The sequence below is a fragment of the Ruegeria sp. BG9 genome (assembly GCF_056538305.1).
The window spans coordinates 1-55304 of the sequence record NZ_JBQFSY010000008.1; the positions used below are offsets into that span (position 1 = coordinate 1).

Below are 55304 nucleotides of genomic sequence, written 5' to 3' on the forward strand. Positions count from 1 at the left end.
CTAAAACTCAACCTCAGATGCCCCCAGTCTATCCTGAGCGTCCCCGCCGCCTCAGCAGCGCCCCAGCGCCTCAGCAGCGCCGGTGAAGGGGGTTCTAAGGTTTACCCCACAAAGCCGCAAGCGGAAAATTACATATCGGCGTATTTTTTTGCGATTTCTTATTTATAATTTTAAAATCAATGAGTTAAATAATGTCTTCAAGCGCCAAGACAGCAAGATACAGGCACGTCCTACATGGAACACCTTAGCCCAACCAGAACCTCACAATGGCAAACCACAACATCTTGGGCCAAGCTAAACCGCGGATACAATAAAGCCCGACTCGCGCCCGCGAGTCGAATCCGGTGACAGGCTTCAAAAACTCCGTTTTGCGCGTCGGTGTAGATCACTCTTTCCTCTACTTGCGCATTTCATTGGGATGCGGTCTGGTTCCCGAATGACAAGACACGATCCAATCTGGCCCACCCATGACTGAAGGTCTTTCCTATCCACTAGTACGCACCGTCGGGCTTGACGGGGCTTTGGTGACATTTGCAGACAAGATGGATGAGGCCGCAAACCGCGCGGCCTTGGCGTTTCGGGCGCAGGTGGACAGCCTTACGCTGCACGGGCTTATAGAGACATCAGCCTCTCTGGGGTCTGCATATGTGCGCTTTGACCCTCGGGTTGTTTCACATCTCGAGATCACAAGCCAACTGCAGCAAATCCTGAACCAGCAGGACTGGTATAGTGCCCCTCTGCCAAGCGGACGAAGGCTATGGCGGGTGCCGACTGTTTATGGCACGGACCTTGCCCCACAGCTGGAGGATGCCGCGCGTGTAGCCGGGTTGAACCCGGCTGAGGCTGTCCAGCGGCTAAGTCAGACACAAGTGCGGGTGCTGACCATCGGTTTTGCGCCGGGGCAACCCTATCTCGGGCCGCTGGGACCCGAATTCAACATACCGCGCTTGCAGGAGCTAACGCCCATGGTGCCCGAGGGCGCTCTCGTTCTGGCGATCTCGCAATTTGTGTTGTTCTCTGGCCCAACACCGACCGGGTGGCGGCATGTTGGGCAAACGGCGTTCCGGTGCTTTCAGCCTGACAAAGATCAAGCATTTACCCTGCGGCCCGGTGATGAGCTTCAGTTCACCTCTGTCTCTCGTGATGAGTTTGAGGCAATGCGTACCAATAAAGACGACGGCCTTGGTGGCGCAACCTGTCAGGAGATCGCCTGATGACTCTGATGGTTCACCGAATTGGACCAGCTTGTACGGTTCAGGATCAGGGGCGCATCGGCTATTTGGATCAAGGTCTCTCTCGTTCCGGAGCAGCCGATATTCTGGCACTGCATGAGGGCGCAGCCTTGCTAGGACAAAGCGCCGATCTGGCCGCGCTGGAAATGGCCGGCATGGGCGGCACGTTCGAAGCGACGCGACGCACAAGGATCGCTCTGACTGGTGCGACGATGCAGGCAAGCGTCGACGGTTCCCCGATCGTGTGGAACGCATCCCATGTTCTTGAGCAAGGGGCAATGCTGACGATCGGTGCGACCGTTCAGGGCAACTACGGCTATCTGCATTTGGAGGGCGGCCTTGAGGCCGAGCTGTTCCTCGGCTCGCGCGCGACACATCTGACAGCCAAGATCGGACGCGCCGTTGCGGTGGGCGATGTGTTACCTGCAGGGAAGAATGCGGGCGACGGCAGGATGAAGCTGTCCCCCCCGGACCGGTTCAACGGCGGCACCCTTCGCGTCGTCGCCAGCTTTCAAACCGCGTTGTTCGATGATGAAACGCTGGATCGCTTTGCGCAGACAGAGTTCACGCGTGGCACGCGGGCCAACCGTATGGGGATGCAGCTGGAAAGTGACGGACCAGGCTTTGCGGCCAAAGATCAGCTCAATATCCTGTCCGAGGTGATCACGCCCGGCGACATTCAGATGACTGGCACCGGCAACCCCTTCATTCTACTGCCCGAATGCCAGACGACCGGAGGCTACCCCCGAATTGCAACCGTCTTGCCCTGCGACATGTCCAAGGCTGCTCAGACCCCGGCCCGCAGGACGGTTCGGTTTGAATTCGTGACTCTGGAACAGGCTGTAGAGATTGATGCCGCGTTTCGCGCAGATCTTGCACGCCTTCCTAGCCGCGTTGAGCCTCTGGTCCGCGACCCTCATGACATCCCGGACCTGTTGTCCTACCAATTGATCGGCGGAGTGATCTCTGCCACCGACTAAGGAGACTATCTGATGCCGCGCGTGGATCTGAACGCCGATATGGGCGAGAGCTTTGGCCCCTGGAAGATGGGCGATGACGAAAGCCTGCTGAAGATCATTACATCCGCCAATATCGCCTGCGGGTTTCATGCGGGCGACTGGGATGTGATGGCCAAGACCATGACATTGGCCGCTGAGAATGATGTGGGCATCGGGGCGCATCCCGGCTTTCCCGACCTTCAGGGATTTGGGCGGCGCAATATGAAAGTGCCCCATGACAGCCTGCGCAATCTGGTGCGCTATCAGCTGGGCGCAGCACTGGGTATGGCCTCAGCAACTGGCACCAGAGTGCGGCATCTGAAACTGCACGGGGCTTTGGCCAATATGTGTTCGGTCGACCTCGACATGGCGCGCGCCTGCTATCAGGGGGCGCTGGATGTCGATCCGGACATCATCATCATGGTGCTGGCGGCCACGAAACAGGAAGAGGCCGTGCGAGAGCTTGGTTGCAAATGGGTGGGCGAGATCTTCGCCGACCGGGCCTACAATGACGATGGCACTTTGGTGGATCGCAGCCTGCCCGGCGCAGTGATCCACGACCCTGAGATTGCCGGCCCGCGCATCCTGAACATGGTGCGCGAAGGGGCAATCATCACCGAGTCCGGCAAACGGCTGGAGACGTCCATCGACACGATCTGCCTGCATGGGGACGGCCCGACTGCCGTACAGATCGCCCGGTCGGTCCGAGAAAACCTGATCGAAGGCGGGGTCGAGGTGACAAAGTTCACCCGATAGACATCAGCCCGTAATCCGGGGTCCCTATCCTATCGCTGTTGCCTGAATTCGGTTGAGCGCATAGCATGCCCGCAAGTGCATGTTCTGAATACCGTATTTCTAGCAACGCTATTGGCTGGCCCCGCGCTCGCCGCCAGATGCCCGGCAAGGAGGCGCACATGTCTTTCGATCTGATGTCTTACACACCCCGCGGTGACAAGAAGAACTCGGACTTCTTTCACGAATACCTTCCGATGATCTACGAACGCAGGACCAGCTCGGGCGTCGCGGATCAGGTCGGCCCGATGCGTGCGATTGTCATCCAGGTCGAATCCACGGCGCTGTTCGATACGATGTTCGAGCTTTATGTGATGACCCCCTACCGCCACTCGGCCAGCTATCTGGGACAGACACACAAGTTCGCGGTCCTGCATTCGCATCCCGACTATCCGGCGCTGATCCTGATGGCCCCGCTGAGCGACAGTTTCGAGGACTTCATCCCGCGCATCAACCGGATGTACCCGCTGGCCCGCCCGACCCCGCAAACTCGGTACGTGGGGGAGGTCTTTGCCGCCTGCGATCTGAAAGAGCTCAGCAGAACTCTCGAAGAGCAGAACATCCGGTTTGAATATGCAGGTGACACGGAAAACCCGTTCTACACGCTGGATGGCTTTCGCTTTACCACGCCGTCGGATTTCACCTGCAACCGCGTTGGCTATTCCACCCTGGATTTCAACGACCCCGACAGTTTGGGCCTCGGCGACCGCGTTTTGCTGAGCGATACCGAGAAAGCTCGATTGGAAGAGGCTGCAACCTTCGGCACGGACTCGAAAATTGCGCCGCTGATGCTGGGGATCGACCACCTTGCCACCCGGGTGCTGGCGGGCGAGCGTGAAGATGCGATCCTCGAATTTCTGACGATGGTGCCTTATTACTTCTGGGGAGCTTACAACATCTTCGACATGAATTCGTCTACCAATGTGAATCGCAACGCCAATGTGGATGACGACAAGAAATCCCCGGCCAAGGTGTTTACGGCAAACAACACGCCGTCCTTCGTAAACTCATTTGCCAAGCTGCCAATGCCGACCGAGGATTTCGTGCGCAACTTCGGCCGGCGCCTGCATCACATGGCGGTTGAGATTCAGGACGGTGACCATGGCGCGGGCGAAAAGAACGTGGATTTCGTCGTAAATACGCTCAAGGACAAGGGCGTGCCGTTCCTGGCTCATGTTGTGGGGGAATGCAAAGACGATCCCAACCTGAAACAGATCTTCTCGAAACACTCAAAGAATACGCTTCTGATCACTGAGTATATCGAACGGTGCCACCATTATGACGGGTTCTTCACCAAGGACAACGTCGCCGCGCTGACTGCCGCCGCCGGGCAGGATGAGCAGTATGAGCACGGCCATGTGTTCGACTGAACTGGTTTCATAAAAAAGGGCTGCGAAATTTCGCAGCCCAGACCCATCAGGAGAGTATATGTCGGGTCTTATGACGGCCCGATCATGAAACAGGTGACATTGCGCGCCTGAAGCCGGCGGCATGCCAGATCGGCCTGTTCGCGGGTCATGCCCTGGAATGTGGCCTCGAACCCTTTGGAGCTTTGATTGACCTTGCGCAGCGTGCCGTCCAGCGCTGTCATCTCGGACAGAGCGGTTTTCAGCAGCACCTTCTCGGCTTCATAGCGCGTGGTGTAGCGGCCAACATTCACGCCCCACAGATGCCCGCCCGAGGTGGACAGCCGTGTGACGACCTCTTGTTCCGGCTCCGGTTGCTCGGCCGGTTGAGTCGAAGCCAGAACCAGATTGTCGGGCCGCAGGGCCGGACGTGTGTCCGAGCTTTCGACCGGAGGTGCAGTCGGCGCAATATCCGCCTGTGCAATAGCTGCGGCAATCCCGTCCTTGATGCGGTCCCGGTTTTCATCGGCAGTGTCAACAACCGCGCTTGCAACCTGTGTCGTCGCTGTCGGACGCATCGCCGGGCGCAGGCTGGTCTTGGGTGCGCCGGTCAAACGAGCAACTTGCGTGCCACCCAAACCAGCATTGCCCGCGTAAGCGGGGCGCGCAGGGCGGCGGATCGGGGCGCGCGACGGGGCGCGGCGGAACCCGAGATCCAACAGCTCAGCCACCTTGGCGTTCCGCGAGGCACCCGATTTGCCACCAAAGACCGTTGCGATGATACGCTCATCCTTGCGCTTAGCCGAGGCCACAAGGTTGAAGCCCGCCGCGCGGGTATAGCCTGTCTTGATCCCATCCGCGCCTTTATAGGCGGCCAACAGGCGGCGGTTCGTGTTGGGAACCGTCTTGATCCCAGCATTGGTCGACTGGCGCGAGAACAGGTTGTAATACTGCGGGTAATCATACAGCAGATGCCGCCCCAGCGTGGTCATGTCACGCGCGGTAGACATATGCCCTGATTCCGTTAGGCCATGGGCGTTCTTGAAGGTTGTGCGGCTCATCCCCATTGCTTTGGCGGTGCGCGTCATGCGGCGGGCAAAGGCGGCCTCGGACCCGCTGATCGCAATCCCGATAGCCGTTGCGGCATCATTGGCGGATTTCACCGCTGCCGCGCGGATCAGGTAGCGGAACGCAATCGTCTGGCCCGACCGCAAGCCCAGCTTCGACGGAGGCTCGGCCGCTGCCGCCCGCGTGATGCGAACCTGAGTATCCAGCGTGATCTCTCCGTTCCGAACTGCCTCGAACGCGATATAGAGGGTCATCATCTTGGTCAGTGAGGCCGGGTGCAGGCGGGTATCAGCGTTGCGCGAGTGCAAGACCTCCCCCGTTCGCGCGTCGATCACCATCGCCGCGTAAGGCGCGGCCAAAGCTTTGAGCGGCGCGAAAGAAAGCACCAACATAAACGCTGTGAGGAATACGCCCATCCGGGCCGGGACTGTCCACCGACTCTGCACGATCTTTGCCTCTGTCTGCCTCGTTCCGCCGGGTTTTCCCGGTCGGATGAAATTTATTGATTATCACCAAGGCTAACACAGGACCCCGGCAAAATAAACCAAAAGCTGGGGTTTCCCGGCATCTTGAGGGGCACGAACACCTTCTATATATAGGCGCAGCCCCTATACCGACCCACCAGATGAGCGATGATGACGGGAACAAGGCAAAGGTTGCGCGGTTTTTTCCAGAACTGCGGCCGAACGGCAACATCAGCCTAGGGCGCGCACCAGATCCGAAAGTCCGCCTAGATCAGACAACTCTCGGAATCGGGGATGGTCAGAGGGTGTTTCGGCATGCTCGACCTCCCACACCAGCCCGTGCGGGACATGAACGCCCCAGCACCCGGCGGCAATCGGCGCCACCACATCCGACCGCATTGAGTTGCCCACCATCATCGCGCTCAAAGGCCCCTCGCCATGCTGCTCGAAGATCGTCCTATAGGTCTCGGCCGTCTTTTCCGAAACGATCTCGACCCCGTCGAACAAATCCCCCAACCCCGATTGGGCCAGCTTACGCTCTTGATCAATCAGGTCACCCTTGGTGATCAGAATGACGCGGTGGGTCTCGGCCACGCCCTCGACCGCCTCACGCGCATGGGGCAGAAGTTCGATGGGATGGGCCAGCATCTCTTGCCCCGCGTCGATCAACTGGCGGATGACCGAGGCTGGAACCCGGTCTTCGGTCACCTCAATCGCCGTTTCGATCATCGACAGGACAAAGCCTTTGATTCCATAGCCATAGTGCTGGATGTTGCGCTTTTCGGCGGCCAACAGACGCTCCATCAGGTGGTCGCGTTCGGCGTGTTCTGCCAGCAATTGCGCGAAATGGGCCTGTGTCAGTTGGAAAAACCGCTCGTTATGCCACAGCGTGTCATCCGCATCGAAGGCGATCGTGGTCAGTTTATTGTCCATTCCGAAAGGGTCCGCTGCCTCTTTATTCTGACGGCGTCAACGTTATATAAGCCCTCAGATAAACCCAATGCCTGAATCGGACAGTTGCGCGCGATGCTGGAAAACCCCTGGATGATGTCTGACAAATCGGATGACGACGGCGACTCGTCCGTCCTGCTGCAGACGCGACCCAAAACCAAGCGCCCTCCACTGTATAAAGTGCTTTTACTGAACGATGACTACACCCCGATGGAGTTTGTGGTTCACGTGTTGGAGCGCTTTTTTGGCATGACCCACGCGCAGGCGTTCGAGATCATGCTGACCGTGCATAAAAAGGGCGTCGCAGTGGTGGGTGTGTTCAGCCATGAGATTGCCGAGACCAAGGTGGGTCAGGTGATGGATTTCGCGCGTCGGCATCAGCATCCGCTGCAATGCACGATGGAACGCGAAGAATAACGCAGGCCGGGTCGCCCGGAATTTACCATGTCCCCTCGTCTTGATCTTGCCCTGAACAGCGGTTTGACCCTGTCGCAACCGCTGGTGGTGATCGGCCCGACCCCTGAAGAAGATCTGTCAGCCCTGCCGCGCGAGGCTCAGGTGATTCAGCTGTTCAAACCTTTCCATGATCATTTCGCTGGTCAGGGCTTTGCCACCAAACCGAAGCTTGACGCGGCATGCAGCGATGCTCTGGTGTTCTTGCCGCGCGCCAAGGCGCTGGCTCGGTCGCTTGTCCAGCAGGCGTGCAGTCGTACCAGCGGGACAATCGTGGTTGATGGGGCCAAAACCAACGGTGTCGACAGTATTCTGAAAGACATCCGCAAGCGCGTTGCCGTCGAAGGCCCTATTTCCAAGGCCCATGGCAAGATCTTCTGGTTTCAGGCCGACGCCGACGCCTTCGCGGATTGGGCAGCACCCGAGAAGCAAAGCGTCGATGGCTACGTGACCGCTCCGGGTGTATTTTCTGCCGATGGGATCGACCCAGCCTCGGCCCTACTGGCGCAGTCCTTGCCGGACAAGATCGGCCCGCGCGTGGCTGATCTGGGCGCAGGTTGGGGGTATCTATCTGCGGGTCTTTTAAAAAACGACCGCCTCAAAGCCCTTCATCTGGTTGAGGCGGATCACGCCGCGCTGACATGCGCGCAAACAAACGTCCCCGATATGCGTGCTCAGTTTCACTGGGCGGATGCGGTGACCTGGACCGCGCCCGAGCCTATCGACACCGTCATCATGAACCCGCCCTTTCACACCTCACGCAGTGCCGATCCGGCGTTGGGGCAGGGCTTCATCAAGTCCGCCGCGAAGAACCTGACCCGCAACGGCACCCTGTGGATGGTTGCCAACCGCCACCTGCCCTATGAGGCAACACTGGCCGAATCCTTCGCCCAAGTTCAGGAAGTGGCAGGCGACAATCGGTTCAAGGTGTTTCAAGCCTCTCGCCCCCGGGCCTAAGCCCGGCTAACCTGCCCCAAATCAGGAGGATTCGGATGTCCTTTTCCATAGCTGGCAAGACAGCGATCGTAACCGGCGGGGCCAACGGGATTGGGTTGGCCATCGGCCGGCATTTTGCAGATGCCGGGGCCAATGTAGTCTTTGCGGATATGGATGAAAAACGGCTCGCCGAGGAATTGGGTGAGCAGGCAGATGACGGCAACATCCGATATTTCGCAGGTGATCTGCGCGAAAAACTGACCATTGCCAACCTGCTTTCGGCCACGCTGGATGCGTTCGATCAGGTCGACATTCTGATCAACGGCGCGCGTCAGGTGATCCCGTCTGACCCGCTAGACCCCGATGACGACTCGGTCCGGACCTTGCTGAACCAGAACCTGATGCCCGCCTTGCGCCTCAGCCAATTGGTGGCCAAGCGGATGATCAAACAATCCGGCGAGGATGAGGAAAACCCGGCGGGGTCCATCATCAACCTGTCCTCAATCGCAGCACGGCGCACCCATCCGGATCTGATGGCATATTCAGTCTCGACTGCAGCATTGGATCAAATGACCCGCTCGCTGGCGGTTGCACTGGCCCCCAACCGTATCCGCGTGAACTCGATCGCGCTGGGGTCAGTGATGAGCGCATCGCTGCAATCAACGCTGAAAGAAAATCGCGATTTCCGCGACGACATCGAGAAACACACCCCTCTGGCCCGGATCGCCGCCCCGACCGAACTGACAGAAACAGCGCAGTTTCTGGCCTCGGACGCGGCAGGTTTCATCACTGGCCAGATCCTGACAATTGACGGCGGCCGCACCTTGCTGGATCCCGTCGCAGCTCCGGCGCATTGACCATGTTTGATACCGAAAAGACCACCGCCTCAGCCTGGTTCCGCCAATTGCGCGACGATATCGTTGCCGCTTTTGAAACGCTGGAGGACAGCCACGACACTGGCCCGTTTGCTGACGCAACTCCCGGTCGTTTCGAAGTAAAAGAAACCAAACGCCAGTCCGAGGACGGCTCGGACGCGGGCGGCGGGCTGATGTCTGTGATGCGGGGCGGGTGCGTGTTCGAAAAGGTCGGCGTCAATGTCTCGACCGTCTACGGCACGTTGGGCGAACGCGCACAACAGGCCATGGCGGCACGAAAGGGCATCCCTGGCATGACCGAGGATCCACGGTTCTGGGCCTCCGGCATTTCTCTGGTCGCCCATATGCAAAACCCGCATGCCCCCGCCGTTCACATGAACACGCGCATGTTCTGGACACCGCATGCCTGGTGGTTTGGCGGCGGGTCAGACCTGAACCCCTGTATCGAATATGACGACGATACCGCCCATTTCCACGCGACCCAGAAGGCGCATCTGGACCCGCACGGACCAAGCCACTATCCGCGCCTTAAGGACTGGGCGGATGAGTATTTCTACATCCCTCACCGCAAGCGCGCGCGCGGCGTTGGTGGTATCTTCATGGATGACTACTGCACCGATGACTGGCAGGCGGATTTCGCCCTGACGCAGGATATCGGCAAAGCCTTCCTGCCCGCGTTCCTGCCTTTGGTCGAAAAACGCCGGGTCCAGAGCTTTTCAGACGCGGACAAAGACACCCAACTGGTGCATCGGGGCCTCTATGCCGAATACAATCTGGTCTATGATCGGGGTACCAAGTTCGGGCTTGAGACTGGCCACGATCCGGACGCGGTGCTGATGAGCTTGCCGCCCATGGCGAAATGGGTCTGAGGCTCAGAACCCAAAATCCATGAAGTTGTCAAAGCAATAGGCTTGCGCAGAGGTCGCCGACATATTCTCTCCGACCTTTCTGACCGTGATGGAATAGCCCGGATCGGTATCCGCGCCCGGAGGTGGTGTCAGTGAGAATTGCACCGTGCGTACGCCCGGCTCATAGGCACGGTAGATATAAATGCGCGTCGGCCCGGGTACACCCAACGTACGTATCGCGAAATCGCCGATCCCGCACCAGTAGTTCACTGGCGCCGATGATCCGATAGCCTTGACCTCATAGATGCCACCCTCCAACGGCGTTATCTGGGTCCGGTTTTGTGGCCCCACACGAACACCGAAGCCGACAGCCTGTGCAAGTTGGGGTGCGAAAACAAAGGCTGAGACCGCAATGAGCTTGGCAACACGCATCATCTGAACATCCTGAAATATACTCTGTTCCATGAGAGTAACACAATTGGAGGTTGGGTCGAGAGGGGGCTCGGCAATAGACCGCAAACACATCAAAATACTTATATGCAACTTACATGGCGGCGCATATCATCATGATATTTATTGCAAGTCTGGTGTCCCTGTGAGCCAAACATTTCCAAAAGACTGGTTTGACCTCTCGCCTGAGAAATACGCCGATTTCGGGGCAATGTTCTACTTGGCAGGCCTGACCCCAACGCATCAGAAACGCAGTTTGGCGCAGGTTCTCTATGCCTTTGAAACGCCGTTGCGGCTGGGGCAGTATCACATCTTCCGCCAGAACGGCTTTCCCCGAGGGTTCGTAACCTTTGCCGGCCTCAGCCGTGAGGTTGAAAACAGATATGCCATTCAGGAAAAACCCTTGAAGGATGCGGATTTCACCAGCGGGTCCTCGTTCTGGATCGTTGATCTGGTCGCGCCGTTCGGGCAGACCAATGAAATTGTCGACATTCTTAAGGCAGAAATACCACACCCCCGCGTCCGAACGAATCGTCTGGTTGGTGACATGGGCCAGAACCGGATCGTAGAATGGAGCCGTGATGCCGCGGGCGAGGTCCATATGAAGCTCTATCGTAAGAAGGATTTCAAACGCCTGCTGGAACAAGGCGAGGGCTAGCATGGTCTCGGTTCCGGTCACGGGTGATTTGACAGGGGATGTCACGGGCTCACCGCCGAACGTCGCCAGCGGTCAGGTCATTCTTGGCACTACCCCGGGAACGTTTGATGTCGACAATTGGGCAATCGCGACCCCACCGGCCAATGGGACGGCCACGATAGACGCGGATACCGGCGAATGGACCTATACGGTCGATCCCACCTTCTTTGACAGCCTCGACTTTAACCAGATTGCGACCGACACGTTCGTCATTCAGGGGTCCGATGGGATTTTCGTTGGTCAGGCGACCATCACCATTTCCATTCAGGGCGTCTGCTTCACCGCTGGGACGCTGATCGAAACCGGAACCGGACCAGAGCTCGTCGAGGCCCTGACAGTCGGCGATCTGGTCCAGACCAAAGATCACGGGCTGCAGCCTATTCGGTGGATCGAGGCCAGCCCGATCCCACCCGAGCGATTGCGTCGTGACCCTGATCTGCGGCCCGTGCGTATCCTGCGCGGCAGCCTTGGGCCCGACATACCCTCGCGCGATCTTCTGGTGTCGCAGCAACATCGTGTCCTGATTCAAGGACCGAAAGTCGAGCTGCTGTTTGGCGCCGCCGAGGTTCTGGTCGCCGCAAAACACCTGTGTTCATGGCCGGGTATCTTCGTCGACACCTCAGACCAGCCGGTCGAATACCTGCATATCCTGCTGGATCAGCATGAGATTCTGACCGCCGAAGGCGCATTGGCAGAGAGCCTATTTCTGGGTGACGAAGCGCTGCATTCCCTGTCCTCAGAAGGGCTGCAGGAGCTGGCCTCGATCTTTCCCGACCGCACCCCAGAAAAATCCACCGGCTTCGGACGCGCTGCTCGAATGATCCTGCGCGAGCATGAGGCCCGTGCCTTGGCCTGACTCTAACCTGTCGGGCCGATCCGCCCACCCACATCCTGCGGCGCCAATGCAACCGTCTTGATCACCGCGTAGCATCGCACGCCCGGTTGCAAACCAAGCCCCGCGACGGAACGGCGGGTGATCCGCGCCAGAACGATACCTGCCGACGTATCCATCGAGATGATCGCACCCGGCCCGTCCCCGGCGCGGATCGTATCGACCGTGCCCGCTAGAACGTTCAGCGCCGACAGCCCTGCCGGAGGCTGGTTGGACAAGATCACCTCTTGCGCGGGGATACGAATGCGAAGCTCTGCGCCGATTTGATGCGGGATACGCGGCAGAAACAGAGACTCTCCCCCCGCATCCAACTCGGTCAACCCGTCCTCGTGATGCGCCCGCACACGCACCTGCAGCACCGCGCCAACCGCGCGCACACCCGCAGGGGTTACGGACGGATCGGCCAGCACCTCAGAGGCCGGACCATGGCGCGCCACCTTGCCATCCTGCAGTGCAACAACCGAGGTCGCCAAACGTGCGACCTCGGCCGCGGAATGCGTGACATAGAGAATTGGAACTGAGACCTCATCCCGAAGACGCTCAAAGTAAGGCAGGATTTCGGCCTTGCGGCCTTCGTCCAACGCAGCCAGAGGTTCGTCGGCCAGAATTAGGCGTGGGCTGGCTAGCAAGGCGCGTCCGATCGCGACCCGCTGCTTCTCCCCCCCGGACAAACCAGCCGGACGACGGTCAAGCAAGTGACCAATGCCCAGCATCTCGATCACTTTGTCCGGGTCCTCACGCGTTGCAGACCGCGGAGCAAACCAGCGCCCGAAAGACAGGTTCTGGCGCACGGTCAGGTGAGGGAACAGACGTCCTTCCTGAAAGATATAGCCGAGCCTGCGTTTGTGCGGCGGCAGCCAAAGCTTGGTGTCCGTGTCGAAAAGGACCCAATCATCCACGGCGACGCGCCCGGCCTCGGGTCGCAATAGACCAGCCACGGCATTCACCACCGTTGTCTTGCCCGACCCCGAACGCCCGAACAGAACCGTCACGCCCGGCGGAGCCTCAAAGTTGAGGTCCAGATCGAGCCCCGCAAGGCTATGGCGCAGATGAACAAACAGGCTCATGACCCGGCCACCCGCGCCGCCGCGCGGCGCCCGACATATTCCGACAGTAGCAATGCCCCCATCGCGATGATGATCGAGATGACGACCAACCGGGTCGCCGCCGCCTCACCCCCCGGCACCTGCAGGAAGGCGTAGACGGCTGATGGCAGGGTTTGAGTCTGGCCCGGAATGTTCGAGACAAAGGTGATCGTGGCCCCAAACTCGCCCATCGCCTTGGCAAAGGCCAGAATGGCCCCCGCGATGACCCCCGGCAGGATCATTGGCAATGTCACCGTCGCAAACACCCAAGGGCGCGAAGCCCCCAGCGTAGCCCCCGCCTGTTCAAGTCGAGGGTCAACAGCCTCGATCGACAGACGGATGGCCCGCACCATCAAAGGGAACGCCATGATCCCGGCCGCAATCGCAGCGCCCGTCCATCGGAAAGCAACAACGATCCCGAACTCGGCCAATATGCGTCCGGCCGGACCCTGAACACCAAATGTCAGCAGCAGCAGGTAACCGGTCACCACGGGCGGTAAGATCAGGGGCAAATGCACGAGACCATTCAACATCTGTCGCGCCGGAAAGCGCCAGCGCGCCAAAGCATAAGCCACGAATATCCCGAATGGCAAAGTCGCCAGCGTTGCCCAGAACGACACCCGCAGGGACAATTTCAACGCCTCAATCTCGGCAGGACTCAACCAATCCATAAGGCTCACCGTCCAGGCAGAGAAAACCCCTGCCCCTTGAACACATCTGACGCGAATTCGCTCTGGAGAAACGTCAGAAAATCCTGCGCCTCTGGCTTGGCAAAGGACGTCTCGGCGACCGGGTAAATGATTGGCGGATGACTGTCCTCTGGGAAGCTCCCAACAACACCAACCCGCGCGTCAGCCTGAGCGTCCGTCCGGTAAACGATGCCCATCGGTGCCGCCCCGGTTGCGACCAAAGCCAGTGCCGCTCGAACATTGTCGGTTTGCGCGACCTGACGCTGCACTGCGTCCCACAGGCCAAGGCTCTGCAATGCGGCCTTGCCGTAGATCCCTGCGGGGACGGCATCGACCAAAGCCATGGCAAGAAAGCCGCCCTCAAGCTGTTCGGCCAAATCATAAGTCGCCGAGACCTCGCCAATATCCGTCTGCGGCGCGGCTCCGATCAGTACCAATCCATTGCCCAAGAGGGCGACTCGAGTTTCGGGCTTGACCACGTCATCCTTCTGCAACACATCCATCCAATCCTCATTCGCGGAAATGAACAGATCAGCTGGAGCGCCTTGCTGCAACTGACGCGCGAGAACCGAAGATGCGGCATATGAAATCGTGACATCGTTGCCGGTTTCGCGCTGATACGCGGTCGAAACCTCGTCCAAAGCAGTCTTCAGACTGGCCGCCGCAAACACCAAAATCCCATCTGCCCCGGCCCGAAGCGGAGCCAGCAAAAACGCGCCAAGCGCCAGCGCTGCCACAAGAAAACGGCAAGGGGAGTGTCGGGCCATGTCCTCTCCGGCCTGAGGGGTTTCGGTCCCTTCTGGGGATATCGGAGGCAACAGGCCCCGCGCAAGCGCCTTTCCGTATTTGCCTTCAATCGGGTGTGCAGTGATGCCTTCAGCGGTACAGACAGCCGTCGCAGACGCGCCACCCGAAGAAAGGTGAGAAATTCGCGCAAACCCTCTTGCACCCGCCCTCGGGCTTGGCTAAATGCACCGTCACGGGTGATTAGCTCAGTTGGTAGAGCGCTTCGTTTACACCGAAGATGTCGGGAGTTCGAGTCTCTCATCACCCACCATCCTTTCCCCACAAAGTATCAAGTTCTTACGCGACTAGCACCTATTGTTGTAATGCGCATGAAACGATGTCGGCTGGGCCTCCGCTTCTGTTATACGGAAAAGATGTCTACGACACAGGAGCTTTGGGCGACGGCAATATTCGTAAACGAACTATCAGTAATTGGCAGACAACTTTGCGGAAGGGCGTTCGATCTCGACCCAAATCGTTACTAGAGCGTTCTGATGCGGCGAACTGGCCGCGAGAGACTGAGTTGCGCGCGAAGGAGTTTCGTCCCTGGAGTCAAGCAAAGCGGTTTTTTTTGGCTTCGGCGCAGCATTTGACACATTAGGCTCAGAGTGGTCATTCGATCCAATCTTACGAACAGCTGCCTTGCGGGAAAAGCTTCCGTAACCTGACTGGTTGCTGATGATCGATCTCAGCCTAATGTAGGCTTTCATTTTTCACTGCTCCAAGACTCTGCGTATTAGTTTGCTCTGCGTTGTTCCGACTGATTAGGCCTAGACCCTCCCATTTTTGACATCATAGCCTTCGCATAGTCGCGTTTTGCTTGCGCAGGGTCCTCGAAGCGAGCATGCACGACGCAAAAGAAAAGGGCACCGTCATCTAAACCGTTGCGAGGCGTAAACCAATCAAACGGGTCGGTTGGCTTTACCGATGCAAACTGGTTGGTTGATGGCGCGGCGGGTGCGGCACTGGCTTCATTATTTGTGATATCGTCAAGCAGTGTTGGACGGACCGTGCCGGTGTCCGGTGTGAGGATGCCCATGATCTGCTCGCGGCCAGCCGGTACAAAACGCCCACTTTCTTCGACTGGAAACCGGATCGGCTGCCCGGCATAAACATCACGCTGCACTTCGCTGTTCCGGACAACTATCGTTCCGTTGACCAGCACATACGGAATGCCTTCTGACGGCAGACCTTGCTGGCCAAGGGTATAGTTCGCCTTTTCGGTCACAGTCTCCGGATCAAAAATCGTGATATCCGCGACCATGCCTTCTTGCATACGCCCACGCACCTGCATTGCACGCAAGCCAGTGTCACCCAATCGCTTCGCATGTATGTAACTCAGCTGAGTGAGTGTGAGCATCAGCGGCACATTCGCTTCGCGAGCCAGTCTCAAGACTAGCGCGTGACTGCCTGCGGACCGAGGGTGCCCGGCATAGTCTTCGTAAGGGGCGTCCCAACTCATCAAGTTGCCCTCGATATCCAACCCGGCCATACCGTCACCCGAAATGCCATAACCTGCGATGGTGATCCAATCGTTGAGCCATTGCTCTCTTGGTGGGCTAAAAACAATGGCCGTCCGTCCCGGTTCATTCTCAGCGAAGCTCAAGAATTCGTCTTTAGTCACAAAGCGATCAAGCTGGGGGTCAAAAATGGTGTCTTCGTATTTGTACCCCATCGACCCTTCCCAGTTTTCGGGGGCGATGATCGAAGCGCCGTAGTTTCCCGATCCAGCAGTCCAAGGATAGTAGCTGGACCAGACGTTATAGCCTTGGTCGCGGGCCATCTGGAGCTTTTCCTGATTTTCCCACCATCCATAGTCATTGTCGTGGTGTATGTGCAGCGGGGCGTCCAGCACCATCGCATTGACCAGGATTTCGTTGACCCCGGTCTGTGTCTCAGTAGGTGTGGAAGCACTTGGATGAAACCGGTGATGCACCGAAGTTAACCGCCCATAACGCGCAGCGGCCCGCTGTGCTTCGAACATCTCATAGGTTGTGATTCCTTCGCGGGCGTAGCCAATGGTAGATCCCACGCCGAGGGCTCCGAGACGTAGCCCTTCATCCAGTTGGGCGGTGATTTCGTTCATCTGCTCGCGGTTGCTTGGAACCGACGACCAACCCTCGACCCCGTCTTCCACGGATTGTGCCCGAAGTGCGAAGAAGTTCCGGAAGTCAATGTCGCCACCTTCCAGAACAAGGCCGTCATGCACCCGCATCCGTGCGAATTCTTGTCCAATGACTGTGCCGTAGTTCGCCTGCGTCACGCCTTGGCGCGCAGCGTACCACTCGTCGATATTCGCGGCTCCGACCTCAAAATCCATTTGAGTCGTAACCCCATCGCGAAGGTTAACCTTGATACCCCAAGGATCCAGTCCGTGTTGTTCAAGGTCGATAAACCCGGGCGCCACAACGTGCCCTGTCGCGTCGATGGCTTCGCTGCCGTCAATATCTTTGTCGGTAATCGCGGTGATCCAGCCGTTGCTTATTCCTACATTGGCGATCTGATCGAACCCGGTTTCCGGATCCATTACCCGACCGTTGAGGATGACCACATCGTAAGTTTGCGCGACGCAGAAAGTGGAAAACACGGACAACGTGCCAGCCAGAAACAGGGTACGCATGGATAGATCCTCCCTTTGATCAGCAGAATTGCATATTTCAACGCTTTTGACGTCTGCTTTCGACCCACACTAGAAAACGATCCGGGTTCGCAGGCCGAACAGTGTAATGCTATCCTGAGAGGGGTTCAGCAGCGGGTTCGAAATGTACTGCAGGGACGGCGTGATCTGCAGCCCGGGTGAGATTGAAAACCGGTAGAAGGCTTCCAGAGTGAATTGATCGCCATCTATGCCTCGTGCCTCGGCCCAGTTCAGGCCCAGACCGGCCAGATCGGTATTGCGACCATAGTAACCCAGACCGGCAGATACCGACCGGTCATAAAGAGCGGCGGTCCCTTTTGAGGCCCCTGCCCGAAAGAACGGCATCCACTTGTTGTCAACAAACCATGCGGCAGAAAACGCAGCGCCGTAGTCTTCCGCTCGGCTGCCATCTTCGGCCGCATCCGCATGCCAGAGGGTCAGATGGACATTGTCGAAATAAATGCGATCAAAGCCGGACGTGTACCCAAGCTCGAGTGATTTGAAGAGGTTGCCGTCGCTGAACACATCAAAGTTTGGATCAGACGGATCGGCGTTTGCATCTGCAACGCTCGCGACTACGTAGAAGTTTTCGCTCAGCTTGATCCCACCAGCAATACCAAGGCCCGGGTTGGGCGCGTTGAGTGTCGGGTTGGTGTTGAAGGACAGGTTTTGGAAGCCACTATAGGGGCTTACCAACCCATAGATGTCCACAAAGTCCGTTACATCAATCTGCCCGAATTGCAGCGTCCACGAACCGTTTTCGGCCCTTTGGGTCCAGAACAGATTGGTCAGCAGCAAACCGCTGTCGTTGAAGGCTGTCCCGGTGATCGAAAGCGCTCCGCCATCCAGCCCAAGAAACTGCGGGGCCACATCGGTATAGCTGTGCCGGTCTTCGATTTTGAATGTCAGGGAACCTCGTTCAGTCGCCTGCCAACTCCCGTAGAAACGTGCAATTCCGCTGGCCGCTTCGCCGGTTCCCAGATCAGCATTCGTGGTTTGGCCCAGCGCCAGGTAATCAATATTGAACCGAAACCCACCCTCAGCCAGCCGGTCTTTCCACTCAAACCAACCCGGTGCGATGTTGCGTGGAAAATCGGATCGGTATTGTGGGTCGGTTAGCCCATCTCCGGGGGTCAGATCAGCTTCGACCGAAGAGGGTCCGGACAGTCCTTGCGCCGAGGCAGCGCCAGCGACAGCAATACTCAGTGTAGCAGCCAGAAGTCTTATCATTCAGACGCCCTTGCCCCACCGGTTTTGCGATTGCCCGCCGCACGGATGCGATCAGCGGCACGCCGCTTCCATTCCAGCCTGTCTGCCTTGGTTTCCAGCGTTTCGACACTTTCTGTTTCCAACTGGAACGTCGCGTTCATGGGCATCTGGCCATCCACAACCATCATATTCTGAACAGACGGGTCGATAGTCAGCATGCCCGTCAGTCGAACGGGTTCATGAAAATAGCTGGGCGCCCAGTCCCCGTTCAACCGCACACGGATCATCTGGTTGGGCGGAGGGGGAGGCATGTGACTGCACATCCCGCGTTCCGGCACCAAATACGCCACAGCCCGACCGTCCGGATCATTCGGAGCAGGAATGGCAAAGCCCGCAAGCGTGATTTTTTGACCGTCGAATTGTGGATTTCCGTTTGTCCCCGCCTTTCTCCGACGTTCCATCACAACTTCGCGCTGATCGAGCAGCCAGTCGATATCAATTCCATCAGCAGCCAAGGCATCCTCTGTCTCGGTCAAAAGCGTTTGCCACTTTTGCCGTTCTTCTTCGCTGCCACCATCCTGCTGCAGCCTGCCACGCAATCGAACAACGTAGAGGACATCGTCGAATTGTTCAGGGCTGAGATCACGGTAGGGGTCTTCAAAGACCTGCGCAGATGGGTCTGGCAGGTCGGCCCAGTCCAATGCGGTTTCAGGCGTTGCCAACGCAGAATGCCCACACCAAAAAAACCCTGCGAATACTACCCAGCGGAACCAATGGTGCATAAATTCTCTCCGGCTACTTAGACAGGTCAATTCAGTGTGTTTTTGTAGATAACGCCATCTTTCATGATCAGTCGAATCGTATCAGGGCTTTCAGGCCTCGGGTCGGCGCCGAACCACTGATCACCCGTACCAACCACCGAGAAATCCTCGAGCGGGTTACCGTCGATCAGCAGGATATCCGCATAGGCGCCTTCTTCGATCACACCCAGTTTTCCAGCGGTATAGGGGTTCATGAAGTCACCTGACAAAGCGACCACCTCGCCACCTGTCGATGTCAGCGTGACCATGGATGTGTAGGGCCCGAAAAACTCATTGTTCAGGTGCTTTTCGTAGGCAATCTGGATATTGCATGCCTCAACCGAACCAACGCAGTCGGTCTGGAACCCTCGCTTCACCGGGCATTCTTTCATGTTGTCGATATAGCCTGCAAATGTGGCCGAGGCAGATTTGGCTTTGGCAAGGCTTGCGGGCACGCTGGCCACCGCCGGAATATCAAGCAGGCCGGGATCGAATGCCGTCAGGTTGGTGGTGATATACTCCCCTTTTTCGTTCATGACTTGGGCAATTTCACAGTCAAACGAGAAGCCGTGTTCGATCGACATCACACCTGCATCAAGCGCACTTAGGATCGCTTCCTTGCGATAGGAATGCGCCATGACATAGCTGCCATACTCATTGGCCACTTGTACGGCGGCCCTGATTTCCTCGGGCGATCCGGCCAGTAGTTGCCATGGGTCAAAGGCCGAAACGACACCGCCGGACTGCATGAACTTCAACTGGGTCGCACCCATGCGGAAATTGTTGCGCGCGAACCTGTAGACGTCGTCGACACCGCTCACCTCCTGCGCCAAGTTCAGACGGCTCATGTTGGTCTCTGAGCCCGGTGGAGCAGTGAAATTCGCGAAATCAGCATGACCGCCGCGCGTTCCGATAAATGCACCGGAAGGAAAGTAACGCGGTCCTTCAATTTGGCCTGCGTCAATTGCGCGGCGCAGCCCGCCATTGGCGCCACCTGCATCCCTGACTGTGGTGAAGCCCTGCATCAAATACATCTCGGCCATCCGCGCACCGTGTATGGCAAAGTCTTCCCACGTTGTGTTGGCCTCCATCGCAGGCAGGGTCGGGCCCATCAGCATCAGGTGCGCGTGCAGTTCGATAAACCCGGGGGTCAGTGTCCGCCCCTCTCCGTCAATAACTGTGGCATTTGGGGCATCAATCGCATCGGTTGAGACAGCCTTGATCAGGTTGCCCTCAACCAGAACGCTGGCATTTTCGATACGCTGTTCATTCACACCGTCGAAGACATGTACGTTGGTAAACAGCGTTTGGGGTTCTTCCTGATCCTGTGCTTGCGCTGGCGCTGAAACAGAGAGACCTGCAGCGACAATTGCCGCCGAGCAAAGAGACATTCGCAGACCGGACATAAGTACTCCCTTCATATTCGTGTTTTGCCAACTGTAGCCCGGAAAGTTTTGCCTCGGTTGCCAGTTTCGCATTAGGATGTTCGAATGTGACTGCAAAAATGGCCACTGATCACAGCATTTGATCCTGAAAGGGTGACGAAATTGCCGTTCAACTCCACCTCTCAAGAGCATAGCGAAGGGTTCATTCGTCTCGCATTGGCGGCTCCGTTTCTGCAGTACCTCACCGACCGCGAGATCGATCCGCAACCCGCTTTGGATCAGGTCGGCTTGAAGTCCGAACTGTTGACTGACCCTTCTGTCTATGTCCACTCAGAGCTGGTTTACGGCCTGCTAAATGCCTTCTCAGACGTGTCAGGGGACCGATACCTTGGCCTGAATGTAGGAGAGACTTTTGACCTGCGGGGATGGCCTCCGTTCGCTCAGGCCCTACAATCGACAAACTCGCTGTTCGAGTTCTTTACCCGCTTTGTTGGGCTTGTCCCGCTGGAGTCCAATTCCGTGCGGCACAGCCTTGTAATCGAAGCAGACAAAGCAACCTATCGTATCGAGAGGCAACAGGAACCCGCTGTCCCACCCATTCAAGTGACCGGTTTTGGAGCCGCAATCTATGTACGGCTTCTGGAGACTGTCGTCGGAGAATCCTGGGATTCTTCGCGTGTGCGATGGGAAAGTCGGTATATTACGGGTCTACCGGTCAACTACAAAGGGATCGAAGTTGGCTTGGGACCTGATCCCGGAATGCAAATCAGTTTTCCTGTGGAATGGTTGTTTTTGCTCCATGCCTCTGAGGGTTCCGCCAAACCCATAGCTTCAGCTCGACAAAACGAAGAAGTAACGGTGGTGGCCGCTTTGCGATCCGTCTTACGCGACAAACTGGACGAAACCGATCTGGGACCAGAGGTTGTGGCCGGACTACTGGGAATACAGCCGGAACGGTTTCTGAAAGCGCTTCAACAACAAGGCACAACACTCCCCCGCGAAATCAAACGGCTGCGTGTCGATGTCGCCAAGGAGCACCTCAGAGATGACAAGATGACAATTGCTGAGATCGGTCTACTCCTTGGCTACTCAGACAAGTCCCATTTCACTCGCTTTTTCCGTGGTCAAACCGGAATGACACCAACCAAGTTCCGTCTTGGTGCGTAGTTGCGTTGTAACGCCTTGGACTGCTTGCTCCCTTCATAGGAAGTGCAGGTCGTCAATAATTTGCGACAGATTTTTGGAACCCTATTAAAGGATCGCAGTGGGATAATTCCCCGCGTACCGGAGTTATGTCTCCCACAAGAACGGTGCGTCAGATTCTATGCAGGTCTTGTGAGGCTAAGCTGGTTTGATACCCTTTTCAGTGCTTGGATTGTTTTGTTTCGCGCCGCTCGTCAGAGTCTTTTTCCCTGCAGATAATTTCGGCCCAAGATCTCCTCAAAAGGGACAACAAAAAAGGACTGCAGGAGACGATTTTTCTGACAGAGCCTTTCCGATGTGAGGGATGGCTAGGGAATAAATCCTTTCGGCACTCCGAACTTCAATGAATCTACGCTGATACCTGTCAACGAATGCAGAAAAGCAATCAGGTTTTGAATTTCCACCTCCGTGAGTTGGATCGGAACAACGTCGCTTTTATTGCGTTGACGCTCCATTTCATAGTCGTCCTCCCACACTATGAAATCGGTTTTTTGCAACCATGGCACCTCGGGCAAAGCAGCCATTTCAGGCCTCCAGTTGTCCAGGCTTGCCTGTGGGTTCAAGTGATGGCGAATGATGCTTTCAAGATCGGGGAAGGCTCCATTGTGACCGTAGGGCGCGGTCAGGGCAACGTTGCGCAACATAGGGGTGCGGAACCTATAGGCATCCTCCAGGCGGTTGCTTTCGCCCATGCGGCCTACATCCCGGACGAAAGGATCCCACTGCCGGGTGCGGCCCGGTCCAAAGGGCGGCAAACCTAAAGCATGGAACTTCTGATCTGACATGAGAGGTCCGGCGTGGCAGCTGGAGCAACGGGCTTTGCCGTAGAAAAGCTCCATCCCATCCAATTGGGCCAGCGAAAGGGCATTCGTGTCATCCTCGAGGTAGTGGTCAAACGGGCTGTCGGTGCTCCGCCACTCGATCGCCATGAAAGCGGCCAGAGCGTTGGCGACTTGCGTGATCGTGATGTCTTCGGTCGTCTCGACCTCGTCAAAGGCGGCGACGATGGCCGGACCATACCGTGGATCGGTGCGGACGCGTTTCGCCAGAATAGGCCAGCCTTTGTCTATCCGATCATGCACCGCGCCTGTGACCTCATTCTCGGCCACATTGCCTGCCATCTCGAATTGTGAGGTCAGGGGAAACAGAGCCTGTGCCGCCAGAAGGGAATTCAGGCCCTCGGGCAGCCACTCCTGCGCTGGGGAGTTGAAGCCGTTGCCATAGTCGTCTGAAATACTCAGCCTGCCGTCGTGAAAGACGGTGTGAATTTCCTTGGCCCCAAGGTTCCACAGGCCCGGAGAATTGCGTGGGATGCGTTTGCGTATTCTGTCTGCCCCGGTGCCGGGTGTGCGGTCCGGTCCCAACCCCTGCCCGCCTTCTCCTATGCCCAGTGACAACCCGTCAGAGGTGCCGAAATCCGGGTGGTGGCAATGGGCGCAGCTGATGTTCTGGTTGCCCGACAGGATCGGGTCGTAAAACAGTTGATGACCAACGGCGGCCTGTTCCATATCAAATGGGATAAAGTCATCATCGGTTAGCGGGCGCGGCAAATCCTGTGCCGCAGCGGCCCCAACCCAGAAGAGAGCAACCACCCCATGCGTCAGCTTGTTTTCGCCCTTTGCGTATTTGCGTCTCCGGCTCTGGCGGAACTGGAGCAAGCGCGCGACATGATGGAAGCCGGACAGTTTGAAGCCGCGCGCGAGGAGCTTCTTCCAGCCGCTCGCTCGGGCAACGCCGAGGCTGAGGAGTTGATCGGCGTGATGTACGGGCTGGGCCTTGGGGTTGAGCAGGACTACGAGCGGGCCTTTGAATGGTATTTGCGCGCCTCGATGAAGGGGCATCCGGGGGCTCAGTCGGGCGTTGGCTGGTACTATGAATTGGGTCTGGGCATGCCCGAGCCCGATCTGGTGCGCGCCTATATGTGGTACACGCTCAGCGCCATTGGCGGCGACCCCGATGCGGCGATCAGCCTTGAAGAAGTGGTCAAGAAAATGTCGCCAGAGCAGATCGAAAAGGCGCATGTGCTGGTCAACGACTACAAAGGGTGGATGTACCCGTTTCGGTGAGGGCCGAGCCGCAAAGCCCGGCCTATGTACTTAGTTCAAGTCCGCATCGCGTGAGGCGTTTACATCGGCCTCAGCGGCAGCAACCGCATCGGTCAGCGCGCCAAAGATTTCGTCCCCACGGGCAACGTTGGACTGGAACCAGTCATACACCGGAGTTGCGGCCTCTTTGAACGCTGCCTTCTGATCTGGCGTCAGGACATAGAGGTCTCCGCCACCAGCGACAAAATCCTCATAGGCCTGAATCGACTTGCGCTTGGGCGAGGCAAAGGTGGCCTGTTGCAGCGCATAGAAACCGTCGACAACGACGCGGCGCATATCCTCAGGCATCTCCTGGAACTTGGCGTTATTCATCCACCACAGCGCGCCCATATAGGCATGGCCGTCCAGCGTGACATATTGCAGACCCGCGTCGGGGAATTTCATGCCCATGATGTCAGTGATCCCGTTCTTGGAGCCCTCAACCACACCGGTCTGGAAGCTGGTGAACAGTTCCGGCCATGGGATCGGCGTCGGCGACGCGCCCAGCGCTTTGACCAGTTCCTGCGGCAGGTCGGCGACCACAGTGCGGATTTTCAGACCTTCCATATCGGCAGGCTCGGCAATGCGGCGCTGTGTATTCGCGAAGTTGCGCCAGCCGCCGGTGTTGCCAATGGTCATCAAGCGGATCGCGCCGCCCGAGTCCTCCAGCGCCATGTTGCGCATGGTGCGGGTGAAGTCGCCGGACAAAACATGCTCGGCAATGCGGTCATCGGCCATCAGGTAAGGCAGGTCCAGAACCTGCACGTAAGGAAAGATGCCCGAGGCCCCGCCCGAGGTGGAGATATAGATGTCGATCGTGCCATCGGCCACGCCTTGCAGGCATTCCGCGCCGTTCGAACACAGCTGCGTTCCGATGAACAGCTCGACCTCGATCGCGCCGTTCGAGGCGGCCTCGACATAGTTCTTGAAGACAATCAGACCATCATAGTCTTCGTCATTTTCGTTCGAGTTGGCAGTGGCGCGCAGCGTGTAGTCGGCGGCTGTGGCGGCCATAGCGGACGCGGCCACGAGCGATGTGGCCACCGCTGCGGTTTTGATGAAATCTCTGAGCATGCGTTTCCTCCCTATGGAACTCAGTTAGTTTGCAAATCCCGTTATCCTCGGGATCGTCATGGATAGTGCGGGGATATAGGTGATCAGGAAGATCACTATGATTTCAACGGCCAGGAACGGCAGGATCGCCTTGGCGATGGTTTCGACCCGCTCGCGCGACACGGCGGCGGCCACGAACAGCACCAAGCCCATTGGCGGTGTGGCGAGGCCGACGGTCAGGTTGACGCTCATGATGATCGCAAAGTGGATCGGGTCGACGCCGAGGCTGGTGAAGATGGGTCCAAGGATCGGGCCAAGGATGATGATTGCTGGGCCTGCGTCCAGAAACATGCCGACGATGAACAGCAGAAGGTTGATCAGGAACAACAGGATCAGCGGGTTTTCCGACAGGCTGAGGATCAGCGAGGCCAGCTGTTCCGGCGCATGGCTAAGACTGACCACCGTCTTGAACGCCATCGCCGCGCCGACCAGCAGAAGGACGACGGCGGAAGTCATGCCTGCGTTGCTGAGCACCTCGGGCACTTCTTTCCACGTCAGCGTGCGCAAGACAAAGAAGCCGATGATGAAGGCGTAGCCCACGGCGACGGCGGCGGCCTCGGTGGGTGTGAAGATGCCGCCCAGAATACCGCCCAGAATGATCACCGGGGTCATCAGCGGGAAAAAGGCTTTCAGGCTGGCCTGACGTCGCTCGGGCCATGTGTATTTGCGGCTGGCGACGGGGAAGTCATAGCGGTCGGCCATGAGTTTGATCATCAGCATAAGGCCCACACCCACCATCACGCCCGGCACGATGCCCGCTAGGAACAGCGCGGCGACGCTTTCACCCATGACGTAGGCGTAAATGATCATGATGCCCGAAGGTGGGATAATCGGTCCGATCACAGAACTCGCCGCTGTGATCGCGGCAGCGAATTTGCGGGTGTAGCCTTGTTTATCCATCGCCGGGATCAGCATCGACCCAAGCGCCGAAGTGTCCGCAACAGCGGACCCCGAGAGGCCTGCGAAGAGGATTGAACTCAGCACGTTCACATGCGCAAGACCGCCGCGCAGGTGGCCCATCAGGGCCTGGCTGAACTCGACCAAGCGGATGGTGATGCCGCCGCGGTTCATCAGCTCTCCGGCGAGCATGAAGAAGGGGATCGCCATCAGCGGGAAGCTGTCCATCCCGTTATAGACGTTCCGATAGAGCAACGTGATGTCGTTGGTTTGACCGTTGAGCCACAGCAGGATACCGGGCGCGGCCAAAAGGGCGAAAAAGACCGGCAAGCCGATCAGCAGGAAAATCAGGAAGGTGGGCAGGAACCAGATCAGCATTTATTCGGCCCCCACTGCCGCATCAGGAATTTCAGGCAACAGGTGGCCCCCGCCGAGCAGAGTGATAAAGGATCGCAGGATCAGCTCAATGTTCACCGAAATCAGAAGGATGATCCCCACCAGCAACGAGGCCATCATCCAACTGCGCGGGATGCGGTACCATTCGTCGAACCCGAGTGAGGTAGGAAGGTATAGCGCGGCGGTGGCGAATTTGCCTCCAAAGCCAGTGACCTCGGACCAGCCGATATTGACCGCGACCAGCAAGACGGCGAGCGAGATCAGCAGCAGGAACAGGTTCAGCGATTGGCCGATTACGCGCGGCAGAAAGCGCTCCAGCATATCGATGGCCACAAAGCCGCCTCGCCGGAACGCGGTGGGGGCCATAAGCCCGGTCATCCAGAGCATGCAAAACCGCGCGGCCTCATCCGGCCAGGGCAGAGCATTGCCCAGCACATACCGGAAGAAAACTTGGATTAGGATTGCGATCACCATGAGTGCAATCGCAACGACACCAACCGCGCGGCCCAGACGCAGCACGGTTTCGTTCACGAATGCAATCGGCGCAAGCACCGACGCCAGTCCGCTCATGCGGATCCTCCCTTGTTCAGCCGCGGGTATGTCCCGCGGTCGTCAAATCGCGCTTAGTGCTGCGCGAATTGGCCGAGTTTCCCGGCGTAAAAGGTCAGCGCGTCTCCATCCGCCATGCTGGCCTTAAGAACCTTTCCCACCACAATAACGTGATCGCCCGCATCGTGATACGCGTGTTGTTCACATTCGAACCGCGCCAAGCAGTCCGGCAGGATCGGCGTTCCGTTCTCACAGCGCTCATGCTCGATGTCGCGCAGCGCAAAGGCGTCTTTCGAGCAGCCAAAGCACAGCTCGGCCTGTTCCGAGGACAGTACATGCACGCTGAAGTGGCGAGCTTTGTGGAAATACGGGAAGCGGCGCGAGTTGCGGTCGCCCGCCCACATGATCAAGGGCGGGTCCAATGAAAGCGACGAAAAGCTGTTGGCTGTAATGCAGACCGGGCCATCGGCGCTGGCGCAGGTGACGATGGTGACACCGGTCGCAAAGCGCCCGAAGGCGTCGCGCAGAGTCCGGGTATCGTCCTTGTGCGGCACGAAGGTGTGGGTCATGTCCTTTGAGATTGCATTCATCATGGTACCTCATGCCCCAGCGCCGCCTCGTAAAGGCGGTACCAGCTTTCGCGATCCAGTTTGACTTTCAACGCGTCCGAAGCGCGTTTGATCCGATCCAGATTATTGGTGCCCAGAACCGGCAGGATGTTGGCCGGATGGGCTAGCAGGAAGGCCACGGCGACGGCGGCGCGATCCACGTCGAACTCGGCTGCGATTTCATCCGCGACAACGCCCACAGGCGGGTTTCCAGCCATCAACAACCCACCCCCCAGCGGCGACCACGCCATCACTGGATGACCATGCTGCTGGTGAAATGCCAGGTCACCATTGGTGAAGGGGCTGATCTCACCCAGAGACACCTCGATCTGGTTGGTGACCAGTTGGGTTTTCATCGCCGATTGTAGCAGGGACCAATCCCAAGGCCGGAAGTTCGACACGCCGACCGCGCCGACCTTGCCGCTCGCGACGGCCTCGTCCAGAGCCGCTCCGGTCTCATGGTGGTCCATCATGGGATCAGGGCGGTGAATCAGCAGCAGGTCGATATGGTCAATCGCCATTTCGGACAGGGACGTCTCCACCGATTTCATGATATGCGCGCGCGAGGTGTCATAGTATTTCACCTTGGCGTCTGCATAACGGCCACAGGGCGCGACGATGTCGCATTTGGTAACGATCTCCATTCGCAGGCGCAGACCGGGATTGGCGCGCAGGGCATTGCCCAGAACCGCCTCGGCCCCGTAGTCACCATAGATATCGGCCTGATCAAAGGTGGTGATACCCTGATCCAGACAGGCCTGAATCTTGGCTTCGACATGCGCCGCCGATGTGTCTGCATCGTCGCCCAAGCGCCACATGCCATAGACAAGGCGGCTCATTTCCAGCGAGTCAGATAGTTGCACACGTTGCATCAGCGACGAACTCCGTTGCCCAGCGGGGTCGCCGGGGTAGTTGCAGGCACGCGCCCATAAGCTTCGGGCAGCGAACAGGTTTTCAGGTTGGGCAGCACGCGGGCGCCGAAGTGTTTGGCTTCATCCATGTGCGGATAGCCCGAAAAGATGAAGGCGCGGATGCCCATCTTTTGGTATTCTTCAATCTTGCTCATAACCTGATCGGTCGACCCGACCAACGCTGCGCCACAGCCCGAACGCGCACGGCCAACGCCGGTCCAGAGACCGGGTTCGACATAACCATATTCATCGGCCAGATCACGGTTCTTGGCCTGATGCGCAACACCCAGCGAAGTCGAGTCCAGCGCCCGTTCCCGGATCGCACGGCCATATTCGTCATCCAGTTTCGAGACGATGTAATCCGCATATTCCTGCGCCTCGGCCTCGGTATCGCGAACGATCATGTGGACACGCAAACCGTAATCCAGCGTTCGGTTGTAGTTCTCGGCGACCGCATGAACGGCTTTCATCCGCTCGGCCAGTTGCTCCTTGGTTTCGGGCCACATCAGGTAGACGTCGCAATGCTCGCCGCACAAGTCCAGCGCAGAGGGGGAATAACCACCGAAATAGAGCAGCGGCCCGCCAATCTGGTATGGCTTGGCCGGGTCAGTGGTCAGGCCTGAGAAGTTATAGACCTCGCCTGCATGATTGATCTCGTCCTGTGTCCAGGCTTGCTTCAGGATCTCTACCACTTCGCGCGAGCGCTGATAGCGGAACGCGCTGTCGGCTTTCTCACCGGGAAAGTCGGAGGAGATGATGTTGACCGTCAACCGCCCCTTCAGCATGTGATCCAGCGTTGCAATGGTGCGGGCCAGCATGATCGGCTGCATCTCGCCACAGCGTACAGCGGCCAACAGGTTGATCCGGTCCGTGATTGGGGCGCAGCCCGCGACAAAGCTCAGCGTGTCCTGACCGACCTGATAGGAGGACGGGCATAGGATGTTGCGGAAGCCCTGCGCTTCGGCCTCTTTCACAATGCCGGAACAATGCTCCCAACTCGACCGCAGGTCGCCATCGGGTACGCCAAGGAACTGGTAATCATCGGAACACAAAGCGGCAAACCACGAAACTTCGGCCGCATCCAGATCGGGGGATGTGATGGGGACGATGCTCATTTGATTCACGCTCCGTACATCTTTGACTTTCCTCTTGCGTAGCAATCGCTTTGATGTAGATCAATAGTGTATCAATTTTTCCTGCGACCGAGTGAAGCGTCCTCTGTGCCTGCCTCCAACCGAAACCCAAATGCCCTGCCGGTATATATTCAGATCGCGGAACTTCTGATCCGCGACATCGCGGCTGGGCGCCTTATTGATGGTGAGCGTTTACCGCCCGAGCGTGAGATGGCGGCGGAGTTGAATGTCTCGGTTGGAACGCTCCGAAAATCGCTCTCTGAGCTAGGAAAAAAGGGGATGTTGGAGCGTATCCAGGGCTCAGGCAACTACATCCGCGAGACCGGCACACAAAATAGCGTCTATGCAATGTTCAGGCTGGAACTGCCCAAAGGGGGTGGCCTGCCGCGTGCGGATATCCTGTCAGTTGACCATCTGAAGAAGCCGACCAATCTGCCGAAATTCGGGGCTTCTGATGCCGGTTCGCGCGTCCGGCGCATGCGCTACCTGAATGACACAATCATTGCAGTCGAGGAAATTTGGCTAGACGAATCAGCGGGCCTGATCGACCAGAGCCTGCTGTCCGACTCACTCTATCGCTACTATCAGCGCCAATTGGGCTTTTGGATCGCAAGGGCCGAAGACAGAGTCTCGGTCCAACCACTACCGGACTGGACACCTCCTGACTTCACCAAACCAGCGGGCCAATCAGTAGGCTACATCGAGCGGTTCAGCTGGTCGGAAAACGCCGAACCCGTTGAATTCTCAAAAACTTGGTTCGACCCAGATCGGGCCAACTACGTACAACGTTTGAAGTAAAAGGAATCGCACATGACCCGGACCATCAATTACGGGCTGATTGGATGCGGCATGATGGGGCAAGAGCACCTGCACAACATCGGATTGCTGGAAAGCACCAATGTAGCAGCGATCTTTGAGCCCGATTCAGAGATGGCAAATACCGCCAAGGCAATTGCGCCAAATGCGGCCATGGTGGGTTCCATTCAAGAGCTTCTGGCGGTTGAAGAACTGGACTGCGTAGTCATTGTTAGCCCAAACCATCTTCATGTGGACCAGATTTGCGAAATCGCTGAAACACGTCCGCTTCCGTTTTTGGTGGAAAAGCCATTGTTCACCGACCCGCAAGACGTGGCTCGTCTCGAGCAGTTGCAGCGCGACTATCCCTGCCCGATTTGGGTTGCGATGGAATACCGGTACATGCCCCCTGTTGCAGCTCTGATCGAGAAGGCTCAGGTGACAGGTGGCATAAAAATGTTGTCGATCCGCGAGCATCGTTTTCCGTTCCTGGACAAGGTCGGCCATTGGAACCGCTTCAACCGCAACACTGGCGGCACTTTTGTCGAAAAATGCTGTCACTTCTTCGACCTCATGCGTTTGATATTGCAATCCGACCCGGTACGCATAACCGCAAGTGGTGGGCAGGCCGTGAACCATTTGGACGAGAGCTACGATGGTCAAACCCCAGATATTCTGGATCACGGCTACGTTCTCGTCGATTTTGCTTCGGGTGCGCGCGCGATGTTGGAACTGTGCATGTTTGCGGAAGGCTCTCGTTATCAGGAAGAAATATCAGCCGTCGGACCAAAAGCTAAAATCGAGGCTCTGGTTCCAGGACCGGTGCGCTTTTGGCAGGATCACTTGGGCGCCCCCCCGCCTCCGCGCTTAATCGTGAGTCCACGCAATCCCAAAGGCCCCGTATCAATGGACGTTCCAGTGGACCCGAACTTATTGGCGGCTGGGGATCATAATGGGTCGACCTACTATCAGCACAAAGGTTTCTTGGCCGTGCTTCGTGGCGAAAAAGCTAAGCCGGACGTAAGTTTGAACGACGGCCTCTGGGCGGTCAGAATGGGGCAAGCGGCGCAACGGGCGATAGACACGGGCGAAACGGTGTACATGGTCGATTGAACGGGTTCAAAAACACGGGCGCGTGTTGCCGCCCCTAAAAGGCCCCATATCGCTCGAGGTTGTGTCAGACATCGCCAATCGATTTGGCAAAGGGCCAATTCTAGCGACTGTGCAAGCCTACGTTTGCGCAGTCCTACTTGGATGCTCCGCTAGACTTTTTGTCTTGCCTTCCCTGCTGCGAACGGCCGCCTTTCATGGTCGAGTGAGTTGCTCTTGCGGATGCAGCTCAGATCCGCTTGCCCCGGACAAACCGAAACACCTTTCTTCTGGGTTGGCGTCCAAGCTCCAATAAAAACAGTGCCTAACATGATGACGATGTCGTGCAACTTGCGATACCGACGACGGACCTGCTCGATCATCCGATGGCCCTGCCGATAACACCCATGTACCGAGCCTCGGCATCGAGATTAAATGTGCAGCTCTTATCCAGAATGCGGGCGGGCTGGACGCATAGCCTGATCTTTGGTCATTAGAACTATTGTGTAGTCGGCTCCACAACTACAGCACCCTACACAGTAAATTCGATCGCATAGGTTCGTTGGGTTTCGTGTCTCTCATCACCCAGGATGCTTCTTTTAAAAAACGCTCCTCCTCGCACGATGTTGATGTGGCATTGTTGCAACCGGTTGCAGCAACGCGGACTTGGTGCATAATACTGACACCATGATATTGCCTAGCGCCCTCCCCGCCCAATTGCCTGCAAGGCACCTGCCATGAGCGTCACCCTCAAAGATGTTGCCGCGCTGGCGGGTGTGTCGCGATCAGCCGTTTCGCGCACTTTTACCGAAGGGGCTTCGGTTTCAGCCAAAACCCGCAGTAAGGTGGAAAAAGCCGCGAAAGAGCTGGGCTATAGCCCCAATGCGCTGGCCTCGTCGCTGACAACCGGGCGGACCAAGCTGATCGGGCTGATCTCGAACAACTTCCACAACCCGATCTTTTTGGAGGTGTTCGACCAGTTCACCCGCGCTCTGCAAGAACGAGGGCTGCGTCCTTTGATCGTGAACCTGACTGATGAGACCGAGCCTGCCAATTCCGTCCGGATGTTGCGGCAATACTCGGTCGATGCGGTCATTGTCGCCTCATCGACCTTGCCGCCGAGCTTTGCCAAGGCTTTCCACGATGCCGGGGTTCCGGTGGTGCATACATTTGGCCGCTCGGCCACCTCGCCCGAGGTGCATGTGGTCGGGATCGACAACGTGGAATGCGGGCGTATGGCTGCGCGAGAACTGGTGGCGCGTGAGTACACACGCGTCGGGTATCTTGGGGGGCCGAAGGATGCGACCTCGGCCATGGACCGGTATCGCGGGTTCATCGAGGAAACCGCGCAATATGCGAACCTCGAGGTATCCTATTCCTTCGCGCAGAACTACTCATTCGATGCTGGCAGGGCCGAGATGCTGCGGCTGTTGGGGGAAACCCCGGCCGAGGGGTATTTCTGCGGCGATGACATCCTGTCGATTGGCGCGCTGTCGGCCCTCAAGGATCATGGGCTGACGCCGGGGCGCGACATCGGCATCATCGGCCTGAACGATATGGAAATGTCCCGTTGGGAGAGTGTTGACCTGACCACCATTCACCAGCCGATCAAGCAGATCATCAACGCCTCGGTTGATCTGGTCGAGGAGATGTTGAAAGAGCCTCAGAGATACCCTGAGGCTCGTATTTTCCCTTGCCGGGTAATCGAGAGAGGCACGCTGCGCCCCCGACAGTGATTACCGGAACATTGGCGGACGCGCGTCTTTCCACGCGCCGTCCTCTTTGCCTGACGCGACGGCGGCATGAACGGCGGCGATCGAGCGCACACCGTCTGAAGCGCCGGGCAGACCGTCGCGGGCCTCACCTCGGATTGCATCGGCCAGATCGCAATAGATATTGGCCACGGCCAGCGGGAAGCCCTCGGGGTGGGCGATGGCCACGCGCGACAGTCGTTGCACTTCGTCATGCAGACCACCTTCGCCCTTTTCGATGATCTGGGTGCGCCCTCCGACTGGGGTGTAGATCAATTGGTTGGGCTGCTCGGACGCCCAGCGCAAACCGCCGGTTTCGCCAAACACTTGAATGTCGAACCCGTGTTGCCGCCCGATCGCCACGGACGATGTCCACAGGCGACCAACCGTGCCGCCTTCGGTGCGGAAATTGATCATCGCGTCATCCTCCAGCTCGCGGCTGGAAATGGTCGAGGCCATATCGGCGGACAGCGATTTCACCTGATCATCGCAGACAAAACTGGCCATATGCAGCGCATGAATGCCGCAGTCGGCGAATTGGCCCGAGACACCCGCCATCGCCGGATCATAGCGCCAGCGGACCCGAGGGTTATCGGCATCCGTCGCATCCCCGTGATGGCCATGGCTGAAATTGGTCACGACCAAACGCACCTTGCCGATATCCCCTGCCCGCACCATCGCGCGGGCCTGCCGGATCATCGGATAGGCCGAGTAGCAGTAGTTCACCGCACAGATCTTGCCCGAGGCCTCGGCCACGCGCACAATCTCTTCGCCTTCTTCGACCGTCATGGTCATGGGCTTTTCGCACAGGACGTTGAAGCCGGCCTCTAGAAACGCTTTGGCGATTTCAAAGTGGGTTGAGTTCGGCGTGGCAATCGTGACCAGATCAATCCGGTCGAAGCGGTCTTTTTCGCCCGCCAGCATGTCCTGCCAGCTGCCATAGGCCCGGTCGGCGCTAATGCCCAACCGCTGGGCATATTCGCGGCCGACCTCGGGCCGGTGATCCAGAGCGCCGGCCGCGAACTCGAACATCCCGTCCGCCTGCGCGCCCAACCGATGGGCAGGTCCGATCTGGCTGCCTTCACCGCCACCAATCATGCCCCATTTCAGCTTTGCCATGGTCTTTGTCTCTCTTCAATTTTACCGAACAAGAGCGATCAGAAATCGCTGATATCTTTCCACTGGCGCTGGTCCGACGAAGCCAGCGCAGCCGCCAGAACCCGGTTGACCTCATGCCCGTCGCGGAAGGTCGGCCAGATCGGTTTGCCGGTGTGAATGGCCTGCAGGAAATCCTTGGCCTCGATGATTATCTGGTCCTGATAGCCGGTTCCGTGGCCGGGACCCTGACAGAAGGGTTCATAATCCGGATGGGCGGGGCCGGTCAGGATTTTTGTGAACCCGCGCTGCCCTTCCGGCCCTTCGCGGCGATAGAGCCAGAGGGCGTTCTGATCCTCCTGATCGAACCGGATTGCGCCCTTGGTGCCCGAAATCTCATAGGCATAGCCCATCTTGCGGCCTGTTGCGACGCGGCTGAAATAGAGGTTGCCCATCACACCGTTTTCAAAGCGGCACATCATCTGGGCATGGTCGTCATTCGTAACCTCCCCGCCCGGGCGCGTGCGATGAACGGTTTCGACATCGGCCATAACCTGTGAAATTGGGCCGATCAGTGCCAACGCGCCGTTCACCATATGCGGGGCCAGATCTCCGATCGTGCCGTTGGCCATGCCGGTCGTGCGCCACGTGGCGGGGGCGTCGGGGTCAGCATAGAAATCCTCGGTATGTTCACCGCGAAACCAGGTGATGTCGCCGATGTCACCGTCTGCAATAAGTTTGCGTGCATACTGGCTGGCAGGGGTGCGGATATAGTTGAAACCCACCATGTTGACGACGCCGGCATCCTCGGCCGCGCGCGTCATCGCCTGGCTGTCCTCCAGCGACGCGCCCAGAGGTTTCTCACAGAGGACCGGCTTGCCCAAGGCCAAGGCTGCCTCGGCGATCTGGCGATGCGTTTCCTGAGGCGAGGCGATCACGATCGCGTCGACCTTCGGATCCTCAACCAAAGCGCGCCAATCGTCGGTCGCGCGCTGGAATCCATAGGCCGCACGGTATCGTTCGGCACTTTCAGGGGACGAGGCGCAAATCACCTCGAGCTGCGGACGCAGAGCAGTGTTGAACACGGCGCCCACGGCGGACATGGCAACAGAATGCGCCTTGCCCATATAGCCGCCACCAACAATTCCAATTCCGATTTCAGGCATCTGTCGCGGCTCCGAACATACTATTTGCAACCGGTTGCAAAATCAGTATCGTGTGAATCGATTCAACGCAAGGTCCAAACTTTGCCAACGACATTACGCCGGAGGAACATCACGTGAGCGCTTTGATCGAGGGCATCAAAGGAAATCGGTTTGCGGTTTTCGGCCGTGCCGGAATGGATATGTTTGCCGATCCAATCGGCGTCAAAAGCGAGGATGCCGACACGTTCCATGCCGATCTGGGCGGGTCCTCGGCCAATATTTGCGCGGGTCTGGTCAAGCTCGGCAGTCAGGCATCATTGGTTACCTCGGTATCGGACGATGCAGTTGGTCGATTCTGTCTGAACCGCCTGCGTCACTACGGTGTCGACACCTCTTACATCCGCGTTGTCGGCGGTGAGTTCCGCATATCCCTGGCGATCTATGAAAGCCGGATCGAGAATTTTCAGAACGTCATCTACCGCAATGGGGCGGTCGATTTCCAAGTCACCGAAGAGGACATGGACCGGATTGACTATGCGGTATTCTCAGCCGTGATATCCGCCGGAACTGTCTTTGCAGCGGAACCATCACGCAGCGCCACGTTTCGGGCTTTTGACAACGCCCGCGCCGCAGGGTTGCCAATAATTTTCGATATCGATTATCGCCCTTATAGCTGGCCATCGCCCGAAGTGGCGGCCGACGTCTTGTCCCGGGCCGGAGAGGCCAGCGACCTGATTGTCGGCAATGACGAGGAATTCGGCTTCATGGCCGGCGGTATCGAAAAAGGGTTCGCAAAGGCCAAAGAACTTGCCGAAAAGCCGAGCCGCATCGTCATATACAAGATGGGTGAAAAAGGTGCCGTTACGATGATGGACGGCCATGAGATTCACACGGGCATCTACCCAGTTACCGCAGTCAAACCTAACGGAGCAGGGGATAGCTTTATGGCAGGTTTGCTGGCCTCAGTCGCCGCAGGCTATTCGCTAGAAGAAGCCGTCATGCGCGGATCGGCTTGCGCCTCCATCGTGGTTTCGAAACCCGGATGCGCCCCCGCCATGCCCACAACACCCGAGCTGGATGCGTTTCTGGCCGACCACCCCGGCCCGACCAAATAGGAGGCCCCCATGCATATCGCGCCCCATGACAACCAGAACAAAGCTATTGTCGATGTCGACGACCCGCTGGTTCCGCTGAACTATTTCAACATCGTCAAACTCAAGCGAGGCGAGGCGTTCGAATACCAGGTGCCGGGCTATGAAACCTGCATCGCCCCCGCCACCGGCTCCGTGGATGTAGACGTCGAAGGCGTGCAATTCGCCAAACTGGGTAACCGGGGCGAGGACGTGTGGGATGGTGAGCCAGAGGGCGTCTATGTCCCGGTTGGCGCCAAAACGCAGCTGGTCTGCGTGTCGGACGCGGCCGAGGTTTTCATCGCTGGGGCCAAGTATGACAAGGTTCTGGACCCGTTCGATGTGCGCGAACACGACCTTGTGCAGTACGGCAGCGACGACACCAAAACGCATCGCAAGATCAAACATATCCTAGGTCAAAAACAACAGGATAAGGTCGGCCGCCTTTTGGTGAGTGAGCTGTTCACGGTTGGTCAGGGTGGCTGGTCGGGCTTCCCGAGCCACAAACACGACACCAACAGCCTGCCGGATGAGACGCGCCACGACGAGACCTATAACTTCCGCTTCAAACCCAATTGGGGCTCGGGCCTGCAGATGTTGCAGCGCGAAGACAATGAACCGGGCGATGCCTATCACATCGTCGACGGCTCAACCGTTTGTATCGACAAGGGTTATCATCCCTGCTGCGTGTTGCCGGGATATGAGATGTATTACTTTACCATCCTCGGCGGGCTGACGCAGCGCTCGCTGGTGCAGTATTTCCAACCCACCCATGCCTATCAGGTCGAGACGATTCCGGGCATCAAAGACATGATCGCGAAGTTCAAATGACCCTCGTCACCCTGAAAGACGTCCTGCAACCGGCTTATGAACAGGGCTATGCCGTCGGTGGTCTGGTTACCCTCGGCTGGGAGGATATGCGCGCCTATGTAGCCGCGGCTGAGGCCGAAAACGCGCCGGTCATCCTGCAAGCCGGTCCTAGCTGTCGCGAGCATACGCCGCTGCCGATCCTTGGCAAAATGTTCCGCCATCTGGCCGAGGGGACCTCGGTCCCCGTGGTGGCGCATTTGGACCATGGTTACACGTATGAGGACTGCAAGATCGCGTTGGACAGCGGATTTACGTCGCTGATGTTCGACGGGTCGCGCAAGCCACTGCAGCAGAATATCGACGAGACCGCCGCCATTGCTGAAATGGCCCACGCGGCCGGGATTTCCTGTGAAGGAGAGATCGGGTTCGTGGGCTATTCCGGCGGCGAAAGCTCGAACGGAACTGACCCCGAGGAGGCCGCGCAATTTGCTCGTGAAACAGGCGTGGATGCGATGGCGATCTCGGTCGGGAATGTCCACCTGCAGCAGAACAAGGAAGGCGGTCTTGACGAAGACCGCATCGCCCGGATCGACGCGCTGACCGAGGTTCCGCTGGTGATCCACGGAGGCTCGGGCGTGCCAGTCGAGCAGCGCACGCGCTTGGCCCAAGGCACCTCGATCTGCAAATTCAACATCGGGACCGAACTGCGCATGGCCTTTGGTAACGCCCTACGCGACGCTGTGAACAGCGACCCCGAACGGTTCGACCGCGTGACCATACTTAAAGAGACCCAAGACCCGGTCGAGGCCGCCGCCCGCACCGTGATCCGCGCCTTTGGCGCGCCGCCTCAGAGATAGCGAGATCGGGATGTAAATGGCTATGTAGTTTAACCCTGCGACTAGATAGATTGTCTTTCTCAGGCAACGTTTGTGTATCTGGGGGAAAAGCGGTCCTTCGGTCAGCGAGCGGCGAAAGAGGAAAAAAGAGCCCAGAGAGATCGATGCTGCGCTGCGCACCAATGTCTGCTTCAATGGTTCTTGGTTCTGCGCTATGAACGTAAGCACTTCGAGCAAACCCGACCGATGGCAACAATTTTGGCGACTCAAAATCCGATCATACGCCCCGCGCAGGCGGCGGACGCCAATGCATTGGCGACCTGTATCGACGCGGCCTATGAAAAATACGCCGAGCGCATCTCCGATCTGCCTGCTGTTTCCGATGGATGCGCGCAAGACATTGCCGACAATCAGGTTTGGGTCGTCGTGCAAAGAAACGAGATCATAGCTGGTCTCGTTCTTGTCGCCGGTGATGGTTTCATAAAACTTGCGAACCTTGCGGTTCATCCCGACCATGTCGGTAAGGGTCTGGGACGTAAACTGATCGAACTTTCAGAGCGCGAAGCAAAACGGCTAAGATTCAGTGAAATGCGTCTGAATACCCACGTCGACATGCCCGAGAATGTTCGACTTTACCAGCACTTGGGGTGGGCTGAGGTTAGTCGAAGTGGCAACACAGTCTCGATGCGAAAACACGTGGCCAGTGACTGACTAGAGCGTGCTTGCCCTGATGGTTGCCGCAATGGCCGTAGCTGCGCTGGAAACAAGAAGCGGTCGTTCACACGGAGTTCTTGATTGGCAGTTTTATCCGCCTCTCGTCATCCGATGGATTCGTTTTGAATGGCAGCCTTCTGCGAAGCTGCGCTCAGGTGCCGAACTATCGGCCAAAAAAGGTCAAGCCGGTGCTTCATTGATATTTCCAGCGACTGGAAAACAATTGCTTGGCCCATGCCGGACGATCAAACTAAGCCTAGATCGAGCCACCCTCGACCATGAAATTCCCGGCGCTGCACATGGCGGCGTCGTCCGAGGCCAGAAACACCACCATCCGCGCCACGTAGACCGGGTCGATCGGGTCGGGCAGGCATTGGCGGTCGACCTGTTTTGCCAGTGCCTCGGGCGTGACCCACAGGTCTTTCTGGCGCTGGGTCATGATCCAACCGGGGACAACAGTGTTCACGCGGATCCGGTGATCTCCCAGCTCGCGCGCCATGGTTCGGGTCAGGCCATGCACAGCGGATTTGGCGGTGGCATAAGCGGGGAAACCTGCGCCGGCCTCCCACCAGGAATTCGACCCCAGATTGACGATGGAGCCTCCGCCCCGTTCGATCATTGCAGGGGCAACCGCCTGAATGGCAAAGAACATATGGCGGATATTGGTCGCCATGCGTTCATCCCAATAGTCCGGGGTGACCTCACGCCAGTCATGTCGGTCATCTTGCGCCGCGTTGTTGACCAGAACATGCGCCGCGCCCAATTCCTCGGTCAGTTGCTCCAGCGCATCGCGCAGCGCATCGATATCGCGCAGATCGCATTGGGCAAAGGCATGCTCGCCTTCGAGTTTCGCCAACAGTTCGTGCCCTGCATCCGCGTTGAGGTCCAGAAACCCGACCTTGGCCCCCTGCGCAGCAAAGGCCCGAACCGTTTCCGCTCCGATCCCGCCAGCCCCGCCGGTGATGAAAACGGTCTTGCCGTTCAGGCTGGGATAGGTGGCAAAGTCCGGGGTCATCCGTCACGCTCCATGATCCATTCGACCTCGGGGGCCGCGACAAAGCGCCATTTCCGCAAAGGTCCTGCCATGACGTTCAGATAGTACATCTCAAACCCATAGGGTGCTCCGCAAGGGTGGTGTCCGCGCGGAACGGTCACAACGTCGCCGTCCGAGACCGCCATCGTTTCATCCAGCTGGCCATCATCGGTATAGACGCGCTGAATCCCGAACCCGTTGGCCGGGTTGAGGCGGTGGTAATAGGTTTCCTCAAGATAGGTAATGCGCGGGAAGTCATCCTCATCATGGCGGTGGCTAGGGTATGAAGACCAATGACCGTTCGGGGTGAACACCTCGGTCACCAGCAGGCTATCGGCGTAGTCTTCATTCTCCATCGCGATATTGTTGATATGGCGCGTGTTCACGCCCTTGCCGCGTTCGGTCAGAGTGATGCCATCCGGCCCAATCCGCCGGGCCTGATGTCCGCCTTTGCCGGGGGCCGAGCAGACGGCGATGACGCAATCGGTTTCGGCCACGGCCTCCCATTCGGTGCCGTTGGGCAGGTAGAGGCAATGAGGCGGTAATTTCTCGAACACATTCATCCGGTCGCCCAGAACGCCCCAATCCTGCCCGGCGCCGGAGATCTGCGCCTTGCCTTCGACCATGACCAGAATGACCTCACGATCTCCAGTGACCTCGGTCGCCTTGTCGCCCGCGCGCAGGTGGTAGAGGCCGAACCCGACATAACGCCACCCGGCGCTGGCCGGAGTGATGTCGTGGACCTTGCCACGGGTGCCGAATGGTTTCTTGAGCAAATCTGCCATGTTGGTCTCCGGTAATGGGCGGCCTTTCAGACCGCCCGGTTCTTATTGCAGGCGGATTGCCGTGTGGTCAGCGCCGAAAGCGCATTCGATAGCTGCGCCTCGGACCACCCCTCGGCCACAGCGCGGCGCAGGATGTCTGCCTGACTGTCCGGCGCATTCCCCCCGACCGGAGGGTCCGTGTCGAGATTGGTTGGAAAGGGATAGCCCTCGGCAGTTGCAGCGATCGCGGCCTCTAGCTGTGTAGCGGTCAGATCGCCCCGTTGTTTCAAGGCGATGAGCGACGGAAACACCGCCTCGGACATCGCGCGGCGATCCACGGCCTCCATCGCCCGACCAAAGGCCGTGGACACCTGAAGCAGGTTTGCCATGCGATGAATGTCTGCACTGCGGTTTTCCCCGGCCGCATGGAACAGCGCAGGGTTGAAGAACACGGCATCCCCTTTTTGCAAAGGCAGCTGTACGTAGTTCTCTTCGAAATGCGCGCGGTGATCCGTGTCGTGGAAGGCAAGATATCCGGGCGCATAAAGCTGCGAGAACGGAAGCAGCTTGGTTGGGCCGGACTCTACCGGCATATCGCAATGCGCGACAGCGCCCTGCAATGTCAGAGCTGCCGTTAGAAAATGCGCGTGCGCGGGATAGCGTGCTGCGCTGTCTGCCGTTTGAAACCCAAGATGATAGTCACGATGCGCTTGCTGTGCCTGCCCGCCGGGGCGCACCTGGTTGATCTGCGCCGTGACCTGATAGTTCGGGCCAAGCCAAGCCTCACACGCGGCGGCAATCGAGGTGTTTCCGAAATAGAGCGCGAAGCCTTCGGGATCGCGCAGGCACTGTTTCTGCAACGCGTTCCAGATCCGGTCATTGGCCCCAGAGGCCGCAAAGTGGTCGCCCTCACCCCCACCGCCCTGACGTTCGTCGTTGATGATCTGGCGGAATACATCTGTGGCCCGGTCAATCACACTTGTATCCGGATACGCCCGTTTCAGGGCGATGACGCCTGCGGATTTGGCAAGTACCCAAGCCCATTCGGCCAGCAAGGCCTGCCGATTGTCTGCTTGCTCTAGTAGCGGACGCAAAGCCTGCATGTCATAGACGGGCACATTGTTTTCCACAGACGCAGCAAACGGCACCGCGTCCGCCGAAAGGGCCTGTGAGGTCAACACCTTGAATTCATCCAGATCACAGGATTCCCGGTCAAAATAGCCGACATATCCGAGTTCTTGATTTACCATGACTTTCTCCTTTCTCATGGCTTCGGTGTTGCCCCTTGGGGCGGTTTGTTACGCGGTGATCTCCAATCCTGCCTTGCCGCAGACGTCAACGATGTGGTCGTAGCCTTTCTTTGAGTACTCATAGGGCGGCGCTTTGGCCGGGTCCTGTTCTGCCTCAACGACGATCCAACCGTCATAATCCATCGCTTTCAGCGCATTTGCGACCGCCTGAAAATCAATGCAGCCGTCACTTGGCACCGTGAACGCGCCTGCGATCACGGCATCCAGGAAACTGCGGTTGTTTTCCCGCACGTCCTGCACGATGGCGGGGCGGATATCCTTGAAATGCACGTGATGCACGCGGTCGCCCCAACGGTTCAGGGTCGCCATCACGTCGCCACTGCCAAACAGCAGGTGACCGGTGTCAAAGCACAGCTTCACCTCGGGGCCTGAGCCCTCCATCAGCCAGTTCACGTCATCTTCGCTTTCGATGATCGTGCCCATGTGGTGGTGATAGGCCATTGGCATGCCCTGATCACCCATCCATTTTGCCAACTCGGTCAGCTTGGCCGCGTAGGACAGCACCTCATCCTTTGACAGTTTCGGACGGTCATTGACCGGCGTCCCGATCTGGCCTTGAACGGTGTTGGAGCATTCGGCGTAAACGATACACGGGCTGTTCAGGGCCACGAACTGTTCAACCTGTTCCCGTACCGCGTCTTGTTCTGACGCGAAGTCATTGACCAGCGAGGCACCGGAACACCAGCCGCCACAAAGCGCGATATCGTTGCCCTCAAGGTAGGCGCGCAGCCCTTCGGTATCGCTGGGCATCCGCTGGCCCCGTTCGACGCCGGTGTAACCAATCTGACGCGACTCCTGCAGCGCTTGTTCCATTGTGTATGCGGCGGTCAGGTCCGGCAGATCGTCGTTCTGCCACGCGATCGGAGAGATCCCGATTTTCACGCTCATTTCGTGTTTCTTTCCTTGATGGCAACCTCATAGGCCGCGCGTTTTTCGTTCACTTCGGGGCGGGTGCTGACCTCGGGCACCGCAACCTCCCACCATGTGCCGCCATATTCGGTCGAGGGGTAAGGATCGGTGTCGATGACAATCACGTAAGGCCCTGTGATGTCGCCGCGTTTGGCCAGCGCGTCCTCAAGCTCGGCAATCGAGCTGACCTTGACCGAGGTCGCCCCCATCGCCGCCGCATGTGCCGCGAAATCGATGTTCGAGGCGGTTTCGTGGACGGTGTGATCCAGCAGGTTGTTAAACTCGGCCCCGCCAGTGCCCATTTGCAGGCGGTTGATACAGCCAAAGCCCCGGTTGTCGGTGATTACGACGGTGAAGGAGACGCCCATCATCGCAGCCGTCGCCATTTCCGAGTTCGCCATCATATAGGTGCCGTCGCCCGTAAAGCAGATCACGTCGCGATCCGGTTGGGCCATCTTGATGCCCATGGCGCCTGCGATCTCATAGCCCATGCAGCTGAACCCGTATTCCATGTGATACGCCCCGGGTCGCGGCGCTTTCCACAGCTTGTGCAGCTCACCCGGCATTGTGCCAGCGGCGCACATCACCACCGTGTCGCCATTCGAGGCGCGCTGAACTGCACCCACCACCTGCATATCAGTGGGCAGAGCGTTCCCGTCACCCGGCGCGTCGGTCAGCGCGTCAACCTTGCCAAACCAATCCGCTTTGAGTCTGTCGGCCACAGGATCAGCATTGTAGCCCTGCAGCGCGGCGCCCAGCTCCTGCAAGCCAACGCGTGCGTCGGATTGCAACGGCATCGCGCCGTGTTTCTCAGCATCATAGGCGGCTGTGTTGAGGCAGATCATCTCGCGCGCGGGGTTTGAAAACAGGCCCCACGAGCCGGTCGTGAAATCCTGCAAGCGCGTACCAACGGCCAGCACCAGATCGGCCTCCGCGCAGATGTCATTGGCCGGCTCACCGCCCGTCACACCAATCGGACCCAGGTTAAGAGGATGATCCCAGGCCAAGGAGGATTTGCCGGCCTGCGTCTCGGTGATCGGGATATTGTGTGTCTCAGCAAAGCTCTGCAAGGCGTCGGTTGCATCCGAGTAATGCACCCCACCGCCTGCGACAATGACTGGTCGTTTGGCCGCTGAAATTGCGGCTACGGCGCGCGCCAGCTCGCCTTCGTCCGGGCGAATACGGCGTTGGAACCACACGCGCGGTTCAAAGAAGCTTTCGGGATAGTCATAGGCCTCGGCCTGCACGTCCTGACAGAAAGCCAAAGTGACCGGCCCGCAATCCGCCGGATCTGTCATCGTGCGGAAAGCACGCGGCAGAGCGGTCAGCAGATGCTCGGGGCGCGAAATACGGTCATAGTAGCGGCTGACTGGGCGGAAACAGTCATTTGCGCTGATGGTGCCATCGCCAAAACTCTCGATCTGTTGCAACACCGGGTCCGGCCCGCGCGAGGCGAAGACGTCGCCCGGCAGCAGAAGAACCGGCAGGCGGTTCACATGGGCCAGCGCAGCAGCGGTGACCATATTGGTCGCGCCCGGCCCGATGGACGAGGTCACCGCCATCGCCCGTGTGCGCCGCATCTGTTTGGCATATGCAATCGCGCAATGCGCCATCGTCTGTTCATTGTGGCCGCGATAGGTGGGCAGCGTGTCTTTGACACCATGCAGCGCCTCACCCAGCCCGGCCACATTGCCATGGCCGAAAATGGCCCAGACACCTGCGATGAAAGGCTCTCCGGCCTCATTCATCTGGGCACCCAGATAGCGCACCAAAGCTTGCGCTGCGGTCAGTCGGACGGTCTTGCCCATTGTGATCCCTTTCAACACAAGGCCATTCCGGCCAGTTCTGCGATTTCGTTGGATGTCGGACCGAATGGTCCCGTTTTGGGGGAACGGCGTTAAACCGTTCCGCCCAGTGACCCTTCCAATTGGGCCAATTCCTGTCCTCCCGCCATCAGGTCCTGTAGTTCTTCAGGTGTGATCTCGCCGCGTTTTGCGGTGCCCAGCGTTTTGCCCCGGTTCAGCACGGTAAAGCGGTCGCCGACGGCCAGCGCGTGGCGCACGTTGTGGCTGATGAAAACCACTCCGACGCCTTGGCTGCGCACCTTGTCGATGGTCGCTAGCACGTTCGAAGTTTGCCGCACCCCAAGGGCCGAGGTCGGCTCGTCCAAAATCAAGATCTTGGCGCCGAAATGAACGGCGCGCGCAATCGCAACCGTCTGGCGTTCCCCTCCAGACAGGGTGCCCACAGCCTGATCAGGGCCACGCAGATTGATGCCCATCTTGCGCATCTCTTCCATAGTGATTTCGTCAGCCAGCTTCTTATCGAAGAAGCTGATTCCGGCCACTTTGCGCGTAGGTTCGTTGCCCATGAAGAAATTGCGGCTGACACTCATCAGCGGGATCATGGCCAAATGCTGATGCACTGTTGCGATCCCCGCTGAAATAGCATCGCGCGGGTCTTCAAAATGCATCGGCTTGTCTTCGAAGAAAATCTCGCCCGAAGTTGGTTTGTGAACGCCCGACATCGTCTTAATGAAGGTCGATTTGCCTGCACCATTGTCGCCGAGAAGACAGTGGCATTCCCCCGGTTTAAGATCAAAGCTGACGCCTGCCAGCGCAATCACCGAGCCGAAGTGTTTCTGGATGTCGACCATACGAATGATCGGCTTGCTATCCTGCACGTCCCCATGGTGGAACTTGGTATCGTCAGTCATCTCAGTGTTCTCCTGTGATGATGCGGCGGATATAGGTGTTCAGGATTACGGCACCCAACAGGATGATCCCCAAGAAGACCCTAAACAATGAGCTTTCAACGCCAGCAAAGAACAGCCCCTGCTGTACCACGCCAAAAATCAAAGCGCCTAAAGCAGCCCCCAGAACCGAGCCATATCCGCCGGTCAGCAGCGCGCCGCCAATTACAACCGCAATAATCGCTTCAAACTCCTTGAGCAAACCGCGGTCTGCACCAGCCGAGCCGAACTCCATAACCTGACAGGTGGCGAAGACCGTGGCGCAGAAGGCGGTGAACATGAACATCAGTATTTTGACTTTGTTCACTGGCACGCCTGAATTCCGCGCTGCCTCGGCGTCGCCACCCGCTGCGAAAATCCAGTTGCCAAACTTGGTTTTAGTAAGCAGCACGTGACCAAAAATAATGATACCAATGGCCCAGACAATCAGCATGGGAATACCGTCAACAACAGGCTGGCCCGCGCGCGTTCCACGCTCGAACGTTTCGATCAAACCGTTTTCGCCAAGCCAAGTGAAGAACCCTTGTCCGACTTTGCCACCGAAGATCGACGCCAGCCAGTCACCCTCCGCGACGTCTTTGATGCCGCCAATGATCGTCTTCCGCTCAATGGTTTGCGGCAGATAAATGGTGAAGCCGCGCAGGATAAACAGAAAGGCCAAAGTCACGATAAAGCTGGGCAGGCCAGTTCGCACCACGATAAAACCGTTCAAGGCCCCAATCGACACACAGAGCGCAAACGTCACAATGATAGCCATCCACACGGGCCAACTGAGTGTGACTGAGAAGATCGCGATCATCATCCCGGCAAAGCCGATCATCGAACCGACCGATAAGTCAAATTCGCCTGCGATCATGAGCAGGCACGCCCCTACGGCAATGATCATGAACTGCGCCGAAACGATTGACCAGTTCAGCACACCCTGACTGGTAAACATGCCACTATCGAAGGCAAACAACAGAAAAAACGTGAATACGGCGACGGTGCCGACAATTCCACCCAGCTCAGGGCGGATCAGAGCACGGCGCAGCGGCGAGATCTCTTTGATCCGTTCATCTTCAACTGCCGTGGATTGAGCTGACTCAGACATTGTGGTCCTCCCCTCGCGGGTGATCCAGAAAAAATGGAAGTAGGTCTGAGCGGGCGCCTTAGCACGCCCGCTCAGCTCGGAAGATCAGCGGTATTCACCTGCGAATTCTTCGATTTTCTCCAGGCCGTCCGCGGTCACGAAACCGGGGCCAGAGTTGATGTTGTTGCCAGGCAGAACGCCGTAACGGTGGTAGTTAGTCAGAACAACAACCGGCAGGTAGGCCTGCAGGAACGGCTGCTGGTCGATTCCCCACTGAATGGTACCGTCCTTGATGGCTTTGACAATCTCGCCACCCAGATCGAACGTACCGAAATAAATGTCACCGGCCATGCCGTTCTCTTGAAGCGCCAAGATGGTTGGATCGGCAGAGGTCGGGCCAAGCGTCAAAACAGCGTCCGTCTCTGGGTTAGCCGACAGGTAGGCCAGAACGCGGTTCTTAATCTCCGCAGGGTCCTGTCCCGCGTCGATCATCTGCTCACCAAGCTCAATACCCAGGCCGTCCGCGAAGCCCTGGCAACGCTCTTGGCTGGATGGCTGGACGATGTAATGGTTCACACAAAGGAAAGAGCCAATGCCGTCACCTTTCGCCCGAAGACCAGCCGCGTAGCCGGCGTCGTATTCGGGCTGCCCGACATACATCAGGGCGCCAACTTCGCGTGCCTTGTCGGGTGTCCCAGTGTTCATAATGATCACGTCGATCCCGGAATCTACAGCAGCTTTGATCGGGCCTTCGAGAATATCCGGGTCAGCCAACGTGGTGATGATACCATTGGGACCGGAGGCCGCAGCCTGATCGATGATGCGCGCCATATCCGCAAGGTCACCAGTAGGCGGGTTGCGATATTCCACCTCGACACCCATCTGCTCACCGGCCAAAGCGATACCGTTCTTGATCGTGTTCCACCAGCTGTCACTGTCAGGGGCATGGCTGACCAGGATGTACTTTTCACCCTCAGCCGCGGCACCGCTTGCGGCCGCCACCGCGACAGCACTGGCCATCAGTACTCGTTTCACAAACTTGTTCATTTGGTTTCCTCCCATAAAACCGTCTGTTTTCGTCCTAGGCTATCAGCCCCATTTAATCGGTTGGGCCGAATCTGTATTGCCCGGGTCTGTATCCGAGCTGTTTTCAGTTTGAAGAAATTCAATCATTTTGCAACCGGTTTCAAAACTTCAGCCAGATGAACTGGCCTACCCGACTGCGCCGACATCGTTGCCGCCTCGGCCATGGCGAGGGCTGCAACCCCATCTTCCAGCGACACTGGAACCTGCGCGCCCGAGGCGGCAGCCTCCACAAAAGCGGCCCACTCGGCCTGATAGGCAGGCATGTAGCGTTCCAGAAAGAAATAGGTGGGTTTGGCCCCGACGACGCCGGCGGAGGTCGATTTGACAACCGTGTTTTCCAGCATGTTCTGCGCCTGCAGAAGACCTTCGGAACCCAGCAGCTCGACCCGCTGATCATAGCCATAGGCCGCCCGGCGTGAATTCTTGATAGCCGCAATACGACCATCCGCGTAAGCCATTGTGACAACGGCGGTATCCACGTCTCCGGCCGCGCCGATTTCTGGGTCGACGATCGACGAGCCGACAGCGGAAATCGTCTTCGGGACCTCTCCCATCAGGAAATTCGCCATGTCGAAATCGTGGATCATCATGTCCCGGAACAGACCACCCGAAACCTTTACATAGCTCACCGGCGGCGGGGAGGGATCGAACGAGGTGATGGACAGCAGTTCAGCCTTGCCGATCTCGCCTGCATCCACAGCCACTTTCAATGCCGAAAAACTGGGATCAAACCGACGGTTGAAGCCGATCATCACGGGTCGACCATGGGCCGCAACCGACTGCTGGCAGGAAATGGCCCGCTGAAGGTCCAGATCGACGGGTTTTTCGCACAAAACCGCTTTACCCGCCGCTGTTGCGGCTTCGATCAGGTCCGAATGCGTGTCGGTCGGCGTCGCGATCAGCACTGCGTCGATTTCAGGGTCAGCTATGATCTGGTCCGAGGTTCGAACCTCGGCGCCGTGCTCATGGGCCAGATCCTCTGCCGCCTGAGCCATAGCATCCGAGACCGCGCATAACACACTGCCCGGATGGGCTGATATCGCCCGCGCATGCACCCGCCCGATCCGACCGGCGCCCAGCAATCCAACCTTCAACATCCAAACCCTCGAATCCTGTTCTGTGGCGCAACAATGGATTTTTTTGCAACCGGTTGCAACAATTTTGTCGCCTCTATTTGGTAGCAAAATTACCAAATGACGCGAGCCGCACCGCGTGCCCAGCCCAAGGCGCTCACCGAAGGGCAGGAAAACCCGAGTCTTCCCGGTCACATCTTCTTGGGTCTTCAAGAGTTTGGGTAGATATCCCGATTAAACTCGATAGGCTCAACGCTTGTAGCCAGTGGCCCAAAACCGCAAAGCGAACAGGATGTTGAATGGTACTGCGTAGTTTCTTTTCGATCGACAGCGAGAACATGTTGGTCACGTCCAGCCCCAGCGCTGGGATTGTAGGCACACCGATCCGCAACAACTCGGACACGCCGAATGGAACCGTTTTTCAATATACTTCGGGTGGGGGAACCACGGTCACCGTGGATGACACCTCGGGCACTCCGGATGTGTTCGAAGATGATCAGGCCTTCAGCCATACCATAACCGATGGCGGCGGGATTGTAGCCAACGGAACGCCCGTTGAATCCGAATCCTTCATCGACATTCGGCAACTTGACGAAAACGGCCTAGAGACCGGCCCTGTCATCCGGCTGTATGTCTTTTCGCAAAACGGCGTGACTTCGGATGTCTGGGGTTTTGCAGCCTCAGAGCGGCTGATAGATGGGGCGTCCTACGTCAAGGTTGCGGGATCAAATACGGGGTCTTCGCTGTATTCGGACTATGTGGCTTGCTTTGCTGAGGACACATTGATCGAAACAGCCGACGGTTCGGTTCCCGTGCAGCAGATCCACGTCGATCAAAAGGTCTGGACACGGGACAACGGCCTGCAGCCAGTTCTGTGGATCGGGAGCACGTCCGTTCCGGCAACCGGGCGCTTTGCCCCTGTGGTCTTTGCCCCCAACACGCTGGGGAACCCGAGACAACTAGTCGTCTCGCAGCAGCACCGGATGATGATCGACACCAGCGTAGCCGAGCTTCTGTTTGGCGCGCCCCACGCATTGGTGGCAGCCAAGTTCCTATGCGGCATGGACGGAGTATCGATTCGCGAAGGCGGGCATGTCAACTATTGGCATGTCATGTTCGATCAGCATCAAATCGTCAGATCTGAGGGCGTCCTGAGCGAGAGTTTTTTCGTAACTTCGAACTCGATCGGAGCGCTGGACCACCCGCAGCGTGCTGAAATACTGTCACTTTTCCCTGAGCTGCGCGGAAATCCCAACGCTTATGGGCCGACAGCTGCACCCATTCTAAAACCACATGAAGCGGCTGTTCTCAGGTCTCATCTCTCCCGTTTGAACACCACAAAAACCCGCGTAGCGGCACATTAACTACGGGAATCCCCCAATTTCGCGCGCCGCGAGCATTTGTTAATTTTTGGTTACTGATTTACCTACCACTCAGTAACGCTCTAAAGAAGGGCTGGCGCGACCCCCTCAGCCAGCCCTTCTGAACCTTCCCCGCCAAAGCGAAGAACGGATCGGACAAGCCGCGTGTTTTTCTTGGGTGAAATGGCGATCCCTGAAGGACTCGAACCCTCAACCTGCTGATTAGAAGTCAGCTGCTCTATCCAGTTGAGCTAAGGGACCGCTGCGCCCTTCTTGCTGGTTTTAAGGGCGGGGTTCAAGGGCCAAGCGCATGAAGGCGCTGTTTGGATCGTCTTCATACCCATAGATCGGGCCGCAATAGGAATAACCCAGCGCCTCATAGAGCTTACGCGCAGCATCATAATCCGGCAGATGCGCCGCACCCGTTTCGAGCACAAGTGCCTCTGTGCCCTCATTGGCAGCGAGATCGGCAAGATGCGCCATCATCACCCGCGCGAGACCGCGCCCGCGTGCGGCTTCAACAACGTGAACGGATTTCACTTCGGCCGTCCCATCAGGCAGTGTCTTCAACGCGCCGCAGCCCAAGGCGCGGCCCTCTTCGAAAAGACCCCAGAAGCGGATGCCGTCACCCGACAAGGCCTCGGGCCCCATGGTGTGGTTGCTTTCCGCCGGACAGGCTTGCTCGCTATGGGCAAAATGCGCCTCGATCACAGGGCGCAAGGCATCCGACGTGGGGTCGGCCAGTCGAATTTCGATCATTTAGTGCGTCCAGGGGCTGCGACGGTCGGTTGCGAAATTCTCGCCATACCCGCGCGGACGCAGGTTGGGCTTGCGCTTGTGCGGCTCGCTGACCTGAACGTCGATACCATTGTCCTTGGCGTAATCCAGTGCCTCTTCCTTGGTATCGAATTTCAGGCGCACCTGGGTCTGGGTGTCATCGGATGAGGTCCAGCCCATCAGCGGATCAACTTCACGCGAGGACGCAGGCGCATATTCCAAAACCCACTTGCGGGTCTTGGCCATGCCCGAGGTCATCGCATTCCGCGAAGGCTGGTAAATCCGTGCGCGCATCTCGCCTCTCCGTACTCACTTGGCTGGCTTTGTTTATGCGTCACAGCATCCATTCGGACAAGTCCGCAATTGTCGCAATTGCGCGCAATGGAAATGCCCCCTTGAACCGGAACAAAAACAGATCAAAATCAGGCGCGAAAGGAATCCCCCCTCTATGGCCTATGCTCATTCCGACAAGACCCAGCTGACCTCAGAAGACGTCCGCGCCCGCCTCAAGCTTGAGGGCGGCAAGGCGTTCGTGATGCACACCGATTTTGCGCCTGCCGGGGACCAGCCCACAGCCATCAAAGAGCTGGCGGGCGGCGTTCTGGACGGCGAGCGCGATCAGGTTCTGCTTGGCGCGACCGGCACGGGCAAGACCTTCACCATGGCTAAGGTGATCGAGGAAACGCAGCGCCCCGCCATCATCCTTGCACCCAACAAGACACTGGCCGCGCAGCTGTACGGCGAGTTCAAAGGCTTCTTCCCCGAAAACTCAGTCGAGTATTTCGTATCTTACTACGACTACTACCAGCCCGAGGCCTACGTGCCGCGTTCGGACACGTACATAGAAAAAGAATCGCAGATCAACGAACAGATCGACCGGATGCGCCACTCGGCCACCCGCGCGCTTTTGGAACGCGATGACGTGATCATCGTCGCCTCGGTCTCGTGTATCTACGGTATCGGTTCGGTCGAGACCTACGGGGCGATGACACAGGATCTGAAAGTTGGCAGTGAGTACGACCAGCGTCAGGTCATGGCCGATCTCGTCGCTCAGCAATATCGCCGCAACGATCAGGCGTTTCAGCGCGGGTCCTTCCGGGTTCGGGGTGACTCGCTGGAGATCTGGCCCGCCCACCTTGAGGATCGCGCCTGGAAGCTGTCTTTCTTCGGCGAGGAACTGGAACAGATCACCGAATTCGACCCCCTGACCGGCGAACGCACGGCAACGATGGAGCAGGTGCGCGTCTACGCAAACTCGCACTACGTGACGCCGAAACCGACGATGCAGCAAGCGATCATCGGGATCAAAAAGGAACTGCGCATCCGGCTGGACCAACTGGTGGGCGAAGGCAAACTGCTGGAAGCCCAACGTCTGGAGCAACGCACCAATTTCGATCTGGAAATGCTGGAGGCCACCGGCGTCTGCAACGGGATCGAGAACTACTCGCGCTATCTGACCGGCCGCGCGCCGGGCGAACCGCCCCCGACCCTATTCGAATTCATCCCCGACAACGCCATTGTCTTTGCTGACGAATCCCACGTCTCCGTCCCGCAGATCGGCGGCATGTACAGGGGCGACTATCGCCGTAAATTCACCCTGGCCGAACACGGGTTCCGCCTGCCATCGTGCATGGACAACCGACCCCTCAAGTTCGAGGAATGGGACGCCATGCGCCCGCAATCCGTCTTCGTCTCGGCCACCCCGGCGAAGTGGGAGATCGAACAGACCGGTGGCGTCTTCACCGAACAGGTCATCCGCCCCACCGGTCTTCTGGACCCTGAGGTCGAAATCCGCCCCGTGTCGATGCAGGTGGACGACCTGCTGGACGAGGTGCGCAAAGTCTCTGCCAATGGCTTCCGCACGCTGGTCACGACTCTGACCAAGCGCATGGCCGAGGACCTGACTGAATACCTGCACGAACAGGGCATCAAAGTCCGCTACATGCACTCGGATATCGACACGCTGGAACGGATCGAAATCCTGCGTGACCTGCGGTTGGGGGCGTTCGACGTGCTGGTCGGCATCAACCTTCTGCGCGAAGGCCTCGATATTCCCGAATGTGGGCTGGTCGCCATTCTTGACGCGGACAAAGAGGGCTTCCTGCGATCCGAGACCTCTCTGGTCCAGACCATCGGCCGCGCTGCGCGGAACGCCGAGGGCCGGGTGATCATGTATGCCGACAAGATCACCGGCTCGATGGAGCGCGCGCTGAACGAGACCAACCGCCGCCGCGCCAAGCAGATCGCCTATAACGAGGAACACGGCATCACGCCCGAGACGGTGAAGAAAAACGTCGAGGACGTTTTGGCCGGTCTCTACGAAGGCGATGTCGACATGAACCGCGTCACCGCCACCATCGACAAACCGATGCACGGCGCCAACCTCGAGGCCCATCTGGACGGGTTACGCGAGAAGATGCGCAAAGCCGCCGAGAACCTGGAATTCGAAGAGGCTGCCAACATCCGCGATGAGATCAAACGTCTGGAAGCGGTCGATCTGGCCGTCGCCGATGACCCTATGGCGCGCCAATGGGCGGTCGAGAAGGCCTCGGAAGACGCGGTGAAATCGCGCGGACGATCAACGGCTGGTAGGCCGGGGCAACGGGGTGGGAATGTGAAGCGGAGGAAGCGGTGAATTCGCTACCAAGCACATTGCTTGGCTTCGTCTTTGCTGGTCGCCCAATCAACACAGTCTTTCAGTTCAGATAACTCGTTTGTAGTATCCTTAGCGTCGCGTAACAGGTCGTTATAGTCATCTACCAATTCGTTATATTTGAACTGAAGACTCTCGTATTCTTCCACGCATTCGGACACATTTGATTTGCACGTGAAGCCTTCGAAATCGCATTGGTAGCTGTCAAAACAAACAGCATTAGTGCTCACGCATTTGCCCGCACTTGAGCATACTTTGTCCCCATAATCGAGACAAGCAGGTTGGGCTCCGTACTGGCATGAGAAAGATTGCGCAATCATTTCAGTGGCAAATACCGTTGCAGAGAAGCAGACAGAAATCGCCAAATACATATTTACTAGTTTCATTTTCCCATTCATTTTATTTGTTCGCGTCGCACGAAATCCTTCTGCGATGAGCCAAAACAACTGCATTGCCCCATTCACTTCAATCGCGCGCGCGCTTCTATTTCTTCGGATTTTTCGATGGTTTGGGAGCCGGTTTTGGATTAGGTCTTGGCGCGGGCTTTGTCCCATCATTACGTTGCGATGAAGCATTTCCGAGACGACCACGTGTCGGTGGAGGCGCAGGTCTCTTTGCCATTTACTACCTTTAGGAGAAGTTTTGACGTCTAATAATCGTCTTGATATCGCAGTAGAAGCCCTTCGGCAAACGGAACTGAGGCTAGAAGACTACAATCAGTTGGCATCTAATGCGGACCAAAGAGCAATGGCGCTTGCTGGAACGATGACGGCAGTTGCCGCTTTGCTTGGTGCTTTGGGGGCAAACACCCCTGCTCCACTGCTGACTTATTTTTGCTGCTCGGTTTTCGTCTTGTCTGGCATTTTGGCTGCGGCATCATGCCTTCCCCGAAGCTTCCATGTGAGAGGGCACTATTGGCGAGATTGGAAAGGCCATCTCGATGAAGACGATGATTTTTTTGAAGTTATTACTTCTCAAGCTGCAGAAAACGATGACAGGTTAGATCAGAACGACAAAGCTTTAGAAAAAGCTGCGAGACTAACGAAATTCTCATTCGTTTTGTCGCTTTGGACGTTTTGCTTTTTTGTTTCCGCTCAATTAGGAGCATTGTTCATTCAATGAACTATGTGCTTGCAGTGCTTTGGTTTTCATTCTTGGTACCCCACACTCCACCCTTGCACCCCGCCCCACCCTCCTCCACGTTTGAAATCACAAATTGTGATTCCAAACGGTTGCCATGACGAACACCCTGCCCAGCACGCATGAGGTCCAAAGCGCCATTCACCGGGTGCGTGGCACCCGTGTGGTGCTGGCCGAGGATCTGGCGCAGTTCTATGGAAAGTCGGTCAGCGCCTTCAATCAGGCCGTCTCGCGCAACAAGGACCTGTTCGAGGGCTACCGCTTTCAGCTGTCCGACGCCGAGGTCGCCGATTTGCAATCACAGAATGTGATCTCAAAACCCAAAGGCCGCGGCGGGCGGCGGGTCAATCCGTGGGTCTATACGGATTACGGCGTGGCCATCGCTTCGGCCCTGTTCAAGGACCCGCGCGCGATCAGGATCACCCGGATGATCACCGAGGCCTTTGTCGACGGTGCAAATGCGCTGGCCGAGACCCCGCGCAGCGTACCGGAAATCCTGCTGCCAAAGGACGACCCCGTCCCAC

Annotated in this window: 54 protein-coding genes, 2 tRNA genes and 1 pseudogene (1 of these 57 running past the window's edge); 24 read left to right on the forward strand and 33 right to left on the reverse strand. The window is 57.9% G+C overall.

The annotated features are described in order from the left end of the window. Positions 1–467: 467 nt before the first annotated feature. The 4 genes from ACR0I8_RS14245 to ACR0I8_RS14260 all read left to right on the forward strand — a co-directional run bounded on the left by ACR0I8_RS14245 (position 468) and on the right by ACR0I8_RS14260 (position 4392). Entirely contained in the window at positions 468–1214 is a 747-nt protein-coding gene (locus ACR0I8_RS14245) for a 5-oxoprolinase subunit B family protein (protein ID WP_170691328.1), read from the forward strand. Next, complete coding sequence (locus ACR0I8_RS14250; protein WP_170378708.1) at positions 1214–2212, forward strand: 5-oxoprolinase subunit C family protein; 999 nt, start codon at positions 1214–1216, stop codon at positions 2210–2212. Before ACR0I8_RS14245 ends, ACR0I8_RS14250 begins: the two co-directional genes overlap by 1 nt. A gap of 12 nt (positions 2213–2224) precedes the next feature. Continuing rightward, positions 2225–2986: a 5-oxoprolinase subunit PxpA gene (locus ACR0I8_RS14255; protein ID WP_170691330.1), complete on the forward strand. Its 762-nt coding sequence runs from the start codon at positions 2225–2227 to the stop codon at positions 2984–2986. 158 nt (positions 2987–3144) lie between these two features. Further along, entirely contained in the window at positions 3145–4392 is a 1248-nt protein-coding gene (locus tag ACR0I8_RS14260; RefSeq protein WP_480703303.1) for a hypothetical protein, read from the forward strand. Positions 4393–4460: 68 nt separating this feature from the next. On the opposite strand, the gene ACR0I8_RS14265 is transcribed toward ACR0I8_RS14260, so the two are convergent. Both ACR0I8_RS14265 and ACR0I8_RS14270 read right to left on the reverse strand, forming a co-directional pair. Beyond that, entirely contained in the window at positions 4461–5852 is a 1392-nt protein-coding gene (locus ACR0I8_RS14265) for a D-alanyl-D-alanine carboxypeptidase family protein (protein WP_170661088.1), read from the reverse strand. Between the two features lie 279 nt (positions 5853–6131). After that, on the reverse strand, positions 6132–6833 hold the full coding sequence (locus tag ACR0I8_RS14270; RefSeq protein WP_170691332.1) for an HAD family hydrolase: 702 nt from the start codon (positions 6831–6833) through the stop codon (positions 6132–6134). Positions 6834–6926: 93 nt separating this feature from the next. On the opposite strand from ACR0I8_RS14270, the gene clpS reads away from it, so the two are divergent. Genes clpS through hemF form a run of 4 tightly spaced genes read left to right on the forward strand, consistent with a single transcriptional unit; the run spans position 6927 to position 9984 of the window. Further along, positions 6927–7268, forward strand: coding sequence for an ATP-dependent Clp protease adapter ClpS (clpS, locus tag ACR0I8_RS14275; protein ID WP_170378718.1), 342 nt, complete (start codon positions 6927–6929; stop codon positions 7266–7268). 27 nt (positions 7269–7295) lie between these two features. Continuing rightward, entirely contained in the window at positions 7296–8261 is a 966-nt protein-coding gene (locus ACR0I8_RS14280) for a methyltransferase (RefSeq protein ID WP_170691334.1), read from the forward strand. Positions 8262–8296: 35 nt separating this feature from the next. Further along, entirely contained in the window at positions 8297–9097 is an 801-nt protein-coding gene (locus tag ACR0I8_RS14285) for an SDR family NAD(P)-dependent oxidoreductase (protein ID WP_170378722.1), read from the forward strand. 2 nt (positions 9098–9099) lie between these two features. Further along, a complete protein-coding gene (gene hemF / locus ACR0I8_RS14290) occupies positions 9100–9984 on the forward strand; it encodes an oxygen-dependent coproporphyrinogen oxidase (RefSeq protein ID WP_170691335.1) in 885 nt (294 codons plus the stop codon). A 3-nt stretch (positions 9985–9987) separates the two neighbouring features. On the opposite strand, the gene ACR0I8_RS14295 is transcribed toward hemF, so the two are convergent. After that, positions 9988–10398 carry a hypothetical protein gene (locus ACR0I8_RS14295; protein ID WP_419740374.1) on the reverse strand — a complete coding sequence of 137 codons (411 nt, stop codon included), beginning with the start codon at positions 10396–10398 and terminating at the stop codon, positions 9988–9990. 160 nt (positions 10399–10558) lie between these two features. Between ACR0I8_RS14295 and ACR0I8_RS14300 the strand changes: the two genes are divergently transcribed. Next, positions 10559–11071 carry a toxin-activating lysine-acyltransferase gene (locus ACR0I8_RS14300; protein WP_170691337.1) on the forward strand — a complete coding sequence of 171 codons (513 nt, stop codon included), beginning with the start codon at positions 10559–10561 and terminating at the stop codon, positions 11069–11071. A 1-nt stretch (position 11072) separates the two neighbouring features. Then, a pseudogene (locus tag ACR0I8_RS14305) lies at positions 11073–11810 on the forward strand (Hint domain-containing protein); the annotation flags it as partial. 158 nt (positions 11811–11968) lie between these two features. On the opposite strand, the gene modC reads toward ACR0I8_RS14305, so the two are convergent. Genes modC through modA form a run of 3 tightly spaced genes read right to left on the reverse strand, consistent with a single transcriptional unit; the run spans position 11969 to position 14543 of the window. Further along, positions 11969–13069, reverse strand: coding sequence for a molybdenum ABC transporter ATP-binding protein (gene modC, locus ACR0I8_RS14310; protein WP_170691340.1), 1101 nt, complete (start codon positions 13067–13069; stop codon positions 11969–11971). Next, on the reverse strand, positions 13066–13758 hold the full coding sequence (gene modB / locus ACR0I8_RS14315; protein WP_170691342.1) for a molybdate ABC transporter permease subunit: 693 nt from the start codon (positions 13756–13758) through the stop codon (positions 13066–13068). The genes modC and modB overlap by 4 nt, the downstream gene beginning before the upstream one ends. 5 nt (positions 13759–13763) lie before the next feature. Beyond that, positions 13764–14543, reverse strand: a complete 780-nt coding sequence (modA, locus tag ACR0I8_RS14320; RefSeq protein ID WP_170691344.1) for a molybdate ABC transporter substrate-binding protein — start codon at positions 14541–14543, stop codon at positions 13764–13766. Between the two features lie 214 nt (positions 14544–14757). On the opposite strand from modA, the gene ACR0I8_RS14325 reads away from it, so the two are divergent. Continuing rightward, positions 14758–14833, forward strand: a tRNA-Val gene (locus tag ACR0I8_RS14325). A 465-nt stretch (positions 14834–15298) separates the two neighbouring features. On the opposite strand, the gene ACR0I8_RS14330 is transcribed toward ACR0I8_RS14325, so the two are convergent. The 4 genes from ACR0I8_RS14330 to ACR0I8_RS14345 all read right to left on the reverse strand — a co-directional run bounded on the left by ACR0I8_RS14330 (position 15299) and on the right by ACR0I8_RS14345 (position 20615). Further along, positions 15299–17182 carry an amidohydrolase family protein gene (locus ACR0I8_RS14330; RefSeq protein ID WP_170691346.1) on the reverse strand — a complete coding sequence of 628 codons (1884 nt, stop codon included), beginning with the start codon at positions 17180–17182 and terminating at the stop codon, positions 15299–15301. 69 nt (positions 17183–17251) lie between these two features. Further along, positions 17252–18430: a carbohydrate porin gene (locus ACR0I8_RS14335; RefSeq protein ID WP_170691347.1), complete on the reverse strand. Its 1179-nt coding sequence runs from the start codon at positions 18428–18430 to the stop codon at positions 17252–17254. Next, the gene (locus ACR0I8_RS14340; RefSeq protein ID WP_170691349.1) at positions 18427–19191 is read right to left on the reverse strand and encodes a DUF3299 domain-containing protein; all 765 of its coding nucleotides are present in this window, start codon (positions 19189–19191) and stop codon (positions 18427–18429) included. Before ACR0I8_RS14340 ends, ACR0I8_RS14335 begins: the two co-directional genes overlap by 4 nt. A 26-nt stretch (positions 19192–19217) precedes the next feature. Continuing rightward, on the reverse strand, positions 19218–20615 hold the full coding sequence (locus ACR0I8_RS14345) for an amidohydrolase family protein (RefSeq protein WP_170691350.1): 1398 nt from the start codon (positions 20613–20615) through the stop codon (positions 19218–19220). Between the two features lie 141 nt (positions 20616–20756). On the opposite strand from ACR0I8_RS14345, the gene ACR0I8_RS14350 reads away from it, so the two are divergent. Next, a complete protein-coding gene (locus ACR0I8_RS14350; RefSeq protein WP_170691352.1) occupies positions 20757–21761 on the forward strand; it encodes an AraC family transcriptional regulator in 1005 nt (334 codons plus the stop codon). A gap of 344 nt (positions 21762–22105) precedes the next feature. Here ACR0I8_RS14350 and ACR0I8_RS14355 read toward each other — a convergent pair whose 3' ends face one another. Beyond that, complete coding sequence (locus ACR0I8_RS14355; protein ID WP_480703307.1) at positions 22106–23389, reverse strand: cytochrome-c peroxidase; 1284 nt, start codon at positions 23387–23389, stop codon at positions 22106–22108. A gap of 3 nt (positions 23390–23392) precedes the next feature. On the opposite strand from ACR0I8_RS14355, the gene ACR0I8_RS14360 reads away from it, so the two are divergent. After that, the gene (locus tag ACR0I8_RS14360) at positions 23393–23863 is read left to right on the forward strand and encodes a tetratricopeptide repeat protein (protein ID WP_170691353.1); all 471 of its coding nucleotides are present in this window, start codon (positions 23393–23395) and stop codon (positions 23861–23863) included. Positions 23864–23893: 30 nt separating this feature from the next. On the opposite strand, the gene ACR0I8_RS14365 is transcribed toward ACR0I8_RS14360, so the two are convergent. The 6 genes from ACR0I8_RS14365 to ACR0I8_RS14390 are packed head-to-tail and all read right to left on the reverse strand — an operon-like array spanning position 23894 to position 29470. Continuing rightward, on the reverse strand, positions 23894–24955 hold the full coding sequence (locus ACR0I8_RS14365) for a TRAP transporter substrate-binding protein (protein ID WP_170691355.1): 1062 nt from the start codon (positions 24953–24955) through the stop codon (positions 23894–23896). Positions 24956–24979: 24 nt separating this feature from the next. After that, a complete protein-coding gene (locus ACR0I8_RS14370) occupies positions 24980–26269 on the reverse strand; it encodes a TRAP transporter large permease (RefSeq protein WP_170691357.1) in 1290 nt (429 codons plus the stop codon). After that, entirely contained in the window at positions 26270–26857 is a 588-nt protein-coding gene (locus ACR0I8_RS14375; RefSeq protein WP_170691358.1) for a TRAP transporter small permease subunit, read from the reverse strand. It abuts the gene before it with no gap. A 53-nt stretch (positions 26858–26910) separates the two neighbouring features. Then, complete coding sequence (locus ACR0I8_RS14380) at positions 26911–27426, reverse strand: flavin reductase family protein (protein WP_170691360.1); 516 nt, start codon at positions 27424–27426, stop codon at positions 26911–26913. Then, positions 27426–28316: an aldo/keto reductase gene (locus ACR0I8_RS14385; protein WP_170691362.1), complete on the reverse strand. Its 891-nt coding sequence runs from the start codon at positions 28314–28316 to the stop codon at positions 27426–27428. The genes ACR0I8_RS14380 and ACR0I8_RS14385 overlap by 1 nt, the downstream gene beginning before the upstream one ends. Continuing rightward, a complete protein-coding gene (locus ACR0I8_RS14390; RefSeq protein WP_170691363.1) occupies positions 28316–29470 on the reverse strand; it encodes an LLM class flavin-dependent oxidoreductase in 1155 nt (384 codons plus the stop codon). The genes ACR0I8_RS14385 and ACR0I8_RS14390 overlap by 1 nt, the downstream gene beginning before the upstream one ends. A 105-nt stretch (positions 29471–29575) precedes the next feature. On the opposite strand from ACR0I8_RS14390, the gene ACR0I8_RS14395 reads away from it, so the two are divergent. Both ACR0I8_RS14395 and ACR0I8_RS14400 read left to right on the forward strand, forming a co-directional pair. Next, complete coding sequence (locus ACR0I8_RS14395) at positions 29576–30286, forward strand: GntR family transcriptional regulator (protein ID WP_170691365.1); 711 nt, start codon at positions 29576–29578, stop codon at positions 30284–30286. Positions 30287–30298: 12 nt separating this feature from the next. After that, positions 30299–31396: a Gfo/Idh/MocA family protein gene (locus tag ACR0I8_RS14400; protein ID WP_170691366.1), complete on the forward strand. Its 1098-nt coding sequence runs from the start codon at positions 30299–30301 to the stop codon at positions 31394–31396. 149 nt (positions 31397–31545) lie between these two features. Here the strand turns inward: ACR0I8_RS14400 and ACR0I8_RS14405 are convergent, their stop codons facing one another. Next, on the reverse strand, positions 31546–31755 hold the full coding sequence (locus ACR0I8_RS14405; RefSeq protein ID WP_170691368.1) for a hypothetical protein: 210 nt from the start codon (positions 31753–31755) through the stop codon (positions 31546–31548). Positions 31756–32109: 354 nt separating this feature from the next. On the opposite strand from ACR0I8_RS14405, the gene ACR0I8_RS14410 reads away from it, so the two are divergent. After that, complete coding sequence (locus tag ACR0I8_RS14410; protein WP_170691370.1) at positions 32110–33108, forward strand: LacI family DNA-binding transcriptional regulator; 999 nt, start codon at positions 32110–32112, stop codon at positions 33106–33108. Here the strand turns inward: ACR0I8_RS14410 and ACR0I8_RS14415 are convergent, their stop codons facing one another. Together ACR0I8_RS14415 and ACR0I8_RS14420 are read right to left on the reverse strand one after the other, a co-directional pair. Then, positions 33109–34242 (reverse strand): Gfo/Idh/MocA family protein, encoded by a 1134-nt coding sequence (locus tag ACR0I8_RS14415; RefSeq protein WP_170691371.1) that lies wholly within the window; start codon positions 34240–34242, stop codon positions 33109–33111. 38 nt (positions 34243–34280) lie between these two features. Then, on the reverse strand, positions 34281–35384 hold the full coding sequence (locus tag ACR0I8_RS14420) for a Gfo/Idh/MocA family protein (protein ID WP_170691373.1): 1104 nt from the start codon (positions 35382–35384) through the stop codon (positions 34281–34283). A gap of 113 nt (positions 35385–35497) precedes the next feature. Here ACR0I8_RS14420 and iolC point away from each other — a divergent pair, with 113 nt between their 5' ends. From iolC to ACR0I8_RS14440, 4 genes are all read left to right on the forward strand, one after another. Next, positions 35498–36478, forward strand: a complete 981-nt coding sequence (gene iolC / locus ACR0I8_RS14425) for a 5-dehydro-2-deoxygluconokinase (RefSeq protein ID WP_170691375.1) — start codon at positions 35498–35500, stop codon at positions 36476–36478. A gap of 9 nt (positions 36479–36487) precedes the next feature. Further along, a complete protein-coding gene (locus ACR0I8_RS14430; RefSeq protein ID WP_170691377.1) occupies positions 36488–37324 on the forward strand; it encodes a 5-deoxy-glucuronate isomerase in 837 nt (278 codons plus the stop codon). Beyond that, a complete protein-coding gene (locus ACR0I8_RS14435; RefSeq protein ID WP_170691379.1) occupies positions 37321–38160 on the forward strand; it encodes a class II fructose-bisphosphate aldolase in 840 nt (279 codons plus the stop codon). The genes ACR0I8_RS14430 and ACR0I8_RS14435 overlap by 4 nt, the downstream gene beginning before the upstream one ends. A 225-nt stretch (positions 38161–38385) precedes the next feature. Next, positions 38386–38850 carry a GNAT family N-acetyltransferase gene (locus ACR0I8_RS14440; protein WP_170378771.1) on the forward strand — a complete coding sequence of 155 codons (465 nt, stop codon included), beginning with the start codon at positions 38386–38388 and terminating at the stop codon, positions 38848–38850. A gap of 259 nt (positions 38851–39109) precedes the next feature. Here ACR0I8_RS14440 and ACR0I8_RS14445 read toward each other — a convergent pair whose 3' ends face one another. From ACR0I8_RS14445 to iolG, 9 genes are all read right to left on the reverse strand, one after another. Continuing rightward, entirely contained in the window at positions 39110–39868 is a 759-nt protein-coding gene (locus tag ACR0I8_RS14445; RefSeq protein WP_170691380.1) for an SDR family oxidoreductase, read from the reverse strand. Continuing rightward, a complete protein-coding gene (gene iolB / locus ACR0I8_RS14450) occupies positions 39865–40671 on the reverse strand; it encodes a 5-deoxy-glucuronate isomerase (RefSeq protein ID WP_170691382.1) in 807 nt (268 codons plus the stop codon). The genes ACR0I8_RS14445 and iolB overlap by 4 nt, the downstream gene beginning before the upstream one ends. Positions 40672–40697: 26 nt before the next feature. Further along, the gene (locus ACR0I8_RS14455; protein WP_170378777.1) at positions 40698–41900 is read right to left on the reverse strand and encodes a phytanoyl-CoA dioxygenase family protein; all 1203 of its coding nucleotides are present in this window, start codon (positions 41898–41900) and stop codon (positions 40698–40700) included. Between the two features lie 48 nt (positions 41901–41948). After that, complete coding sequence (gene iolE / locus ACR0I8_RS14460; protein ID WP_170691384.1) at positions 41949–42848, reverse strand: myo-inosose-2 dehydratase; 900 nt, start codon at positions 42846–42848, stop codon at positions 41949–41951. Beyond that, entirely contained in the window at positions 42845–44677 is a 1833-nt protein-coding gene (gene iolD, locus ACR0I8_RS14465; RefSeq protein ID WP_170691386.1) for a 3D-(3,5/4)-trihydroxycyclohexane-1,2-dione acylhydrolase (decyclizing), read from the reverse strand. Before iolD ends, iolE begins: the two co-directional genes overlap by 4 nt. Positions 44678–44766: 89 nt before the next feature. Then, positions 44767–45585 carry an ATP-binding cassette domain-containing protein gene (locus tag ACR0I8_RS14470; RefSeq protein WP_170378783.1) on the reverse strand — a complete coding sequence of 273 codons (819 nt, stop codon included), beginning with the start codon at positions 45583–45585 and terminating at the stop codon, positions 44767–44769. Between the two features lies 1 nt (position 45586). Beyond that, a complete protein-coding gene (locus ACR0I8_RS14475) occupies positions 45587–46711 on the reverse strand; it encodes an ABC transporter permease (RefSeq protein WP_170378785.1) in 1125 nt (374 codons plus the stop codon). Between the two features lie 84 nt (positions 46712–46795). Next, positions 46796–47737: a sugar ABC transporter substrate-binding protein gene (locus ACR0I8_RS14480; RefSeq protein ID WP_170378787.1), complete on the reverse strand. Its 942-nt coding sequence runs from the start codon at positions 47735–47737 to the stop codon at positions 46796–46798. A gap of 122 nt (positions 47738–47859) precedes the next feature. After that, the gene (gene iolG / locus ACR0I8_RS14485; RefSeq protein WP_170691388.1) at positions 47860–48873 is read right to left on the reverse strand and encodes an inositol 2-dehydrogenase; all 1014 of its coding nucleotides are present in this window, start codon (positions 48871–48873) and stop codon (positions 47860–47862) included. Positions 48874–49148: 275 nt separating this feature from the next. Between iolG and ACR0I8_RS14490 the strand changes: the two genes are divergently transcribed. Continuing rightward, the gene (locus ACR0I8_RS14490) at positions 49149–50213 is read left to right on the forward strand and encodes a Hint domain-containing protein (RefSeq protein WP_170691390.1); all 1065 of its coding nucleotides are present in this window, start codon (positions 49149–49151) and stop codon (positions 50211–50213) included. Between the two features lie 181 nt (positions 50214–50394). Here ACR0I8_RS14490 and ACR0I8_RS14495 read toward each other — a convergent pair. From ACR0I8_RS14495 to ACR0I8_RS14505, 3 genes are all read right to left on the reverse strand, one after another. Continuing rightward, positions 50395–50471 (reverse strand) — tRNA-Arg (locus ACR0I8_RS14495). A gap of 21 nt (positions 50472–50492) precedes the next feature. After that, complete coding sequence (locus ACR0I8_RS14500; RefSeq protein ID WP_170691392.1) at positions 50493–50969, reverse strand: GNAT family N-acetyltransferase; 477 nt, start codon at positions 50967–50969, stop codon at positions 50493–50495. Continuing rightward, the gene (locus ACR0I8_RS14505; RefSeq protein ID WP_170378795.1) at positions 50970–51281 is read right to left on the reverse strand and encodes an ETC complex I subunit; all 312 of its coding nucleotides are present in this window, start codon (positions 51279–51281) and stop codon (positions 50970–50972) included. It abuts the gene before it with no gap. 154 nt (positions 51282–51435) lie between these two features. Between ACR0I8_RS14505 and uvrB the strand changes: the two genes are divergently transcribed. Next, positions 51436–53622 carry an excinuclease ABC subunit UvrB gene (gene uvrB, locus ACR0I8_RS14510; RefSeq protein WP_170691394.1) on the forward strand — a complete coding sequence of 729 codons (2187 nt, stop codon included), beginning with the start codon at positions 51436–51438 and terminating at the stop codon, positions 53620–53622. A 5-nt stretch (positions 53623–53627) separates the two neighbouring features. Here uvrB and ACR0I8_RS14515 read toward each other — a convergent pair whose 3' ends face one another. Beyond that, entirely contained in the window at positions 53628–54215 is a 588-nt protein-coding gene (locus tag ACR0I8_RS14515; RefSeq protein ID WP_480703312.1) for a hypothetical protein, read from the reverse strand. Between the two features lie 67 nt (positions 54216–54282). Here ACR0I8_RS14515 and ACR0I8_RS14520 point away from each other — a divergent pair, with 67 nt between their 5' ends. Both ACR0I8_RS14520 and ACR0I8_RS14525 read left to right on the forward strand, forming a co-directional pair. After that, positions 54283–54762, forward strand: a complete 480-nt coding sequence (locus ACR0I8_RS14520; protein WP_170691396.1) for a Pycsar system effector family protein — start codon at positions 54283–54285, stop codon at positions 54760–54762. 115 nt (positions 54763–54877) lie between these two features. After that, positions 54878–55304, forward strand: the 5' portion of a protein-coding gene (locus tag ACR0I8_RS14525) for an ORF6N domain-containing protein (protein ID WP_170691398.1). 275 nt of this gene lie beyond the right edge of the window; the window shows 427 of its 702 coding nt (coding positions 1–427); it begins with the start codon at positions 54878–54880; its stop codon lies beyond the right edge, outside the window.

Bases quoted from the DNA above. Each gene is read 5' to 3' on its own strand.
- ACR0I8_RS14250 (WP_170378708.1), top strand. From the start codon at position 1,214: ATGACTCTGATGGTTCACCGAATTGGACCAGCTTGTACGGTTCAGGAT.
- iolE (WP_170691384.1), bottom strand. From the start codon at position 42,848: ATGAGCGTGAAAATCGGGATCTCTCCGATCGCGTGGCAGAACGACGAT.
- ACR0I8_RS14405 (WP_170691368.1), bottom strand. From the start codon at position 31,755: ATGATCGAGCAGGTCCGTCGTCGGTATCGCAAGTTGCACGACATCGTC.
- ACR0I8_RS14490 (WP_170691390.1), top strand. From the start codon at position 49,149: ATGGTACTGCGTAGTTTCTTTTCGATCGACAGCGAGAACATGTTGGTC.
- ACR0I8_RS14265 (WP_170661088.1), bottom strand. From the start codon at position 5,852: ATGGGCGTATTCCTCACAGCGTTTATGTTGGTGCTTTCTTTCGCGCCG.
- ACR0I8_RS14505 (WP_170378795.1), bottom strand. From the start codon at position 51,281: ATGCGCGCACGGATTTACCAGCCTTCGCGGAATGCGATGACCTCGGGC.
- ACR0I8_RS14285 (WP_170378722.1), top strand. From the start codon at position 8,297: ATGTCCTTTTCCATAGCTGGCAAGACAGCGATCGTAACCGGCGGGGCC.
- ACR0I8_RS14245 (WP_170691328.1), top strand. From the start codon at position 468: ATGACTGAAGGTCTTTCCTATCCACTAGTACGCACCGTCGGGCTTGAC.
- ACR0I8_RS14420 (WP_170691373.1), bottom strand. From the start codon at position 35,384: ATGCCTGAAATCGGAATTGGAATTGTTGGTGGCGGCTATATGGGCAAG.
- ACR0I8_RS14440 (WP_170378771.1), top strand. From the start codon at position 38,386: ATGGCAACAATTTTGGCGACTCAAAATCCGATCATACGCCCCGCGCAG.
- ACR0I8_RS14480 (WP_170378787.1), bottom strand. From the start codon at position 47,737: ATGAACAAGTTTGTGAAACGAGTACTGATGGCCAGTGCTGTCGCGGTG.
- iolG (WP_170691388.1), bottom strand. From the start codon at position 48,873: ATGTTGAAGGTTGGATTGCTGGGCGCCGGTCGGATCGGGCGGGTGCAT.
- ACR0I8_RS14255 (WP_170691330.1), top strand. From the start codon at position 2,225: ATGCCGCGCGTGGATCTGAACGCCGATATGGGCGAGAGCTTTGGCCCC.
- clpS (WP_170378718.1), top strand. From the start codon at position 6,927: ATGCTGGAAAACCCCTGGATGATGTCTGACAAATCGGATGACGACGGC.
- ACR0I8_RS14500 (WP_170691392.1), bottom strand. From the start codon at position 50,969: ATGATCGAAATTCGACTGGCCGACCCCACGTCGGATGCCTTGCGCCCT.
- ACR0I8_RS14370 (WP_170691357.1), bottom strand. From the start codon at position 26,269: ATGCTGATCTGGTTCCTGCCCACCTTCCTGATTTTCCTGCTGATCGGC.
- ACR0I8_RS14515 (WP_480703312.1), bottom strand. From the start codon at position 54,215: ATGCTTCATCGCAACGTAATGATGGGACAAAGCCCGCGCCAAGACCTA.
- ACR0I8_RS14445 (WP_170691380.1), bottom strand. From the start codon at position 39,868: ATGACCCCGGACTTTGCCACCTATCCCAGCCTGAACGGCAAGACCGTT.
- hemF (WP_170691335.1), top strand. From the start codon at position 9,100: ATGTTTGATACCGAAAAGACCACCGCCTCAGCCTGGTTCCGCCAATTG.
- ACR0I8_RS14435 (WP_170691379.1), top strand. From the start codon at position 37,321: ATGACCCTCGTCACCCTGAAAGACGTCCTGCAACCGGCTTATGAACAG.
- ACR0I8_RS14375 (WP_170691358.1), bottom strand. From the start codon at position 26,857: ATGAGCGGACTGGCGTCGGTGCTTGCGCCGATTGCATTCGTGAACGAA.
- modA (WP_170691344.1), bottom strand. From the start codon at position 14,543: ATGGCCCGACACTCCCCTTGCCGTTTTCTTGTGGCAGCGCTGGCGCTT.
- ACR0I8_RS14390 (WP_170691363.1), bottom strand. From the start codon at position 29,470: ATGAGCATCGTCCCCATCACATCCCCCGATCTGGATGCGGCCGAAGTT.
- ACR0I8_RS14295 (WP_419740374.1), bottom strand. From the start codon at position 10,398: ATGATGCGTGTTGCCAAGCTCATTGCGGTCTCAGCCTTTGTTTTCGCA.
- ACR0I8_RS14330 (WP_170691346.1), bottom strand. From the start codon at position 17,182: ATGCGTACCCTGTTTCTGGCTGGCACGTTGTCCGTGTTTTCCACTTTC.
- ACR0I8_RS14470 (WP_170378783.1), bottom strand. From the start codon at position 45,585: ATGACTGACGATACCAAGTTCCACCATGGGGACGTGCAGGATAGCAAG.
- ACR0I8_RS14430 (WP_170691377.1), top strand. From the start codon at position 36,488: ATGCATATCGCGCCCCATGACAACCAGAACAAAGCTATTGTCGATGTC.
- modC (WP_170691340.1), bottom strand. From the start codon at position 13,069: ATGAGCCTGTTTGTTCATCTGCGCCATAGCCTTGCGGGGCTCGATCTG.
- ACR0I8_RS14415 (WP_170691371.1), bottom strand. From the start codon at position 34,242: ATGGCAAAGCTGAAATGGGGCATGATTGGTGGCGGTGAAGGCAGCCAG.
- ACR0I8_RS14365 (WP_170691355.1), bottom strand. From the start codon at position 24,955: ATGCTCAGAGATTTCATCAAAACCGCAGCGGTGGCCACATCGCTCGTG.
- ACR0I8_RS14455 (WP_170378777.1), bottom strand. From the start codon at position 41,900: ATGGTAAATCAAGAACTCGGATATGTCGGCTATTTTGACCGGGAATCC.
- iolB (WP_170691382.1), bottom strand. From the start codon at position 40,671: ATGGCAGATTTGCTCAAGAAACCATTCGGCACCCGTGGCAAGGTCCAC.
- ACR0I8_RS14385 (WP_170691362.1), bottom strand. From the start codon at position 28,316: ATGCAACGTGTGCAACTATCTGACTCGCTGGAAATGAGCCGCCTTGTC.
- ACR0I8_RS14475 (WP_170378785.1), bottom strand. From the start codon at position 46,711: ATGTCTGAGTCAGCTCAATCCACGGCAGTTGAAGATGAACGGATCAAA.
- ACR0I8_RS14340 (WP_170691349.1), bottom strand. From the start codon at position 19,191: ATGCACCATTGGTTCCGCTGGGTAGTATTCGCAGGGTTTTTTTGGTGT.
- ACR0I8_RS14400 (WP_170691366.1), top strand. From the start codon at position 30,299: ATGACCCGGACCATCAATTACGGGCTGATTGGATGCGGCATGATGGGG.
- ACR0I8_RS14360 (WP_170691353.1), top strand. From the start codon at position 23,393: ATGCGTCAGCTTGTTTTCGCCCTTTGCGTATTTGCGTCTCCGGCTCTG.
- ACR0I8_RS14270 (WP_170691332.1), bottom strand. From the start codon at position 6,833: ATGGACAATAAACTGACCACGATCGCCTTCGATGCGGATGACACGCTG.
- modB (WP_170691342.1), bottom strand. From the start codon at position 13,758: ATGGATTGGTTGAGTCCTGCCGAGATTGAGGCGTTGAAATTGTCCCTG.
- ACR0I8_RS14280 (WP_170691334.1), top strand. From the start codon at position 7,296: ATGTCCCCTCGTCTTGATCTTGCCCTGAACAGCGGTTTGACCCTGTCG.
- ACR0I8_RS14380 (WP_170691360.1), bottom strand. From the start codon at position 27,426: ATGAATGCAATCTCAAAGGACATGACCCACACCTTCGTGCCGCACAAG.
- iolD (WP_170691386.1), bottom strand. From the start codon at position 44,677: ATGGGCAAGACCGTCCGACTGACCGCAGCGCAAGCTTTGGTGCGCTAT.
- uvrB (WP_170691394.1), top strand. From the start codon at position 51,436: ATGGCCTATGCTCATTCCGACAAGACCCAGCTGACCTCAGAAGACGTC.
- ACR0I8_RS14335 (WP_170691347.1), bottom strand. From the start codon at position 18,430: ATGATAAGACTTCTGGCTGCTACACTGAGTATTGCTGTCGCTGGCGCT.
- ACR0I8_RS14345 (WP_170691350.1), bottom strand. From the start codon at position 20,615: ATGTCCGGTCTGCGAATGTCTCTTTGCTCGGCGGCAATTGTCGCTGCA.
- ACR0I8_RS14260 (WP_480703303.1), top strand. From the start codon at position 3,145: ATGTCTTTCGATCTGATGTCTTACACACCCCGCGGTGACAAGAAGAAC.
- ACR0I8_RS14410 (WP_170691370.1), top strand. From the start codon at position 32,110: ATGAGCGTCACCCTCAAAGATGTTGCCGCGCTGGCGGGTGTGTCGCGA.